This window comes from Arthrobacter sp. UNC362MFTsu5.1, from assembly GCF_000685965.1.
Lineage (GTDB): Bacteria > Actinomycetota > Actinomycetes > Actinomycetales > Micrococcaceae > Arthrobacter.
Genome location: NZ_JMLE01000030.1, coordinates 1 through 55970, shown reverse-complemented (window position 1 = coordinate 55970; position 55970 = coordinate 1). Strand labels below are relative to the sequence as shown.

Genomic DNA, 55970 nt, shown 5'->3' with positions numbered 1-55970 from the left:
GCGGCAGCAGGCTTCGCGGGGGCGAGTAGCAGGAGCATGGTGAAGATCAGGCCAAAGAAGAGACCGGGGATGGCAATGACTGCTACTACGCCAAGCGACTTGCGCTGCATTAGGAAAGTCCCCCGTCCCGCTTGCGTACCCAGGACTCTTGGCGCCGCAGGGCAACAACCCCGAAATAGAAGGCTTCAAGTTCTTGGGATGCACGCTCACGAAGCTCTCCGTGCATCGGCCACGGTGTGCCGAATGCCAACAAGTCGGTCACTGCCTGCACTCCCCCAAAAAAGACATCGTTTCCACAACTACCAGCACCCGCAGACATTTCTCCACCGAGTGGACACAGCCCGCCATTCTCCACAAATTCAGAGCAAAACGCTTGTCAAAAGAGCTCTTTGAGACGGAACTAACTCCAAAACATCACTGCGCTCACTAGGTCGCCTGCCCCTTTCCTATGGCTAACGCGCACCTTCTAAGACCAAGTCTAGTGCATTTAATGCATTAGTTGTAGCTGCTAGTGCATTAAATGCACTAGCATGATCGGGAGGGTAGGTAAGACAAAATAGGAGGATGCCGCGCTATGTCAGTCCCAGCTCACCGATGCCAAAGAAGCTCTCGACGTTGACCGAAATCCTTGGCATTCCCCAGCTGCGGGCAGAAATCCTGCGCTTCCTCTCGCAACACCCGGACGGGGCAACGTCCGGTGAAATAGCGGCCGCTATCGGTACCCGCTACCAAACAGTTCAACGACACTTGGAACAGTTGGAAGAGCTGAAGGCTGTAAAAGCCAGTGTGAAACCGCCGCGCCAGGGCCATCATGTTGTCTTTAAGATCAAGCCCAACGTCTTGGCGGAAGCGGTCGAGAAAAACGCTTCCTACATACAAGGCTCATAACGACACGCCGGGGTAACAGCGTCCCACTTAAGGCAATCGGATTGCTATTGGCTAGTGCTCAGTACCCCGAACTAGGAGGACCCATGGCACGGATGCATAAAGGCGATCGTCAGACCGTCACATCTAAGATTCCGCGGGCGGACGCCGAAAAGCTCAACAGGGTTGTTGAGATCACGTCCGAAAGCCGCTCCGAACTTCTTGCGCGGCTGCTGCATGACCACCTAAAGACCATTGATCTTGATGCCCTAGACGGCCAGGAGGCTTTGCCTATCGCAAAGGCCAGTTAAAAACTGAAGGCCCGCACTAAGGCGGGCCTTCAAAGCGTATGTAGTTCAGATCCGAAATCTTGGCGGACCACGATCTGAACTTTATCCAACACCCACCCAGTGGGTGGATCTTGTCGTACCCCCCGAGGAAGGAACTGGTCCTATCGTACCGCTTTTGGCATCCGCGTCAACGCACCCCAACAGCAGTGTCGGCTGCCAAGTCGCCCCTGCTGACGCCTGGGTCCTTGCTCCACTTATCGCAGGCCATGCGTCATACCGTCTTGGCCGGTGGATAGGTGACCGTTTCCAGTACCCCCGACCCAAAGCTGTAGCCAACATCACTGCTGCGCTGCCGGCGCGTCCGGCAGCTGTCATGGTCCACGGGCCAGATGGCAGCGTTGCCACACTCTGCCTCGACCTGGACACGTCGAAAGCCGTCAAAGCAGTCGTTGACGCAGACGCAGAACGCCTGCGCACCATGCTTACCACCTGTGGTGTCGTCTTTGTGGAGGACTTCTCCCCCAGCGGCGGTCGGCACCTGTACATCCCGCTCCGGCAACGCCTAGATGCGGCCGAGGCGCGCGAACTTGTAGAAGCGTTGGCCCTGACAGCAGCGAGCTTGGATCCAAGCCCGCACCAGAACGTCACCGACGGATGTATCCGCGTCCCTGGCTCGGCTCACAAAACCGGTGGCCACCAGGTACTCATCACCCCCCTGTCCCAGGCATACGACGTCCTGCGGCGTAGAAACGCACCTGCAGCTATCGCGGCCCTCCGGACCGCGCTAGGGCCTGAACTGGCCCGCAACCGTGCCCTGAAATCGCATCGGGCCAAAACAGCTGCGGCACAGCGCACAGCGGCCCACCATCTGCTGCGGCTGCATAGTGGCAGCGAGAGCGCGCTGCGCCGAACCGCTCGCACCGGCCTCTACGACACAACACGTTACAAAAGCCCCTCTGAGGCCCGCATGGCCGTTCTCAACCACTTCAACGCCTGCGGCTGGACCCTCGCCCAGGTAGAGAACGAACTGAACGGCCAGTTCCCCGGCCTCGCCGCCCTCTACGGCACGACTGCGAAGCAAAATCGACTCATCAAGCAGGAATGGGCCAACGCCGAAGCTTGGACAAAAACTGAACCCCGCGAAGGAAGGGGAAAAGATGCACTTATTAACAACACAAGCCCCACAAAACCCACAGGGGGGGCATCCAACCGCAGCACAGCTTCAATTCACCAACTCGTGAACGACCTGGAAAATGTGCTCTACGCGGTACTCGACCACAGACTCAGAGAACGCGGCCGCGAAGGCCTCAGCCTCCGCTTCCTCATCCGCGCGCTCCTCGCCTACATGAGGACGAAGGAAACTGATCTTCTGGACATTGGATGCCGCACTCTGGCCGCAGCTATGGGAAAGCATCACGTCACGATTGCGAGGCTCCTGCCCGCCTTGGTTCAAGCCTCAGATGGCATCCTCACCAAAGTCGCTGACGCTCGCCACAAAGCAGCAGATGTATATCTCATTCAGCTACCCGAGCAGTATCAACAACTGGCCCGTGAACTCAGCTGGCGAAAAGGCAAAATTCACTCCATACGGCCCGTGTTCCGTGCCCTCGGCGACGCAGCAGCCCTTGTCTACGAGACAATCGAGCGCGGCCGCCACTCCCCCACTACCGCAGAACTCATACGAAGCACCGGAATCAGCCGCACAACCGTTGAGAAGGCCCTCATCGCAATGAAAGGGTTTGGCATGATCCACCGGGACGGCCGGCACTGGAAGATCACCGCCACAGCTAATCTTCGCGCCCTCGCGGAACGGCTGGGCGTAATGGAGGACTACCAAGCCCAGATAAGCCGCAACCGGCGGGAACGTGCTGCCTGGCACGCTTACTTGGATCGATTTTCGGACGGCCAAGTAAACGAAGGTGACCTTTACGATCCCGAGCGTGAAGAACATTGGATGCCACCCGATGACGCGGCGTTGTGGCTGGCAGCGTAGACGATACCCAGTTGTCGTCTATGGTTCGCGGGTTTCGCAAGTGAAAAAAGCATAGACAGGGAAGCCAGCTTCTCAAGTGAAACTACTGTTGCTGCCTACGTCCTTGGGGTCACGTCCCTTGGCGGGAAACGACTACCCCGGCAAAACGAGTACCCGGCTCGCGGGTTCTCCAGTCGTCGTTTATGGTCCGCTGGTTTCACAAGTGAAAAAAGCCTAGAAGGGGAAGACGGGCTGGCAAGTCAAGCCCTGCTGGTTTCACATGGTTCGCTTGTTTCGCAGGGTCCGCTGGTTTCACAAGTGAAAAAAGCCTAGACGGGGCGGACAGGCTGGCAAGTCGAGCCCTGCTGGTTTCCCATAGTTCGCCGGGTTCACCCGGTCCACTTTGGTAGCCGGTTTCACTTGGTCCACTTGGTTCGCCGGTTCCGCTGGGTTCGCCGGTTCTGCTGGGTTCGCCATTTTCACAAGTGAAGAAAGGATAAACAGTGAAGACGGGATTGGCAGTCGAACCCTGCTGGTTTCACATGGTTCACAAGTGAAAAAAGTGAAGACACGGAAACCAGCTTCCCAAGTAGAGCCACTGTTGCTGGTTACGCTGGAATCACTTTGGAAGGGGAACATATGAAACTCGATGTGGACCGCGGTGCCCTCAGCCGCGTTATTGCGGTAATAAATGGGAAGGGCGGGGTTTTTAAGACCAGCCTGGTTGCAAACGTTGGGGGACTTCTTGCCGAGGGCGGGTCGCGAGTGCTCCTCGTGGACCTTGATCCCCAGGGGAACCTTGCCGAAGACCTTGGCTATGCCGATCAAGGTGACGGAGGTAGAAGCCTGGCAGCCTCGCTGTGCTTTGGGGGAGAACCAGATCTGCTCTTGAGCGTGCGCCCTAATTTGGACGTCATCGCCGGAGGTCCTCAACTTGATGATGCTGCCGCTTTCCTTGGAGCCAAGGCCCAGAAGGACCGTGACGCTGCACAGCTAGCTCTAGCTAAACTACTTGCCAGGGTGGCGGGTGAGTACGACCTTGTTCTGCTCGATTGTCCTCCAGGGAACGAGCCGTTGCAGGCTGCAGCTGTGGCTGCCGCCCGGTATGCGTTGGTGCCGCTCAAGACCGACATGTCCAGTCGTAAGGGCGTCGCCGCAGTCGCAGCGCGCATGGACAGCGTTGTTGGACTCAACCCGGCGTTGGATCTGTTGGGCGTCGTCCTTGTCGGGACCGGTACGAATTCTAAGCAGGTACACAAGGTCACCCGAGACCACCTCACAGCAGATTTTGGTACTGACGAAGTGCTGTTTCCGATGTCCATTCGGCATGCAGAGGCAACCGCCCAGGCGTGTCGGGAACGCGGATTGCTGGCCCACGAACTGGAACGGGAACTTAGCAAAGGACCGAAATGGTGGGAGGTCCTCCGCGGGGAAGCGAAAGCCGGGAACGCGGGGCCGAAGTCGGCTTCCAGCGTTGCCGAGGACCTCCATGCAGTTGCTATGGAAGTAACGCGCCGCATCGCTGTCGCAGAATCTCAGGAGGTCAACGCGTGAGCGCCGAAGCAACAACACCCGGCCGGCCCGCACTTGGCTTGCCTCCGAAACGCAATGCCGCACCCTCCACAGATGCCCCCCTGGCCCGAATGCTCCCCGGGCACCGACCCGAGGCGCCGAAAAAGGAGGAACCCAAGGATTCCGAAACAGCCAACATGACGGTGAGTATCCCCGCTGCCCTCCGCAACCGGGCGCGGGCCGCGTACAAGGCGACCAGCTACGCCGAAGGAGACAACACCTGGAGCCATTTCGTGACCAAGGCCATCGAAGCAGAAACCGCGCGCCGCGAAGCCGAACACAACCAGGGCGAGATGTATCCATCCTGGGGAGAAAAACTTCCCGGCGGCCGACGTCTCAAAGACAGCTGAACAGCACCGCTAGGTCCATAGATCGACGCTGGGGTATTGCGGACTGACGGAAAAGCAGTGGGCAGGTTTATTCGTAGAACCTGGACAGGGGCTGGGTGCATCAGTGACGCTGCCAGAGGTTCGTCATGGGGGTGAACTGGGCGGACGTGTGGCAGAGCCGATCTGCTAGCTGCACCGCGACTTATCAGGCTCGCCCCGCCGAAGTGGAGACCACGCTGTCCTGCGCCGGGAAGCAACTAGTTCTGGCCGCCGTCGATCACGCGCAGGGCAGGGGCGTCTTTCGGCCACGGATACAAGGTGTCGACCCGCTCAAATCCCAGGACGCCTTCAGGCTTTTCGAGGATGACAGAGTCCTGGTGGGAGCCTGCAGCATGGGCAAGTGCCGCCAGCACAAGATCCAGCAACGCCCGGTCGAGCCCCGGTACAACGTCGGAGAGTGCAACCTGCTCATCGCCTCCAAGGGATGCCGCGATCATCAGGAATCGGTGCTCACCACCGGAAAGCCCGTCTATGTTCTCGGGGATGGCCTCGAAATCGATCCAGCTCCGGCCTTGCTCATCGCTGTGCATCCATGGCCAGCCCGCTTGGGCGAAGCGCCCGTTAAAAGCACGGAGAAGAAGTTCTGTGGCGGCTTCGCAGGGGAGGGAGCCTCGTGCCCATTCACGTAGCGCCTGGGGAGTGAACGTCATAGGTGCATCATGTCACGGCTGACTCGGCCCACGGCGTGAGCCGGCAGGTCTCCCGAGCTTAGGTCCGGTCAGATCTACTGAATGCCCGCGCGATCGCCTGGATGGGGTAAGCAGTTAGCCAGGTAATCTCAGCAAGAATCAGAAGAATCCCCACAGCGGTCAGCTGCCCGATGAACATCAGGAGCGCCACGACCAACGTTCCACCATAGGTCAGGACAAAACTCAACGTGTCCGTGTCAAAGGGCATTAGTGGTCAACAAGTCAGGTGAGGGGGAGCGAGGTGGCAGGTGCCGGTACAAGGTGGTGCGTTTCAGCCCAGTCTTGGCGGTGATCTCCTTCATGGAGAAGCCCTTGTCTCGCAGCAGGGCGGCGTGTTCGAGCTTGTCGGCATCGATCACGGAAGGCCGTCCAGTGCGGCGCCCGTTGGCAGATGCCACTGCGCGGGCATGTGAGGCGCGTTCTGCTGCATAGGTTCGTTCCATCTCTGCGAAGAGTGCCAGCATGACAACGGCCAGTTGCGCCATGGGACTGTTCGGGTTCGAAGTGTCGATGGGCAGGGGATCAGCCAGCGTCCGGACACCAACGCCGCGTTCCTTGAGTTCGTGGACCAGGTTTAGGGTGTCCCGCACTGTCCGCCCCAGCCGGTCCAACGTGTGGACCACAAGCACGTCGCCGGCTCTGGCGTGACGTAACGCGTCCTGAAGCCCCGCGCGATCGGTGGTGGCGCCGGACTTCTTGTCCGAGAAGACCGTTTCGATGCCGGCGGCCGCCAAGGCGTCCAGTTGCCGGGCCAGATCTTGTTTCACCGCTGACACACGCGCATACCCAATCTCCATGCCTAAAACCGTACCGAAAGTTGTCCCTGTGACGGGCCATTGTGGCGGGGGTTTTGGAACAACAAACGGGACAGTCAGATTAAGCGGCATCTAGACGATCCGGATCCGCGGGAGAGTGTCCCGCCAAGGTGTCCCAGTTCTAAGGAAGTGGGACACCCACGGCAACGAAGAAGTAGACCACAACTCTGACCTGAGACTGCAGCGCCAGCAGCGGTTGACTTCCTTGTCTCGCAACTAACGACGATTACCGATATCGAAGCACCTAGTTGCGAGACGTAGTTGCAAGAATCGACTGGGCCTAGGCTCGGACGCCGCGCAGGGGAGTGAGCCATACCCGTGAGACGTCTCGTATCCCAAGGGTTGTGAGATGGCTGTCGTTTATGAATTCCACTGCACTGATTGTCCTAAGTCGTCTGCATCCCACGCTGCCTGCCTTGGTGTGCCTTGGCAAATGATGCTTCCTGGCTGGGGTTTATGGCCCCCGATTATCTGTCTTTCTCCAGGGGTACGCGAGGTGGGGCAGGTTTGTCGGCGAGAGCTGTGATGATGCAGCGCTGTGGTTGGGTATTCAAATCGTTCCTGTGCGGCTGTCTGTCCCTGGCCTGTTGTTCACCCGCCTAGTCAGGCCTTCACGGAGGTAGTCCTGCTGATGCTTGCCGGTGACGGTAATGAGGATCGCTGACAGAGCGGAGGCGAGGAGCAGGACCAGACCGGCGCCGTGCTGGTCATCAATGACAGAGGGTTCCCAGGTGCGGCCAAGACCCGCAAACCATTCCTGTTCAATTCCTGCAGGCTTAAGGAAACGCAGGCCTGCCGCTCCTATCGCTGCTGATGCTGTGGCGAGGGCAGCAGCAGGCCTGCGGTTCCGGGAGCGGGGCGTTTCACGCACGGCCTGGATGGCATTGACATAGAGAATGCCGGTGGTGAGGAAAAGTACCAGGCTGGTTTCGTGAGCCAGGTGTTCGCGGAGGCTCAGTTCAAGGGCAGGTGTGAGATAGAACAGGACGGTCAGCGATCCCAGCGTCAGCCCGGAAAGCAGTGGATCTGGTTTGGCGGTAATGCGTGCGAGCCACACGATGCCTTCCTTTGGCCCCATGCTGCCGTCGGTCCGGTCCGGCAGAACTTTCAGCGCCAGCTTCAAGGGCCGTGCAGCCAAAAGGAGACACGGTATCGGCAGGGCCATGGCCATTGTTCCGACGGCATGGACGCTGAGCAGGACGGGGCCGTATACGGCGGGAGGCCCGGAGGTGATAAAGGTCAGCAGTATCAGGGCACTGAACCAGCTAAGCAGACGGCGCTTTGCCCACGGGATCCGGGCGCGACGGGCACTTGTGTATGCCCGCCCGTAGGAGAGTGCTGCGAGGATGGCTGCAGTGATCCAGAGCCAGTCAGGCCGCCATTGAGTAAACCATGCAGCGAGGCTGGGCTCGGGTGGCAGCAGGTATCCGGTGAGGATCTGGGCTGGAGTAGCTTCCGGGTCTGGTTCCAAGGGCACGGGTGAGGGGCTGCGGGCGAGGGCGACCGTAAGGCCCATGACGGCGCCCATGACGAGCAGTTCGACCGCAAGGACCTGCCACAGCAGGCGGGGCAGGCGGCCGGAAACAGCCAGTGCGGGTATGACCCGGCACCGGTGAATAAGGCCCAACAGCCCGAGGAACAGAGTCGCTACCGTTTTGGACAGGAGCAGAACACCGTAGGGGGTAACCAGCTCATCGATGCTGCTGAGACGGTAGAGGGCGCTGATGGTCCCCGTTACAACGACCAAGGTAAAGCTGAGGCCGGCGAGGACCGAAAAGCGCCGGAGGGCAATTTGTGCTGCGACATTGCCCGTTCCCGGGCGGGTGAGAGCGGGGACGGCAGTTGCAAGGGCAATGATTCCTCCGACCCATAGGGTTCCTGCCGCCACATGCAGGCCAAGGGCATTGCTGGCGCCGATGTGATCAACGCTTCCCGCCGCATGGCCGATTGCTGCTGTGGCCGGGATGATGCTTGAAAGAGCGAGCACGGCCGTAGCCAGGAGCGCCAGAGCTGAGCGCACGGCGACGACCAGCATACTGACCAGGACGGCGATGACCAGGATGGCCAGCCGGGCACGGCCGGCAGCGACGTCGGTAACGAACAGCCAGAGCTGGTCCGTGAAGTCTGCGTCACCGCTCAGGGGACGGCCTGCGATATCGGCATACGTCAGCAGGAGAACGGCCGCCGCCGCCATCACCCACACCCCTGCTGCCCACGCCGCTACCTTCAGCACCGTCTTGATTGAAGGGTGTTCCTTGGGGCCTTGGTCCCGGGGAAGGATAGCAGCGGCGAAGATCAGCGTCCCGGCGACGGCAGCCAATGCGAGGTGATGCAGTGCCAAGACCGGCGGCAGGCCCCAGCGCACAGCGGCGCCGGGGTCCGACAGTAAACGTTCCTGGCCTGAGCCGGAGTAGCCCACGCCAGCCAGGGTTGCCAGGACGGCAGCGGCAAGAATCCCGGCGCTCCATGCCGCCGCCGTCACCGTCCCGGGTGGTCCCGTCCGTAACCCCACCTTCATACCTTCCGTTTTTCCAGCTGCCGAGCTCGCCGCACATCCACCTGGGCTATGAAGCCACTAGTGGAGGCGCGGCGGCGGCCGTAGTTACAACCAAGCCGAGGGATCGACTGTCTGGCCGTTGACAACAACTTCGAAGTGCAGGTGGCAGCCGGTGGAGTTGCCGGTTGTACCGGCAATCCCGATCCGCACACCGGTTTCGACGGCCTGGTTTATCCGTACACCGATCGTTTCGAGGTGGTTGTAAGTAGTTTGGAGGCCGTTGCCGTGGTCGATGACAATGCGGTTGCCGCCGCCGTAGGGGCTGAATCCCGCTTCGATGACCGTGCCCTTGCCGGCGCTGAAGACTTCCGTACCGCAGCCGGCGGCGAAATCCTGGCCGGTATGCAGTTCACCTGATGACCCGGTCAGGGGGTTGGTCCTGTATCCGAATGGAGAATTGGTCACCGGGTCTAATACGGGAGAACTGAGCCTGGCTCCCTTCGCTGGAGCAGCCTTTTCGGACTCCTGTGCGTTGGGTGCCGCTGCCGTGCCGGGGGAGGTGGTGTTCGCGGCATGCTTCTGCTGTGGCGGAGCAGTGGGCCCCGGGCTGGTGGTCACCGCCGTTCGCCCGTAGTCCAGCTGAACACCGGCTGCTGCGGCCACGGGCACAGACGCCGCCGGGGATGACGTTCCTGCTGCCTGCACTTTGCTGGTGGGGGCTTGCGGGGTGGTTGCGTGGGCGGAGGCCAGCGATGCTGTCAGGGCCACGCCGGAGGCGATGACTGCCAGCCCGGCCTTGCGTCCGCGATGGCGTGATGACCTGTCAGCGGACGGCTCCGCGCGGCGCCTGCCTTGCCGTGGGGGCGCGGCACGGCGCCGCCCACGGGAGGGCTTTGTGGTGGCTGGCAGGTGTGTATCGGGCACAGAGGAGTACCCGGCGGGGGTGTGGATGTTCACAAAATGTCCTTCTGCCGGCGCCTGCGGGGTTAGCTGTCGGATTCGGGTCAGGAACAATAACCCGGCCCTTCTGCCCGCATGCACCTGGACAGGCTGCACGGGTTCAGGGCTTCACCCCAAGACGGCCCGATGACCGTCGCTGATGGGTTCCCCACCTCTGCCAGGTGAACGTGAATGGACCGGGCAGCTGGCAGAGTTCGGCGCGCCGCGCGGGAAACGCCCTGTTGATGGCATTTCCTCACCAGTATTGACCTTCCACCATGGGGGAAGGTCAACACTGGATGGAAACACAGCAGCGCCCCGGATCGACGGTACGGCCCGTGCTGGTCCCGGGCACGGAATGGAGACAAAGATATGCCGCATCATCCTTGCATCGTTCGAAGAGGTTTCTCGTGACGAGTGGCAAGTCATCAAAACAGGCCCGGCAAGACGGCGCTGCCAGACTGGCATTGGTGAAGGCACAGCAGGCGCGGCAGGCAAGGAGACGCAGGATCGCAGCCGTGATCGGTGCCCTCACGGCTGTCGGAGTCGTGGTCGGCCTGGTCATGCTCGCCCTCGTCAATGATCCGCCACCGCAGGCCCGCGGGGACATCGAAGTTGCGGGCATGCAGACCTTCAGCGGTCTCAGCGCGAACCATGTCAAGGAGCCTGTCAGCTATCAGCAGACTCCACCGGTCGGAGGGGACCACTCGCCGGTCTGGCTCAACTGCGGCGTCTACGGGCAGCCGGTCCCAAAAGAGAACGCTGTCCACGCACTCGAACACGGGGCGATCTGGGCTACGTACGACCCGGCGAGAATCACCGCCGCACAGGCCGAAGCACTGCAGGTGGCACTTCCTGACACATATACCGTGCTCTCGCCCTTGGAAGGAACCACGTCCCCCATCATGCTCACGGCCTGGGGAGCGCAAGTCGGTGTTGACTCGGCAGAGGACAAGCGGATTGGACTCTTTGTCTCCAAATACTGGCAGTCACCGGATTCACCGGAGCCCGGAGCGGCCTGCACAGGGGGAATCGACGCCCCCGGGCGCAAGTGATGACCGCAAGCCCTATTTTTTGGCGTGCTACCGCTGTAGCGGTTGTGGTGGTCATGGCCTTGCTTGCCGGGTGGGCAGTTGGCCGCCTGACCGCCCGGCCCGGCGTCCCAGGCGAAGGCAGCCCGGAGGCCGGGTTCGCCCGCGACATGCAGGTCCACCACCTGCAGGCGGTAGACATGAGCATGATTGTCCGGGATCGCACCGAGGACCCCGACATAGGCCAGCTGGCCTACGATATTGCCCGTTCCCAGCAGCAGCAGTCTGGCCAGATGTTCGGCTGGCTCTCGGTGTGGGGCCTGCCCCAGGCCGGATCCGAGCAGCCGATGGTTTGGGCCGGCAGCAGCCATGGCGCTCACGGCGGCAAGGCAATGAACGGGGCTTCAGGCCTCACATCGATGCCGGGAATGGCCACGCCCCAGGACCTGGCCCGACTCCGTCAGTCTGATGGCACAGAAGCGGAAAGGCTCTACCTTGAGCTGATGATTGAGCATCATGGTGCAGGCGTCGACATGGCAGAAGCAGTCCTGGCACGCACCGATGATCGAGCCGTGACCTCCTTGGCCCGCTCTATTGCCACCGCCCAGCAGTCCGAGATCGAGTACATGGAAGTACTCCTCGCCGGCCGCCGATAGGGCAGCCAAACGGCCGAGCCACCAAGATCAGCCCCCTTGTGCCCACAGGGCCGCTAATTGTTCCGCGCTTGACCTTCCGCTATAGGGGAAGGTCAACACTGGGTACAAGAGCCCGACAATTTATCGCCAGCTCCGGCACTGTCACGATCCCGGAGCGCTGAGAGGAACGAGCGTGCCAACTACTTCCAAGAACCAGGGCAACCGGACAGCGCTGGCCGTCGGCGGTTTTTTCCTGCTTCATGTGCTGTGCTGTGGGCTGCCGCTGCTGATCGCGGCCGGCGCCCTGGGCGCGGCGGGTTCGGTCCTGGCTAATCCGTGGGTCATCACCGCCGCTGTCTTGTTGGCCGTAGGCGTCGTGGTCTGGGCGCTCCAACGCCGCCGGAAAGGCGCTTCAGGTGACACGAGGAGCTGCTGCGCTCCCGCTGCCGGGCCAGATCACGATCCCGCCCCGGGCAGGATCGCGCAGCACACCGACCGATGACGGGCAGTCCTGCCGCGCGGACAGGCGGGGCTCCGGCGTATTGGAGGAGGCGTTCAGTGCGGAATCTCCTGCCGCTGCTGCTTGCCGCCGCTGCAGCAGCAGCACTGTTCGTATCGTTTACGTCTGCCCCGGCACACGAGGCTGCCGGGCCAAGGGAGGGTCCAGCGACGGCCGGGTTTACCGCCGTGACAAGCCAGGGAGAGCAGGTGCCGGTGCCGGGATCGAAGCCGACGGTGCTCTTTTTCTTTTCCATTGAGTGTGGTGCCTGCGGGCCGGGAACACAGGTACTCGCCGAGGTCCAGCGTAGCTCTCCTGCTGCCGTGAACTATGTCGCCGTGGACATTGCACCTTACGAAACGGTCGATGAAATCACGGAATTCCTGGCCGGGAACGGAGCATCATCCCTGGCCTTTGCCTCTGATACCGATACACGGCTCATCACCGCCTATCGGATAAACCAGGTAAGCACGGCTGTGGTCTTGGACGCCGCCGGCACGGAGGTCTTCCGGGCTGTGGAGCCAGGCGCTGCGGAGCTGCGGACGGCACTGGCTGCCGCGGGGGCCAGCTAAGCGGTCACGCCTTAAGACGGGTCAGACGTAGCTGCAGATCTGTTCTGCGTCGCAGCACTCCGGATCTGCCGCTTCAGCAGTCGCATAGTGTTCGGCCACGGTTGCCCGCAGCGCGGTGAGCTCAGCGATTTGCCGGTCCAGATCCATCAGCTGTTTCCCCAGCACGTCCTGTACGTGAGTGCATGGCGTTATGCCGTTATCACGGACCCGCAGAATGCCCTGGATCTGCGCCAGGGACAGTCCGGCGAGTTGGCTGCGGCGGATGAACTCGAGGCGGCTGACGGTGTCGTGCGCGTAGTCACGATAGCCGTTCGCGGAGCGTTCAGCCGGCGGGAGCAACCCCCGATCCTCATAAAACCTGATCGCCTTCGTTGTCATACCGACAGCGGCAGCAGCTTCACCGATTCGCATTTCGGGCCCTTAATCTCGTTCCAAAAACGCACATAACCCTTCCATCCTACTGGAAGGTTTCGCGGAGGTGCCAGACCCCGACGTGCTGTGCACTTCGGCTTGACCTTCCCCCTTGGTGGAAGGTCAATGATGGGTCGAGACGGAATAACTGGCCGCCTGGTTCCGTGTCCGGTCTCCTCGGGGCCCCGGATACGAGCCGGACATTGGAAGGGATGAATCATGTCAATAAGAGCGAACGGGCGGAAGCGCCCCGGCGTGGTGCTTGCGGCAGGGACTTTGCTGTCCTCCCTCGGTGTTGTGATGGTGACGCTCGTGTGCTGCGCGGTGCCCGTCCTGACGGGTGCCGCCGGTGTTTTCGCTGCGGCAGGCGCAATGGCCGGAAACCTCTGGTTCATTACCCCCGCAGCCCTTACCGCGGGGGTCCTGCTCCTGCTGGCGCAGCGTCGGGCCAGCCCGGGAACGAATTGTTGCGCCCGTCCGGAGGCCAGCCGGTCCGCGGGGAGGTCTACTCCATCAAGCCATCCATCGCCGGAGCAGGAGCGCTCCGGGCTTTCCCGGCCCGGTGCTTTTGCCGCTAAGAATGCGGGGTCAAAGGCATGACGGCGGTTTTGGGCTTGGCGTTTCTGACCGGGATGCTTGCCACGGTGAATCCTTGCGGGTTTGCGATGCTGCCCACCTATCTGGCGTACTTCATCGGTTCCGGCCCCGGTGCAGGACGGAAGCGGCCGCTGCTTGCCGGCCTCCGGGCCGGGGTTGCCCTCAGCGCAGGTTTCGCCACTGTCTTTGTCACAGCCGGCCTGCTCGCCGCTGTGGGTCTGCGGTCGGTGGCGTCGGCGCTGCCCTGGGCGGCGGCACTGATCGGAGCTGTCATTGTGGCCGCCGGCCTTGGCATGGTGTTCGGATGGCAACTGCCCGGGACGAGGTTGAACCTGCCCCGCACTCTGAAGACAGACGGGGCCCGATCGGGCCTAAGGGCGGTCTTTGGCTACGGCGTGGCGTATGCGGTGGCTGCACTCTCCTGCAGCTTGGCCCTGCTGCTGGCTGTCGTCGCCCAGGCCGTGTCCACCGGAAGCCTGGTCGGACTGCTGGCGGTCTTCGCCGCCTACGCCCTGGGCTCCTCGGTGGTGCTGGTTCTTCTGTCCCTCGGTGCAGCGGTCGCTCGGGATGCCCTGGCGCGCCACGTCCGGAAGCTGCTGCCCTTCTTCAATCGTCTCGGCGGAGCCGCGCTCGTTCTCGCGGGCATCTACCTGCTGCTCTACTGGGTGCCGGCCCTGTCCGGCGGGCAGGCCGGGGGCATCATGAGCGGGGCAGTCACCGAAGCCAGCGCAGCGCTGTCCGGTTTCATCTCGGGCAACTGGCCGATCATCACCTCCGCTGCGGTCGCCGCCGTCCTCTCTGCCGTGGCCCTGTCCCTGCGGCGCCGCAGGGATAACAAGGCACAGGACCACAGCGGACTCACGGACATCAACGACAGCCCCGAATCGTGCTGCGGCCCGGAGCCACTTCTTCCTTACACCGCGCCAGGGCGCAACAACCAGCAAGGAAATCCATGACAACGACCAAAAACCACCGGCGAATCTTCATCATCACTGCCGTCATAGCCGCTGCGGCGCTCATCCTGATCCTTTCCCTCACGGCATTGAACCGCGGAAGCGGAACCGCTCCAGCCGCCGGGTCCGCCGGCGGAGACGGCAACGTGGACAGGATCGAGATCACCTCTGTGGACGGCAAAGCGCTCACCGTCCCCTCCACCCGCCCGACAGTGCTGTATTTCATGGCGAGCTGGTGCTATACCTGCGTGCCGCAGGCAGAAGCGATGAAGGAACTGGAGCAGGAATATGCCGGCAAGGCTGATTTCGTCGCCGTGGACGTCACGCCGGAAAACACAAAGACCCAAGTGGACCAGTTCCGTGAACTGGCCGGCGCTCCCGGTTACCCCTACGTTGTTGACCGCACCGGGGAACTCACCCAAAAGTACGCGGTCACATCCCTGGACAGCACCGTCGTCGTCGCACCTGACGGCGACATCCTTGCCCGCGCTGACTCCCGGCCCATGAAGACCGACGCACTGAAGGCATTTCTTAAAACCGCCCTTCCGTAACAACACCCAAACTCTTCACCCCGGCTCTTGACCTTCCCGTGCAGTGGAAGGTGCAGACTGGGTAGCACCGACAAGAAGAACACCCCGCAGTGTTCATCCAAGACTCCATGGAGGACTAATGCCTGAGGCAGCACCGGATTTTGATTTGGCCGTGATCGGTTCCGGAGGCGGCGCCTTCGCCGCCGCCATCCGGGCCACCAACCTGGGCAAACGGGTCGTGATGATCGAACGCTCCACGGTGGGCGGGACCTGTGTGAACACCGGGTGCGTCCCCTCCAAAGCCCTGCTGGCCGCCGCGGAAGCGCGGCACGTCGCATTGGACGCGACCGGACGGTTCCCCGGGATCAACACCTCAGCGGCGCCGGTGGACATGGCGGCGCTGATAGACGGGAAACGCTCCCTGGTCGAGGGCATGCGCTCGGATAAATACGTGGATCTGGCCGCCGACTACGGGTGGGACCTGCGCCATGGCACTGCGGTGTTCGCGGGCACCCCGGAGGAACCTGTCCTGGAAATCACCGGACCTGACGGCGCCCGCGACTCCCTGACGGCCGCCCACTATCTGGTCGCGACCGGTTCAACCCCGTGGGCGCCCCCGGTGCCGGGACTGGATGAAGTTGACTACCTGACCTCGACCACCGCCATGGAACTGAACGAGGTGCCCGAGTCCCTGATCGTCTTCGGCGGCGGCTACGTGGCCCTTGAACAGGCGCAGCTCTTTGCCCGCCTCGGATCGAAAGTCACCTTGCTGGTCCGCTCCCGGCTCGCCTCCCACGAGGAACCGGAAGCCTCCCGTACCCTGATGAGCGTCTTCGCCGATGAGGGGATCCGCGTGGTCCGCCGCGCAACCGTGACATCGGTCCGCACAGATCCGGCCGGGGCAGAGGTCGTTGTCACCGCCACAGTCGCCGGGGGCCAGGAGGAATTCCGCGCCGCGAAGCTGCTGGTAGCCACCGGGCGCCGCGCCGTCACCGACGGACTGAACCTGGACGCCGTCGGCGTCAAAACCGGCGACACCGGCCAGATCCTGGTTGAAAACACCCTCGCCAGCTCCAACCCCAGGATCTGGGCCGCAGGGGACGTGACCGGGCACCGCGAATTCGTCTACGTTGCCTCCGCCCACGGCACCCTGATGGTCGAGAACGCCTTCAATAACGCCGGCCGCCAGGTCGACTACCGGCACCTGCCCCGGGTGACGTTCACCAGCCCGACACTGGCCGCGGTCGGCATGACCGATAAGGAAGCCAACGAAGCGGGCATCCGCTGTGAATGCCGGGTCCTGCCCCTGGAATACGTTCCCCGGGCACTGGTGAACCGGGACACCCGCGGCTTCATCAAAATCGTCGCCGACAACAGCACAGGCCGCATCGTGGGGATCACCGCGGTCGGCAAGGAAGCCGGTGACCTGGCCGCCGCCGGGGTGTACATCCTCGAGGCAGGCATGACCGTGGACCAGGTCGCGAACCTCTGGTCCCCCTACCTGACCATGGCCGAAGGGATCAAAATCGCCGCGCAATCCTTCACTACCGACGTCTCCAAACTCTCCTGCTGCGCCTCCTGACCCCCCGCCAGCTCCCATCCCAATTCCCTCAAAGGACACAACCATGACGAACAACGTCAGCCAGGTCACCGACCGCCTCGCCTCCTCCGAAACCGGCATGCAGCCCTGGCTCTGGCTGCCCCTGCTGAAACTCATCTCACTGGGCGACCCTGTAGACGCAGCGGACCTTGCCGCAGCCACAGGCCGCCCCGTCGAGGAAGTCAGGGCTGCCCTTGAGGCAATGACCGACGCCGAGTACGACGGATCAGGCCGAATCGTCGGCATGGGACTGACCCAGCGCGCCACCCGGCACCGCTTCGAAGTGGACGGCGAACAGCTCTACACCTGGTGCGCGCTGGACACCCTGATCTTCCCCACCCTTCTGGGCGCCTCCGCACGGATCGAATCCGCCTACGACTCCGCCAGCACCCCCGTGCGCCTGCGCCTCGGCAGCGCCGGCGTCACCGGTGTTGAACCGGCCACCGCCGTGGTGTCCCTGATCAACCCGGAAGATATAAGCTCGGTCCGCTCATCGTTCTGCAACCAGGTCCATTTCTTCGCCTCACCCGAAGAAGCCGAACCCTGGCTCAAGGACCACCCCGAGGGCACCGTCATCCCCGTAGAGGAGGCGTACCGGCTCGCATCGGACATGGCCGGAAAAATACTCTCCCAGACCGACACACAGGAGACCGGAAAACCGCGGAACACCACTCTCAGCTGCACCTGCTGACCAGGCTTTCCCCCCTCGGGCACACCCACAGTGCGTGCCGAAAGACGTTTGACGAGAAGAACCCGAAAGATCAAGCCAATCTGAAGGAGATCAGCGTGAACGAACATTTCGATGTTGCCGTGCTTGGCATGGGACCCGGCGGGGAGGTCGCCGCGGACCGCCTGCTCAGAGCCGGGAAGAAAGTCGTTATCTTCGAGCGGGAGCTGATCGGTGGAGAGTGTGCTTACTGGGCCTGCATCCCGTCCAAAACGGTCCTGCGGCCGCCGGAAGCACGCATGGAGGTAGAAAAAGCCGCCGGGGTCAGCGGCGCCGAACTGGACTGGCAAGAAGCGGCCAAATACCGGGACTACATGATCCGGAACCTGGACGACAGAGCCCAAGTGAACGGTTACGCCAAGCATGGGGCACAGGTCGTCAAGGAAGAGGCACGCTTGACCGGGCCGGGCCGGATCCGCGCCGGAGACCGGGAAATCACCGCCGAACACGTCATCATCGCCACCGGGTCCGACCCGGTGATACCTCCTCTGGAGGGCATCGACCAGATCACGGCATGGACCAACCGGGAGACCTACACCGCCTCGACCCTGCCCGAACGGGCGGTCATCATCGGCGGCAGCGCGGTCGGGGTTGAAACCGCGACGTTCCTGGCACGCTTCGGCGTCAAAGTCACCCTGGTGCACCGCGGACAGCGGCTGATCGACAGGGAAGATCCCCGCGTCGGGGAACTGGCCCACACCTACCTTCAGGAAACCGGCGTCGACGTCCGCCTCGCCGCAACCGCTGCCCGCGCCAGGCGCGAGGACGCCGACAGCATCATCGAACTCTGCCAGGCAGACGGCGAAGACGGCGGCGAAGCCGCAGCCGACGTCGTCATCTTCGGCACCGGCCGAAAGCCCCGCACCAAAGGTCTGGGCCTTGAACACGCCGGAATCAGCTTGGGCGAACGCGGTGAAGTGCTGGTCGATGAGCACTGCAGCGCCGCGGACAATACCTGGGCCATCGGGGACGTCACAGGCATCATGCCCTTCACCCACGTAGCCAAATACCAGGGAAGGATCGCCGCCGACGCCATTCTCGGCCGGCCCCGCCCAGCCACCTACGACGGCATACCGCGCGTCGTGTTCGCCGACCCGGAAATCGCCGCCGCAGGACTAACCGCACAACAGGCACAACAACGCGGACTCCGGGTTGCCTCGGCCGAACTGGACCTTGCCAACGCCATCGCCCGGCCCTGGACTTATGAAAAAGATCCACGCGGACACCTGGCCCTGCTGGCCGACGCCGACCGGAAAATCCTCATCGGCGCCTGGGCAGTCGGGCCGATGGCCGGTGAATGGATCCATCAGGCATCCCTGGCCATCCGGGCGCAAATACCCATCGGCACCCTCCTGGACCAGGTCGCGCAGTTCCCCACCTACCACGAGGCATACCACGCAGCCCTGGAAAAGCTAGTCCTCTGACTTCCCCGCCCGTACCAGCTGTATGCGCCTTACGCAGGGAGTCACGGCTTGGCCGGGAGATGCAACAGAGGGTTTTGCTACCGGGTACACCAGCACCAGCCTTGTAGATTTCTGATGAAGCTTCCCCATCCAAGCTCAGTGTCTCGAAACCCCTTCGTCTCAAAACGCTAGGGTAATGAGACGGCCAAGTGGAAGTTTGCAAGGCGTTCCGAGCGTGGGCGGAGCGCGCACTTCCAAGAGGCAGGCCCGGTTAGACGAGTTGCCGGCGAGGCCTGCTGGCTCGCGGTCTTGGTGACGCGTCCCTTCCTGGGTTAGCCCGCTGAGGGCCGGTCAGACCGAAGTCTGAATGCTACCCACAGGCCGCATCGCCGGCAAATGTAGGTCTGTGTCGTGCCAAGGGCATGGAGTTTCCTGCGGCTCATGGTTTTACCGCAACAGGTGCAGGTGTGTTGGCTGTCAGAGGCCATGGTTCCGGAGTGCCTCGATTAGCTGATCAAGGGTTGGCAGTCCGGAGAGGCCATGGGGTGTTTGATAGACCCGGCAGGCGAGTTCATCGGCCGCAGCTCCGGCAGGGAAGATGTCGGCCCCGTCAATGGTAATGGTCGGTGATCCGGCAAATCCGCTGCCCGCGATGTCCGAGGGTGTGGTCAGTAGCCGCATGTCCACCTTGACTTCACTCCGTCCCAGGACGGCCAGCGCTTCTTCCAGGCGTTCACGTGCCCGGTCCGAGTTGGGGCATTCATCGATGTGCAGCAATTCGAGTCTCATGATTTCATTCTCCCCATCCCGGGGCAGCTGAGCGTTAGTCGTCATCGTCGTCTTCTACGAGTTCGCCTTCCCAGGCTTCTTTGCCTTCGTGGATGGCGAAGGCGGCGATGATGAAGCCGGCGACAGGGTCCAGCCAGGCGGCTCCGGTGAGCATGTACAGGCCGACGCCGAGGAGGGTGGAGATACTGAGCAGGACGCAGATCCTGGTTTCTGCGGCATCGGCCAGGATCAGGTTGTCCCCGAGCTGGGTGCCGACGCGCTTTTTCATGGCTGCCAGGAAGGGCATGACGATCAGGGATAGCACGAGGATGCCGATGCTGACGGGGGAGCTTTCCGGCGCGTCTCCATCGATCAGGCTCATGATGCCTTCGTAGGTGACGTAGGCGGCGAGGATGAAGAAGGTCACCGCGACGAGTTTGAGGGTGATGCGTTCCTTGCGTTCGTCCGCGTGGCCGTGACGGAGCCGTGCGGCGAGGCGGATTCCGACCAGGACGGCGGCGATGGATTCGATGCCGGAGTCGATGCCGAACCCGATCACCGAGACGAGTCCGGCCAGGATCCCGGCGGTGACGGCGATGGTCCCTTCGACGACGTTGTAGGCGACCGTGAACTGCGCCAGCCGCAGGCCTTTTCGGGTGAGCCTTTCGGTTTGTTCCGGGGTGAGTGTTCCTGCAGTTTCCACCTAGACGCTCCTCTCCTGGGTTCCGTAGTTTTCACAGAGGTCCACCTTGTAGCCGGTGGCGGCCAGGAGCGTTTCGGCCGAGGCGAGCAGGTCGATCAACTCTGGCCGGCTGAGGGAGTAGAAGGTCTGCCGGCCTTCGGCGCGGCCTTCCACCAGGCCGCAGTCACGCAGGCAGGCCACGTGGGCCGAGACCGTGGACTGGGCCAGGCCAAGATGCTCCACTAGGTCCCGCACCCGCTGCTCACCACTGGTGAGGCTTCTGATGATTGCCAGCCGGGCAGGGTCTCCGAGGGAATTGAACAGGGCGACTGCGGGGCCGGCGTCCGTCGCACAAGGATCTATCGTCATGTGCCGATATTATCGCTAGTAAGCGATGAATCAAAGCCCACACCCATGTCATGCGATCTTCGGTGGGCCTTGCCTTAGTCGGGGCTTATCAAAGAGCCCTGGTCTGGGTTGCTGCTTGATGTATCTTCCGGGCGCTAACGTTTTGTGGCCCTGGTTTTGGTGATTCTGATGATCATTGCGGCCAAGAATGCAGCTGCCATGGCAGCAAAGAACACCGTTCCGGTGATGAACAGTACTTGGGCGGACGGTGGCAGGGGCGCCGAAGCGTCGGCTGCGATCATGATTGTGGCGTAGTACGCGGCGATCGCTGCCACCCAGAGGCCCCCCGCGACGGCGGTTGCCCAGGACAAGCGGGAGAACCACCGTGCCCCGGTCTGGTAGGAAAGTGCGACAGCTATCAGTGCCACGCCTGCGGGGGCGAGGATTTGGGCCATGAGGATGTAGGGGCCCATCAGCATGCCCACGGGGATGAGAAGTCCACCGATGATCAGCAGGCGGCGTGCACCCAGTGGCATGGTTCCGGCAGCGGCGGATGCCTCCGGAGTATGGGCCGGGATGGGGTGCTCTGTCGACACGACGCGTTCCTTCAAATTATGGCCCTTGGCCGGGGTGCGCTCCCAAGGGGGGCGGTGCCCGACTGCATTTGCTGGCCGGCGCTCAGTCGACAGTACAGGACAGGTTGGAGCAGCCCGGCCCTTGCACCGGGACGGGGCGAAGGCAGGCTGGTTACTATCGAATCCATGCCGCTATCCGACCTGAGTCCAACAGCGCAGGACTATCTGAAACACATCTGGACGGCTGCGGAATATGCAAGCCTCCCTGTGACCGTGGGCGGGCTGGCCAAGCGGCTTGGAGTCAGTGCCTCCACCGCGTCAGAGGCTGTCCGGAAGCTGACAGATGCCGGCCTCGTGACCCATGCCCGGTACGGGAGTGTCGAACTGACGGCTGCCGGCCGCGGTCACGCCCTCCTGCTGGTGCGCCGTCACAGGTTGCTGGAGACCTTCCTTGTCGAGGTGCTGGGCTACGGCTGGGACGAGGTCCACGACGAGGCCGAAGTCCTGGAACATGCCGTCTCGGACACATTGATCACCCGGATCGACGGCTTCCTGGGCCACCCTGCCCGGGATCCGCATGGAGACCCCATTCCCTCTGCCGAACTGCGCACCACCGCTGCCAACGTGCTTACGCTTTTGAATGCCGAGCCGGGCCAGCAGGTCAGAGTTGTCCGGGTGTCAGATGAGGACCCGGCGCTGCTGCGGTACTGCGCCGACTTGGGCCTGCGCCCAGGAGCGGAGCTGACCGTGATGGAACGCCCTGCCTTCGGGGTGGGGGTCCGGCTCCGGATGGCCGGCAACGCCGAGAACCTGGACGTCGGCGACGTGGCCGCTGCAGCCATCTCGGTTGAAGAACTGGGGAGCTGAGTCCAGTCCCCGGTGTTTCAGGACTGGCCAGTGATGGTGAGGAAGATGAGCACGCAGTTGAGCCCGACGATGAGGGTCGCGCTGGTCCACCCGGCGATTTTTAGTGCCCGCGAATCGACGTGGATGCCCATCACCTTGCGGTCGCCGGTGAGCCGGATCAGCGGGATCAGGGCGAAAGGGATGCCGAAGCTGAGCAGTACCTGGCTGAGGACCAGGGCCAGGGTCGGTTCGATGCCGGCACCAAGAATCAGCAGCGCCGGGATCAGGGTGATAACCCGGCGGGTGAGCAGCGGGATCCTGACTTTGAGCAGGCCGCCCATGATGGTCGCGCCTGCGTAGCATCCCACAGATGTTGAGGCCAGTCCGGAGGCCAGGAGCCCGATGGCGAACGCGATACCGACGACGGGGCCGAGCGCGGAGGTGACGGCTGCATGGGCGCCTGCGATGGTGTCCGTTCCTTCGACCCCGCGCAGGCTGGATGCGGCCAGCAGGAGCATGGCAATGTTCACCAGGCCCGCGAGCATGAGGGCGCCGGCGACGTCGAAGCGGGTCGCGCGGATCAGGCGCGTCCTGACCGCCGGGTCATGGGAGAAGCCGTGCCGGTCCCGGGCCAGGGACGAGTGCAGGTAGATGGCATGGGGCATGACCGTGGCACCGAGCATGCTCGCTGCCAGAAGGACCGTGTCGGTCCCCTCGAAGCGGGGGAGCAGGCCGGCAACAACACCGCCGGCGTCGGGCGGGTTCACGAAAAGGCCGCAGACGAAGCCGACGGCGATCACGCCCAGGAGGACCATGATGGCGTTTTCGAAGGACTTCTGCCCGCGCGCGGACTGAAGCGAAAGCAGCAGCATCGAGGCGATACCGATGATGATGCCGCCAGGCAGCAGAGGCACCCCAAAAAGAAGGTTCAAGGCCACCGCGCCGCCAATGACCTCAGCCATGTCCGTCGCACCGGCAACAAGCTCAGCCTGCAGCCAGTACAACCGGCGCCAGCCGGTGCCGAGACGTTGACCAAGGATTTCGGGCAGGCTCAACCCGGTCGCCAACCCCAGCTTCGCGGACTGGTACTGCACCAGCACCGCCATAAGGTTCGCCGCGACCAGCACCCAAACGAGCAGATACCCAAACGAGGCTCCCGCAGTGAGGTTGGCTGCAACGTTGCCGGGATCCACGTACGCAATGGCTGCAACGAACGCAGGCCCTAGGAGCAGCAACCGGGCACGCAACGCCCGCTTGCCTGGCGGCCGTTCAACCACTGCCTGTGTCGCCATAGCATCCTCGCTTTACTGGTCATTCAATGCCACGAGAATACCGTGTTTTAGGACCACCGAAAAGTAGTTTTCGGTTTGCCTACATAATGGGCCGGGCCTAAAGGCTGTTCACCAAATGAATTGCCGCTGGTATCAGTTCACTTTTGCCTGAATACAGCTACGGGTGTACTTTGTGGTTTATGGAAACGTTGACGCATGCGCCGGTGCTGGCCCGCTTCGGGTACGCAGTGTCGGACCCGACCAGGGCCCGGGTTTTGTTGGCCCTTTCCCAGGAGCCTTCGTATCCGTCGGATCTTGCCGAGTCGCTGGGCGTGTCCCGGCAAAGCATGTCCAACCACCTGACCTGCCTGCGCGGCTGTGGGCTCGTCGTCGCGGTCCCGGACGGGCGGCGCACCCGGTATGAACTCGCAGATGCCCGTCTCGGCCACGCGATCGAGGACCTGCTCGGTGTCGTGCTGACCGTTGACCCGGCCTGCTGCGCACCCGATGGGACATGCGTGGCATGACCGCCACTCTTAACATCCCGCTGACGGACTCCCGCCGGGCGGTGCTGAGCCGCAGGATCAGGTTGTTCGCCGCCGCGACCATCACCTACAACGTGATCGAAGCGGTGGTGGCCCTGTGGGCCGGCAACGCGGCCGATTCCGCGGCGCTGATCGGTTTCGGTCTTGATTCGGTGATCGAGGTCGCTTCCGCCCTGGCCCTGTCCTGGCAGTTCTCCGCCAAGGATCCCGAACGCCGCGAACACGTGACGCTGCGGATGATCGCCTTCTCGTTCTTCGCCCTGGCCGCCTTCGTCACCTTCGACTCCGTCAGCTCCCTGATCGGCGGCGGCGAGGCCCGGCATTCCACACCCGGGCTTGTCATCGCCGCCCTTAGCCTGGCCATCATGCCGGTCCTGTCCTGGGCACAGCGCCGGGCGGGCCGGGAACTCGGATCCAAAACGGCGGTCGCCGACTCAAAACAGACCTTGTTGTGCACGTACCTGTCCGCGGTGCTGCTGGTTGGGCTGGTGTTGAACAGCACCCTGGGTTGGTGGTGGGCCGACGCCGGCGCCGCCCTGGTCATCGCCGGCATCGCGGTCCGGGAAGGCATCAACGCCTGGCGCGGCGACGTCTGCTGCACCGTCCCGCACACGGGCACCGCCAGTGCTGACGAGGACGATGACTGCTGCGCCCCGGCCTCTGCCGGCCGATCCGCAGTGAAGAACGCAGCGGACGTAAAGGCGGGGACGGGCCCGCTGATTCCACTTGCAGCCCCGGCCGCGGAGCCCGGCGGTGCATGCTGTGCTGGGTGTGGTGGCGGGACAGAAACGCGTCCTGCCAGCCTTGGCACGCCATCCCGGTCCCCGAAACCATGAGTGATCACGGACATGACCACGGCGCCGCAGCGGCAGTAGGACAGCGCGGGAAACTGATCATCGTTTTTGCCATCACGTTTACGGTGATGGTCGCCGAAATCATCGGGTCGGTGATGACAGGCAGCCTTGCGCTGCTGGCCGACGCCGGGCACATGTTCACCGACTCAGCCGGGTTGCTGATCGCCCTGATCGCCGCGTCCCTGGCGCTCAAGCCCGCCACCATGAAGCGGACCTGGGGCTACAAACGGGCAGAAATTGTCGCGGCCGCCGGGCAGGCGGCCCTGCTGTTGGGTGTGGGTGGCTTCGTGATCATCGAAGGCATCCGCCGGCTCTTCGAGCCCCCGGAAGTTGGCGGGTCCACGATGCTCTGGTTTGGCATCATCGGCCTGGCCGGCAACGCCATCGGTCTGCTGGTGCTGGCATCGGGCCGGAAGCACAACTTCAACATGCGGGCCGCGTTCCTCGAGGTCCTCAACGACGCCCTGGGCTCGGTCGCGGTCATCGTCGCCGCCATCATCATCGCCGTCACCGGCTGGGTGCAGGCCGACGCCGTGGTGTCCCTGCTGATCGGTGCGCTGATCATCCCCCGGACACTGAAGCTCCTGCGCGAGACCACTGACGTGTTGATGGAAAACGTGCCCCGCGGCCTGGATCTGGCCAAGGTCCGGGAGCATATCCTCGCCGTGCCCCATGTCATCGACGTCCATGACCTGCACGCATCCCTTGTCGCCTCGGGGACCCCGGTCCTCTCGGCGCACGTCACCGTGGAGGATACCTGCATGATGGATGGGCATGCCGCAACGATCCTGGCGGACCTGCAGCGATGCGTGGCAGAACATTTCGAAGTCAGCGTCGAGCACTCCACTTTTCAGATAGAACCAGCCGCCCACCGCGACCAGGAAAGCATTCCCCACTGATGACAAAGGCAACACCCACCACCAAACCAACCGACCCGGCGCGGAAGGTCCGCATCGTCCTGTGGATTCTCCTGGCCGCGATCGTCGGCGCCGGACTGATCTGGTACGCGGTGTTCACCGCCACCAAGCCCGAACCGGCCGCCGTGCAACCTGTCGTGGACGCGCAGCTCGTCAGGGAGGACAGCCATCGCCTCACCACCCCCGCGACGGAGAAGGCCCAGCTCGTGGAGTTCCTGGACTTCGAGTGTGAGGCGTGCCGTGCCGCCGCCCCCCTGGTCGAGGAACTCAAAGCTGAATACGGGGACCGGATCACCTTCGTGAACCGCTACTTCCCGCTGCCCTCACACAAGAACTCCGGCCAGGCCGCCCTGGCCGTGGAAGCGGCAGCCCAGCAGGGCAAATACGAGCAGATGGCCGCCAAGATGTTCGAAACCCAGCCGCAGTGGGGCGAAAAGCAGGACTTCCAGAACGCCCTGTTCCGGACCTTCGCCGAAGAACTTGGCCTGGACATGGAGAAGTACGACGCTGCCATGGCCGCCGAAGAAACCAAGGAACGGATCCGCAAGGACATCAACGACGGCAAAGCCCTCGGCGTCACCGGCACCCCCACGTTCTTCCTCAACGGCGAAAAACTCGTCCTCAACAGCGAAGAACAGTTCCGCCAGCTCCTCGCCGACGCCGCCAAATAACCCGGCCACCTGACGAAAGCAGACCCATGAAAACCGCACTCCGCCACGCCACGACACGGCTGGTCCTGGCAGCAGCCACCGCGCTCCTTCTCCCCGTCCTGGCCACAGCACCGGCCGTGGCGCACGACAGCCTGGCCTCCACCGAACCGGCACGCGACGCCGTCCTGGACACCGCACCGGCCACCGTCTCCCTGACCCTGTCCAATGCCCCGCTGAATTCGGCCCAGCTGAACACCAGCATCCTGAAAGTCACCGACAGCACCGGCAAGACCCTCAGCGATGACAACGTCCAGGTCAACGGGGACACCCTGTCCACTGCCATCACCGAAGGGCAGCCCGGACCCTACACCGTCCAATGGCGGGCGGTGTCCTCCGACGGGCACCCCATCGAAGGCACCTACACCTTCACCGTCCAGTCCGCAGCGGCCACGGCAACACCATCCCAGGCAGCAGCAGCCGCAAGTCAGTCGGCTACAGCGCCCGCAGTCACCTCGGGGACAACGCCGGTGACCCCGGCACCCCGGCCCGATGACAGCAACGCCCTGCTCGTTGCCGGAATCGGCGCCGCGGTCATCGCCCTCATCGCCGGGCTGATCGCCCTCTCCCGGCGCAAGGAGAACCGCCCACAGTCCTAATCCAGCTGTACCGTCAGTACAGCTAAAAAGCGCGAAGGCGCTGGTGCATGCCAGGCATGCACCAGCGCCTTCGCGCTGTTGATGAGGGTCAGCTCTGCTTGTTCCTACCGGCGCGAACCAGCCCGGCAAGCCCTGCCACCAGCCCGAGCACGCCGGCGGCCAGCGCCACCCAGATCAGGCCCTGGTTGGAGGATTCAGTGTTCACGGTCGCGGCCGGTTCAACAGCGGCCTCAGTAGCGGGAGCTTGGCCGTGACCTTCCTGGCCTGCTTGAGCGGCGGTGGTCACAAACGACGGAGCGGGATCCTGCGGCTCGGCCTGGCCTTCAACGACCGGATCCTTCCAGTTCCGCACGCTGCCGTCAGAGTAGGTCTGCTCGGTGGGGAGCATGACCGTTGTGCCGGTCTTCGGGAGCCTGCCGACGGAGAGCGAGAAGGTCTGGTATTGATCAGCGGACAGTTGGCTTTGCGCATCGGTGGCTGTCCACGTCACGGACAGCGGCGCCTCGGTGATGGTGGCCCCATCGGTCATGGTGACCGGGGCCGGAAGTGCTCCCCTGGCCACTTCAGCGGTCCAGCCCGGTACAGGCTTGACACGGACCGAGGTAAACGGGGTCTCGGTGGGCAGATCCACCTTGATTTTCGTGGTGGCCGCGGTCTTGGACTCGCTGGGAACACTGAAGGTCAGCTGGGTGAAGCCGCCTTCGGTAGTGCCGTCCGGAGTGACCTGGACGTGGGCGGAGGCCACGCCGAGACCGAAGGCCATCAAAACCGCGGTAGCCGCACCAATAGATGCGGCTTTGACAGCGCGCAGGGGGAATTTCTTCATGGCAATCTTCCTTTTGTGCTGCCGCCCATACAAGGCGGCGAAAAGCTTTACGAGGTGGCGGAAAATATGCGTCCCACCAGGCCGAAAAGGTCAGCAGGACGCCATGCCTGGCGGGCCCCGAACCCCAACGGCCGCGAGATTCCGCGATAGCGGCGCAACCGGATCCGGCCCCGGACGCAGCCGGGGCTTCCTGTACACCCCGACGATGACGGGGCACGGAGCATGCATCAGAGGGCGCAGCCAGGCCATCACCTGCACGAGGGCCGCTTCGGCGCGGCTGATCAGCAGGGCACTAACGGCGACCGCCAGCAAATGTGCCAGCATCATGGCAACCCCGGCGCCGTCGTGCCCGACCGTGTGGGCGGACCCGGCCAAGGCCGGCGACAGGCACAAAGCCGAACCATGGTCCCCCTGGTGCGCAGCGGGGGAGGCCGCGGCCTGGCAAGCACTTCCGGTAGACAGGACGGTGAAGGCCTCGTGGAGCAGTATTTGGCTGCCGCCAAGAACCGCCGCGATCCTGCCCAGCGACAGGTCCCGGCCGGTGACCTGCATGACGGACGCCAGGACCAGGCAGGTCAACGCCGCCACGATCTCCGGAGCAGGCAGGGCGCCGCCGCCAAGAACATGTGCTCCGGCCGCCAGCCCCACCACTGTCCCCGTGACAAGCAGGCAACGGACAAGGCGCAGCGTCCCTGCAGTCATCTCCGCCTCCACTCCTGAGAGCATTTACAGGCCAAGGTTCTTGTCACCAGCCTGAAGCGGTGACCAAGGAAAAACCTTTGAAAATCTGGGGCTTAGGCCAGCCGCTACGGCGCGGCGCGGCAACGCTCCACCTGACCAGCATGACAGTTCCACCACCCGGACGCCCAGAATGTGTCCTCCTCGGCGGAGATGGGTAGCGCTTCTAAAAACGTCAGCAAGGTTCCCCACGCAACTCGGTGTCTCGAAACCTCGGTGCCTCAAAACACTAGCGATGCAAAACAGCCCACGAATCAATGGGCTGGGCTGCGCCGAGGGCTTTCGACGTTCCGTGCAGCCGACTCCGAAAACTGACATGTGCAGGCGACTTTGGACATTCTGTGCAGCCGACTTCGGAAATTGACATCTTGGGCACTTCAAAATCCCGGCTCGACAACCAGCTGCCGCCGTTTGACCTCAGTGGCGATGAATGCCCCACGTACAGCACTCAACTTTCCGCCCTCGATGCGGTTGAGCAGGAAGTCCGGCGGGAAGTTCTTCACCAGCCTTCGCTCGAGCCGGTCCGCGTTGATGGTCTTCGCGGCAAAAATCCTGGTCGTGTCCAGGGCCCGGAAGGAATCAACCGAGAGGACCGACTGGTGCTTGTGGCCCCACAGAAGCCGGTCGAACTGCTTGTTGGCGGTCCAGTGCCTGCGGATGCGTGCCCTCATATCCACGGCCTGGCCGATGTAGGCCTGCCGGTACCTGTCCAGCACCATCACGTAGGCGCCTTCCTCCCAGTCGAGAGTCTTCAAATCAGTCACTTCCCGCAGCTGCTTGTTCTCGGCCAGCATCTCGGCCAGGGCAGCCTCGAAAGCATCGGGCCGGAGCGTCGCAAAAAAGGCCATGTTCATTCGAAGTTCTCCAGCGCGTCATCGCGCTGCTGCCGGCAGAAGTCATCTGAAAGGACCGTATGTCCCTCGTCCTCGTAGGCCCATGCCTGTGAGGCCCAGAATGCCTCGCCCACGAACTCACGCGGCCTAACCGCCGAAGGCTTCTTGTTCGGAATGGCGTACATTTCACGGGTTAGCTGGTGACCGAACTTGCTTTGCCGCAGACGTTCCCCGAAGTGCTCAATAACCGGCCGGGGGCCAGACTTCTGAGTACGGCGCATCTGACGCAAGGGCGTCCACTCATCAACCGGCATTCCCCCCGTATACATACCCGAAGTCTAGGCGTCGGTCGGAACGTCCTGCAGTGGGTTTCCTCCGGAGACCAATTGCGACGTCCGGCACTGACCGCCACCGGCACCTACCCACGAACGTCCCGCTTCTAAGGAAGTGGGACACTGCGACGTAGTGTCCGAGGTTCGTGGGAGGCTGGTCGTGTGATTGAGCGAGCGGTAAATTTTGAACGCCTCCGAGGGATGCGCTGCGGTTCTTGTAAGTATGAGTGGCAAGCGCACGACGAGTGGTTAGACCGCTTTCACCAAGCAGATGAAGCCTGTCCGGAATGTCGCACCGACTGCCAGGTTGAGGAGCGGCCCGACTTCTGGGTTGTGCAAGACGACTCCTTGTACGATGACTCAAAAGTGCGTGACGTGTATTGGTACCACACCTCAACGCACGCAAACTGGCCGGACCGCACCTTCGACCCTACGGCTCGTCTGACGGATGAAACCAAGCAAAGATTCCAAGACATCGGCACCGATGGGCGATCACTGGAGCGCTGGGCTCAAGGTCAGAAGACCAAGGCACTGCACCTCGGAACTTACGAGGCGGCAATCGAAAACATGCTTAGGCGAATGAGCGACCAAGATAGCGCTGACGACCAGTTTTATCTGTATCGGGTGCGCCTCAGCCCCAACGCCGCCATCGTGCCTGGCGTGCACAAGGAGCCCACCGATTGGGTAGGTGACGTGCAGCTAGCCAAGGTATGCGCCCCTGGCCTCAACACGTTCCGCTACGTAAACACGCACGAGGACCCGTCAAGCGTTTCTCTCGCAGTCACACCAGACGCGATCCAGGCCGTACAGGGGATCCCCATTCCCCTGGCGATTGATGCGGCACATCCGTGGATAAGCGCCGCAACGGCGCGGTTGCTGGAAGCTGCGTCGCTGCCTGCACCGCAACCAAAGACAGCGCTCGAACGCATGAGACGGACTGCGCCCTCGGCGCTCTCTGACGAAGCACGCAAGCTGGAAGCGGAAGTGGCTGACACGTTGCCGCTAGGGCTTCGCCATAGGCTGCATGCGCACTTTGACGCAGCAAGCCTGACGACAAACCCGGGCGCGTTCCCTATGAAACTAACTGGTCTGGCTCAGCTCGTCAGGGATCCACTAGCTGCGCTCGACTTGCTTGACGCCGAACCATGGCGAGACGTCTGACCAAACCGTCTCTCAGAGCTCTCCAATATCTCAGTAATCTATAAACGCCTGCCCAAGAGCATCAATGTCAGGTAGCCCCTCGGTGATTCTCCACCCTTCTATCGGAAGTAGGCCAGGAAGAAGGTCGTCCCAGTTTCTAGCAAGTGTCGTGTACTCCGGAATACTGCCGAGATGAGGGCCGTTGGGTACATATGGTCTGGCGCGTTCCCAGATCTTCGCTAGCTTCTCCAAATTGACCGCTACCTTGTCGAAGGTAGCTAAAGCTCTGTCCAAATCCATGAGATGAGCCTGAGCTCGGCCGGCGGCTCTAGCTGTCCCCGGAGCGTCGGGAGCGTGTCCCATCAATGGGTGCCCCGGTTCCAAGGCAGTGGCACACTTCTGAGAATCGAAAGGGGTAAAGGTAGGACTCTTCCACTGTGCAAGTCGTCCTTGGGCTCTGGTCATGAGCTTGGCATGCACGCATTAAGCCGGGGAAATCCCGGTACCACCGGGGGGACTTTCAAAGTGGGACATCTGAAGGGCCCTCAGCCTGGCGCTCACCAGGAACCCGTGTCCCTGATGGATGGGTTTTGAGGGCTTGTTCGTAGAAGGCCAGGCGGGTGGCGGCACGCGCCATGTCGTGCTGGTCATAGACGTAGGAGTATGCGATCGAGCAGCCGGTGAAAAGGACCAGCAGGGCTATGGACAGAGGTGAGGCGAAGGGCCCTGCCCAGGAGGCCGTGGCCTGGCCAAGCAACGGGAAGGCCACCAGAATTACGCCCACATACAGAGCCGTGAAGGCGCCTAAGCTTCCGCCGCTCAAATGGGCTGCGCGGGTACGGAGGCTGCGCAGGTCCTGGAATTGTTTTTCCTCGTCCAGGGCGACGAAGGTGGCAATTTCTTGGCGGGTTACTTCCGGGAAGCGGCGTGACCGCAGTCCGCGGCGGGTGAAGGAATGCATGCAGACAGCATAGGGACGGGCCATGACATTTGGTCTGCACTCCTACAAGGACCGGCTTGCGGGTGTCGGGAACATTCAAACAAGAGCAGCTTCGATGGCAGTAATCTGAGTCATGCCCCTCGGTAACTTGACCCAAGAACAGAGCTTCGCCTTCTTGGCTGAGGTAACGTCAACAAGAAACCTGCTTTCCTACGGGATCAGAGTGGTGCGGAGCGCCCCATTTGTTGACACGACTCAGGACCCAATCCTGACGATGCTCTCCATTGGCCTTGAAAAACTGTACAAACTGACGTTGGGTCTCGTTGCCCTGGACGACAATGGTTCCTGGCCGTCCAGCGTAGAGATGCGGGCTCACGGGCATAATGTCACTCGGATGCACAATCTGGTTTTTCTTGAAATTGGCAAGAGGACAATGGAGGCGACTCCATACGTGCGTTCGCTCCTGGAGCGTACCCACAGGGACCCAGTTGTTTTACCGCTAATCAAGGCCTTGGATATGTACGGGAGAAGTGGTCGGTTTTATCACTTGGATCTTCTTGGCGACGCCCAACAGTCATGGGAGAGCCCGTTTCACTATTGGCAAGAGGTGGAATCCGCGGCAACCTCCGATGAAACTATTCAAGAGGCCCGATCAGCAGCGATCCAGAACGTCATGGATGGTCAGCTGTGGGACAAACTGCGACTGATGACGAATCAGCGAATTGCTGATTCGATTGAAGGCATATGGGAGGCGATTGCTGTCTGCGGCCGCAACCATGCTTTGGGTGAAGTTGGCGGCCAATTTGGTTTCGAGGTCCACCCGAATGCGGTGGGGCGGCAGTGGTAGCGGCGCGGACTGCATGTTCGTCTGACCCACGTCGATGCTTTCAGCCGGAATCGGGCTAGGCATGAGTAATGCTGGCGAAAGTCCACTTCAACGATAAAAAGATAGATCCGCAGGATCTGGTTACTAAGCTGGCTCAGTGACCGTTGACTACCCCAAATCTCAAAAATACGACCGACCTGTCCCAGTAAGCGCAGCACCTCCCCGATGCTGGTCTCATGAAGGACACGTTAATGGATCGTAGTATTCATGACTTCCTGGCCAAGGAGCCTAAACCGACTGAAGGGCTCGTCTGGCACTATACAAGTCCGGAAGGCCTTGCGGGCATACTTCAGAACAACGTTCTATGGGCCACGTCTGCGGCGTTCCTGAATGACACACACGAGTTCACGAGCGGAACTCGGCACCTACGTCGACAGCTGCGGAAGCTAAGTGGCAATGACCCTGAAACGAACAGGGAAATCGATATTCGTGTTGCCGAGCGGGAGATAGACCCATCAAAGGCCTTTATTCTTTCTGCCTCCCGTGACGGGGACAGCCTTACGCTGTGGCGGAACTACGGAAAACATACCGTTGGCTACGCGGTGGGATTACGCCCAGACGTTCCACTCACACCCCTGGAGCTTCGCAAGGGAGACGCACATCCAACCCCACCGGAAGGTTGGGAACCTGAAATGTTCGATACTCCTGACGGGCCACAGCTGGCGTTTGATCCGGACCGCCCTGAAATTACGCCGATTACCCACGAGAATAAGCAATGGTTTGAAGTGGTGTACGGCGGCGAGAAACGCATGGAAATTCTCCGGAAGGAGGCCTGGGAGTTCATTACTGCAAAATCTGACACGGAGAAGAGACAGACCATCTTTCTTCCTTGGCTAAGCAGCTTGCTTCGTATCAAGGACGCCGGCTTTAAAGATGAACGCGAAGTCCGAATGGGTTACACAACTGCTAAGCCCGACTGGAAGTTCCTGGCATTCCGCGGAACGCAGTGGGGGCTCACCCCCTACATCAAATTGACTGCCGCCGCTGATAACTACGACGCCGAAGATGCGGCATGGGGTGCAGCGCATCATGCCGTTGAAGCCGCGAAGCTGCCCATCAGCCACATTCGGATAGGTCCGACTCCTTACCGAAAGGCCGCGAAGAAGGCCTTACGGCAACTGCTCGACATGAACGGTTATGGAGACGTGAAGATTCTGAGCAGTAAGACTCCGTATCGCCAATAGGCACTGGGCGACCAGCGGTCCCGCAAGCCCCGTTCAAGCCATTCCAGCTAGCACGCCTTGGACGCGGCAGAACCATGCAGCCATAGGCTCCCCGGATGAACGTCAGCTAGTTGGCTGGGTGGCATCCTGGCTGAGGAGTGCCCGCACCAAGAGAGTCGAAATAAGCTCGTCTGTCACCTTTCCGAGTTTTCGAACATTAGCCGAGTGCGCTGTGAGAGGGTACAACGTCTCCTTAACCTGCTTCGCGTCGATGACCTGACGTTCGTCCGCTTCTAGCGCCCCAAAACGACTATCGACGAGACGGTCTATGACTGCAGTGACTTCTTTCTGCGTCAACGGTTCAAACTGAATCAGCGCGTCGAATCTTGAGTAGAGCGCATCGCCTAGTGAGTCCCGTATCTCCCTTTCCGAGCCGTAGTTCGACGTACAGATAACGAGCGAGCGTCCAACGTCGACTCGGTAGTTCTTGTCCTGGAAAACGCCTCCATCAAAGAACTGATAGAAGGCGCTGTGGAAGACCGAGGCGGCTTTGTCGAACTCGTCAATGAGAACTACGCCGGACTCGCGGTCGAGCAAGTCGTGGGCAAATGACGGTTCCGAATGTCCTCCTCCGAACAGATACGAGGCGAACTTTTCGTTGTGAAACATTGAAAATTGTTTGCGCATAAGTGCGCCGCCGAGGAGCCCGTTGATGAACTGGGCGGTTTCGGTCTTGCCGACGCCGGAGGGGCCGTAGAACATGATGACTACCGGCTTGCTACGAGTTCCTCGTGTTAATGGGTAGAGCGCTGCCAAGAGCGATTCCTTAACGTTTTCTTGCCCGATCAGGTGGTGGGCGAAGTCGTCGCGGAACTGCGTGAGTGTGCCACGAGTGACCGACGGATAGTCATAAGAAACAACTTTGAACGTGTCGGCGAAAATCCGCTTGAGATGCTCATGTACGTGCTCGGGTGGGTTGTGAAGGTGTAACTCTTTCGGGTCGAGCGCCTGAATCAACCCGGGAAAGTTTGTGATTGCGTGTTCCTGCAAACTGGCGTAATCGCCTGACTCCGCAACCAAGCGTTTCGGCCGATTTTGTTTAGGCTCGCTTTTGTCCGCATCGTCTTGATCGGGCACCACGACCCTTAACTGACGTAGGCGCTCTTCGCGTGCAAAGACGGCCTCTAGCAAGCCTTCCTTTTCCTTTTTGCCGATGCATTGGTCAAACCATGAGAGCGGGCCATAGTAGATAATGACCTTTGTTTTATTTGACATACTCGATCCCCGCCAAGAGAACGTCGTAGACGTCGAGACGGCCGTCGTCTTTCGTTTCGACGCCATCAATGAGGTCGCGGACGTTGATGGGCGCTGCGTCAGTGCTCGGAGCCATCTCCGCTGCCATTGTGAGACTAGCCTCTTCGGCTCTGCCGACGAGGATGCCATGGAACACAAGTTGCATGCGCCCTAGGTCGACTAGACCGTAGTTGTTTCGGAAGGCTCGGAGATTGAAGCGCAGGATGTACTTTTTTCCGGTCGGGTCTTCGCCCACGAGCTCGTAGTAGCCCTTTGCAGCCTCGAGCGCATTGTCCAGTCCGGCCAAGTTGATCGGGAGTTCATCCATCTTCAGCATGGCCATGTATGGGGTAAACATCTTCATAAATGCCGCAGAGTCCTTGCGGGCGACAACCTGGAGATCTGCCAGCCGCTTGACGCCTTCGTGCTCGTTGGCCTGCACTAGATAGTCCGTGAGGATGGTGTTCGACAGGGTTTTATTGAGAATGCTTCGCCCGAGACTCGACGCGCTGACGCCAGCGCTGGCTTCAGCTGAGCCACCGAAGAACGGGAGCCAGCTGAACTTGGCTGCCGCGCTGGCTTCTGCCTTGCTGTGAATATCGGCAGCACGTTCCTTAACCTGCTCTGTCGTCAACGCCGCCTTGCCGCCCGCTGAGACATCGAGCAAATCGGAGGCGGACTCTTCATCGAAATAGACAATCTTGATGAAGGACGCAGGGGAGTTCTGCTCACGCTTGCTCATCATTATTGTGCTTCCGTTGCCAATCTGAATTTCAGTCCGTAAACCCGCAGGATCGCAAGGGGTAGTCCCGTGCGACCTCGATATACCGTATCGCGACTACATATGTGGCCCCTACGCAGGGGCCCCGCCAGCGTCAGTAATGCTTTCAAGCAGCCACTGCTGCGACAGAGGATCGCGGCGCAGTTCGAAGGTACGCAGCGCCGAGGTTGAAGCCCCGAGGCGGATTATCTACCCTCCTGAGCCGTTTATGCAGGTCAGTATGGCTTTTGGGTGTGAGGCACGTGAGTGTCGTGGTTTCAGTCGAGACCGCTGACGGGGTGTTCAGGATTTCGCTATTTTGGTCACACGTGACGGTTCAAGATTGCCCTGCCTTGGGAGTGGGATTATTTCGGTTCGGAGTTCAGGAATGTCTCGCCGCCGTCGGTGGATGTCAGGATCCCGTCGGTTGTGGCAGCCCAGACCTGGGGTTTTCCGTCGGAGCCTTTTGCGGCGGCAATTGCTTGGAGCTTGCTGCTGATCCGGCCCTTCGGGGTCCACGTAGTCCCGCCGTCGGCGGAGTAGTGGACGGTTCCATCGGGCTGGACGCCGAAGGCTTCGGTAGGGCTAGCGAAGGCGGCGAACTGGATTACGGGTGCGGAAGGGTCAAGTGCCCAGGTTTTGCCGCCGTCGCTTGACCTTTGCAGACCGTCGGGCGTCGTGGCGAGAACGGTGTCGCTGTCGGGGTTTCCGGCCAGGACCGCCGGGCTGAAGTCGGTCGTTACTGTCGTCCACGCTTTGCCGTCCGGGCTCGTGAGTAGGGTCCCGTCGAAGGCCACGATCCCGGATTTGGTGACGGTCAGGGCGTGGAAGTCTGATTCACCCTGTCGGGAGAGCTGTTCCCATGTTTCACCGCCGTCGGTTGATCGGATCAGGCCCAGTGGGTTGGGGAGGTCGGAGCCTTCCCCCGGGTGTCCGGAGGCGTAGTACACGCCGTCTTCCTTGCCTGCGGTGAAGCCCATCAGGTCGTTGGTTTGGCCGACTTGTGTGGCAGGGTCTTCTGAGATATCGAATAGGCCGACGTGGGTGGCCAGGAGAATCTGTCCTGTTTCGCCGTCAACGTCGAGGCCATGGATGTGGGTGCTGGGGAGTCCGCTGGCGGCGCTGTGTGCCGGGGCCGGGGTAGAGGGTTCGGGGGTGGGCTGGCAGGCCGACAGCACAAAGGTCAGACCTACAGCGGCGGCCAGGACGGCTGCCGGACGGATTCGGGAAGTGGATGGGAAGGTCACGGGAACTCCAGGGATTCGATGACGGGCAGGGGCAAGCGGGTTTTGGATTGGCCGCGCCTTTGTCGGGGGCGGGTCAGATAGGGGTTTGGAAGGTGCCGGCAAGGTTTTGGAGCTGGTAGATCCATGAGGTCCAGACTCCGAGGACCATCAGCAGTCCCAGGAGTAGAAGGAGCAGGCCGCCGGCGGAATTGAATGTCCGGATGTGGCGTCTGACGAAGGAGAGGGTGCGGGTCACCCAGGTGACGCCCAAGGCCGCCAGTCCAAATGGGAGGCCCAGGCCCATGCAGTAGGCGAAGGCCAGCAGCGCACCCCGCCATGGATCACCTGAGCTGGTGCTCAGGGCCAGGACAGCGGCCAGGGTCGGGCCCATGCAGGGGGTCCAGCCCAGACCGAAAACCACTCCCAGCACGGGGGCGCCGGCAAGGCCTGACGTGGGCCTCCAGGACATCTTTGCGGTGCCCTGCAGGAAGGGGATTTTCCCGATGAGGGCCAGGCCCATGAGAATGACGACGATACCCAGGGCTCTGATCATGGTGTCCTGCCAGCGAATCATCCACGCCCCAATAGCGCCGAAGGCTGCCCCATAGAGCGTGAATACCGCTGCGAACCCGAGAACGAAGAGCGCGACTCCCGTCAATACGCGGCGGCGGTTTCCTGGCTGCGTCGGATGGGTCAGCCCTGAGACGTATCCGAGGTATCCGGGCACCAGTGGAAGGATGCAGGGCGAAAGGAAGGACACAACGCCGGCAACCATCGCCAGGGGGATCGCCAACAGGAGGACGCCCGACTGGACGGTTTCGGCGAAAAAGCCGCCGATCGTCATGAGATTCTCCTTAAGTCTTTTGCGCCAAGACCACGGCTGCAGCCCGGGCGGCGTGGGGGCTCTTCCTGGCTTCGGATGCAGGAGGTTTCCCAATGCCGGTGCACTTTTGCGCGGCGGGCCGTCTTAGTCATGGTGGCTTTCGGTGTCAGGGTAAATGAGGGTTCGGGTGACCAGGTGGTGAGGGACGGTCTGCGTCTCGTGCAGGATCCTCCCGTGGTGGTCCAGGGTGAGTTCGAGAACTGCATCCTCGCCAGGGTAGGACAGCGCCATTCGGCGGTTGCCGTTTTCGTCCGGAAGGCGGGTGGCAATGGCTGCAGCGCCATTGGAGTAGAGGGCGCGTTCGATGAAGTCCTGGCCCGTGGTCTGGAAGGACTTGGGTTTTCCCAGCCCTTGTGAAGTGTCGCTGGTGACGAGTTCATGCAGAGTAAGGGATGAGACGGCGTTCATCGCGGCCACCGTTTGGAGAAGCAAATCATTTGCCGGCAGGGCGGGCCACGTGATGGCGAGTGCCGCCGGCTTCGCGTTCCAGTTGGGCGAGCTGGGGGTAAGGGTGAGCCGGCTGGTGCCATCCTGCCAAGTGACCGGGCTGAAAAAGCAGTTTTCCCCGCAGCTGCGGAACGTCAGGTCGCTCGTGTCGCCCGCGGCATTGGAGAGGGAGCCGCTGAGCTCCAATTCCGTAGCCACGATCCGTCCGGATGCATCGGTGATCTCCGGAACCATCAACTCGATGACGAGCTGGCCCGAGCTGGCGCGTGCGTTGACACCTATCTCTCCGGCCAGAGCCGCGGCCGGGACGATCGGGCCTGTAGCGGGCGGGGGGAACGCCAGGGCTTCGTTCCCGCTGCCGGGGACGGGCAGCACTGTCAGCGCGGAGGACACAATGAGGACGGAAAAGAGGGCAGCGGCCTCTGCGCGGGCGGGGCGCCGGATCTTTTCCAGCCTCCCGGTCCGGCGGAGGTGGCGCCGGCTGGCCAGGGCAAGGCCGGCGGCGGCCGTCACCAGCCCGGTTTTGGCCAGCAGGACCCGCCCGTAGTCGGTGGTGAGCAGACTCTCAACAGGGACCAGCAGCACTGCTGATCCAAACCCGGTGAGTACGACCACGGTGAACAACCATAAGGCGATTCGGGCATAGGCTTTGAGCACATTCCGGGCCAGGTCCCGGTGGTGGCGCCAGCGGATCAGAGTTCGCAGGGCATGAACCAGCATTCCTGCCCACAAGGTGGCGGCGGCCAGATGCAGTGTTGTGAGTGGGATCCCGAGAATCGGGTCCACCATTTGAGGGTGGGCGCGGAAAGCCTCGGCGCCGATGATAACTGCCAGCGCTAGCAGGAGCCAAACCCGCTGACGCAACAAGGCAGCGGCTGACGCCGCGGCGAATCCGCCGAGCTGGGCAAGGGTCAGGATTCCTGGCACGCTGCCGGTCAGGGCCCCCGGGGCCGGGCTGGTGAGGCCTGCTGTCAGAGAGCCGTTGCCCAGCAGCAAAAGGGCCAGCCCGGCAGTAGCGGCCAGACCCGTCAGGCACAACCACGCGGTGATCGGCGAGGGAGCCGGAGGGGTGCCATTGAGGCGGGCCAGCAGCCTGTTCCCGGCTTGTTCACCCACGGCCAGGGCGAGTGCGCTGAACAGCAAGGCGCGGAACACTGCCGTCTGCCAGGCCCCTTCCGCGCCGGTCGCCTGCCCGCCCTCGAGAGTCACCACGGAGGGACCCACGGCGTACCGGTAGTCACCGCTCATAACGTCCCCGTCGGCTGCAGTGACCTGCCAGTGGACGGTATAGATGCCTGGGCCAGTCGAGCCGGGAACGGGGATCTCCAGGGCACGGCTCTCATGGCTGAGACTGGGTGTGCCGAGGCTCCAGCTGCCGTCCGGTCCACGAAGCGCCACCGGCGACCCGGCGGTGGTAACTGGCTCGTCGAACAGCAGCGTCAGGGACTCGGGTGCGGTGGCGACGGTTGAATCGGCGGCCGGCGCGGTGAAGAGCAGGTTCGCGTGCGCGGAAGCCGGGAGCGCCGTCAGGAGCCCGGCGAATACCAGCCCCGCGGTGGCGGCGAACAGCGCGGCGCCACGGCCCGGACGGTGCCTCCGCTGACGGTCCCTAGGCCTCACGCCGGGAAGGATGTGAAGTGTCCGGGCTTGCCCCGGTTTGGGCGTTCCGCAGTCGCGAGAGTTCCTCCCGGGCGGACCGGATCAATTCATCAGTTGGTTGTGACGCTGGAGCGCAGCACGCGTTGATGCTGGTTCCGGCCCGGCGGCGCATCGGGCGCAGGCAGCAGAACCAGGTCAGCACAATGGCCGCTGTGGCGGCCGCCACTGGTATCAGCAGCGTGCTCATGCGAGAGGATCTGTCCCGGGCCGGGGTGCCCGGGGGCTGCTGACGTCGCCTGTCGTCGCGGGACGGAGACTGTCGATCTGGGCGCGCAGGCTTGCCAGTTCCCGTTCCTGGTCCGGCGTGGCGGGCTGTTTGCTGCCGCCGCGCATCATGAACCACATCATCAGCCCCATGCCGATAGGGCAGGCCAGCGCGGCGATGACGAGAAAAAACTGTTCCATGGAATGTCCTTAATAGAAGGGCTTGGGGTGGCGGTGGATGGGCGCAGCAGGGGAGCTGCACGGGGGCCGCGGAATTAGAACTATTCTCCTAAGTAGTTTAGGAGAAGGGCTGTGTGGTGTCCAGCGGGCGGGGGCGGCGGCCAGGTTCAGGCGGCGGGGGAGCTGGCGGAGGTGCTGATGCCGGGGCAGAGGTTATGCCCGGCGGCGGCAGCGGCGGGTCCTCCCAGCAACAGAACGGGGAGGGTCAGCAGTGCGGCGACGGCAAGGGAGCCGGCCGCTGTCCGGGCGCGGCCCAGGGGGTTGTGTGGAGGGATGAGCCGGCGCACGCGGGCTGCAGCACCGGCGCCTCCGGCTGCAAGGGCGATGGACGGGAGCGGGGTTTTCCCTGGGGAGGCGACGGCCAGCAGGGCCCCGGCAACAGTCAGCCGTCCGGACCGGGCGGCCGCTGCATCATCGGCCCGCAGTTCGATCAGTCTGGCCGTCTCTGCTGCGGCGAGCCGGAACAATGCGATGCCGGGGAAAGCCGCTGCCAATGCGCGGGAAAAGCCCAGGATCAGATCGTGCCGTTCCGAGAGATGGGCATGTTCGTGGGCGAGAACTGCGGCCAGCTGAGCCTCATCCAGCGCCTGCAGTGCGCCCGTTGTCACAACGGTGCGCCGCCTCCTGCCAGGAAGGCAGTAGACCGTCGCTTCGTCCGAGTCCAGGACGACAATGCCATGTTGTTTGTTGTCGCGGCCGACGATGTCGAGGATCCTGCCGTGGCGGGCGCGCTCAAGGGCCATGCCGGCCAGGCCCCTGCCGACGCACCACAGCGTGCGCCCGAGGATGGTCAGGGCCAGGACGGCGCCTGTGGCGCCCGCGGCAGCTCCGCCGGGGGATGCGTACTGCTCCTGGATGGCCATAATGCAGGCCTGCAGCAGCCCGGCGAGGTCCCTGCTCACGGTCACCGTGGGGAATGTCAGTGCCGCTCCGGCGAGAGCTAGCGAGGCCAGCACGGTGACCGTCAGGGCCTGCCATGCGGCAATAGCCAGCCGGGGAGCCCTGTCCGCCCAGGACGATGCCCGCAGCAGCCGCGGTCCGGCCAGGGCGAGCATGAGAGCGTAGGCGAGGAGGGACAGCGCTGCGATCATGACCGCACTTCCTTATTCCTTGCCGCGCTGAGGAGCCGGTGCAGTTCCTCGGCTTCCTCGGGCCGTATTCCCTCCACGAAGCCGACGAGGGCGGCGGACCGGTCATCGGTCAGTGAGAGGGCTTCTGTGACGAGTCCGGCCACGTACTTGTCCCGCCCCGCGGCTGCGCCATAGCGGAAGGCCCGACCATCGCGTTCCTTGGTCAGCCAGCCTTTGCGGTGCAGAATCTCGGTCACGGTATGCACCGTGTTGTACGCAAGGCCCCGCCCCACGCCCTCAAGAACTTCCCGGACCAGTAAAGGTCTTCCCGCGCGCCAGATCTGCTCCATAATGGCGCTCTCCAGATCGCCAAACTTTGGCATGCTGCCTCCTTGGCCTTGTTCCCTATCAAGGATAGGAGATGCGCCGGAGTATTGCACCTAAACACCTAAGTAAGTTAGGTTCATAGGAGGAATGCCGGACTTCCGGCTAATGAAGCGGCCGGCCGTGCGCCATTCAAACAAAGGAGCCACTACGATGCCCCGACCGAAGAACTCCGGCAGACCGGGCCGGGAATCACAGCCGGTCACCGGCAGCCTGAGCCTCAAGCAGCAACGTGCCGCGGATATCCAGCAGAAGCTTGCCGGCTACAAAGCCCAGCACCGCAGGCAACAGCGCAACCGGCTCATTCTGATCATCACGGCTTGGACTGTGGGCATCGCCCTGATGGCGGGCCTGGTCGTTTTCGCCGTTACCAGCACAATGCCAAAATCACCGCCCGCCGCCATTGAGGGCGTCCAGACCTTTTCAGGGCTGAGTGCCAACCATGTGAATGGGTCGGTCACGTACCCGCAGGCACCGCCGGTGGGTGGGGATCATTCCCGGATTCTGCTCAATTGCGCCACGTACACGGAGCCCGTGCCCAACGAAAACGCGGTTCACTCCCTGGAGCATGGAGCCGTGTGGCTGGCTTATGACCCGCAGGCGGTCACCGATGAACAGCTGGAGGAGCTGCGCAAGGATATTCCATCGACCTACATGATCCTCTCGCCCTCCGAAGGCCTGCCGGCCCCTGTCGTCGCGTCCGCTTGGGGCGTGCAGCTGAAGGCTTCGGGCTCTGATGATCCGCGGATCAAGGACTTTATCTCAAAGTACCGGGATGCAAAGTCCGCGCCGGAGCCCGGCGCTCCCTGCACCGGGGGACTGGACGGCCCGGGCAAAGTCAACTAGGGGCCGGTGCCTAAGCGGTCCTTGAAGCCACCGGGAGGGGACAAGAACAATGAAGAGTAACGAAAGGTGGTGCCGCCTGATGCCTGGATGTGATGCACTGGCGGGAATTGGCAGGTGCCTGCGTCGACGCCTGGGCGGACCTTCAAACCCTCCTGAGACACAGCTCGGGCAGGCATGAACAGACTGTGCCTTTGAGGATCGAGCAGAACAACGAAAGCGGGCGGATGGCAATGGACCTTATCGACCTGGTAGTGATTTTTGGCGGGATTGCGCTGATCGGTCTTCTGGCCTGGTATTTCTTCGCTCCCCGCCGTGCCGTTTCTGCAGAACTGCGCGGAGGTGTTCAGCAGGTGGAAATCGAAGTCCGCGGCGGTTATTCCCCCGACCTTGTCCGTGTCAGCGCCGGAGTCCCGGTCCAGTTGCGTTTCAACCGGCAGGACAACAGCGACTGCACCAGCCGGGTGGTTTTCCCGGACCTGCGCAAAAGCGTGTCGTTGGCGGCTTTCGACACCACCGCGGTTGATCTCCTTGTTGAAGAGCCCGGGGAGTACCCATGGGCCTGCGGGATGAACATGCTCCATGGCAGGCTGATTGTTGAACCGGACGGCGGCGGGCCGGGGTCCCGTCCCGGAGGCGCGGCGGGCGGAACTGAAGACGCCGGCCACGGCGCCCCAGTACCCGCCTCCGAGCCGCCCATGCCGCGGGACCGGGGCGGGGAGACGGCCCGGGCTGTCGGCGTTGGGCCCATGGTGGAGCGGCAGGACGGCCCTGTACGGGCGGAATTCATGCTTCCCGGGGCCCTGAGCAGCCTCCCCAGAGACAGCGGGCATGCCGAGGCGGTCCTCCGCCGGCTGCCTGGGGTGGACAGTGCCAACGTAAATTTCGGTGCCGAACGTGCCGTGGTGCTGTACGACCCGACCCAGACCGAGGTCAAGGCCCTTGAGCAAGCCGTGGCAGAAGCCACGGGCTTTGCTGCCCGGGCGCGCGTCGAACCCGGGGCCGCAGGTACAGAGGACGCGGAAGCTGCGGCGCGCGAGGACGAACTGAAGGACCTGCGCTGGCGGGTGGCCCTAGGGGCGGTACTGACGCTGCCGGTGCTGTATGCGGTCATGGGAGAGCACTTCCTCGGCGAGCAGTATGTTCCGGATATCCTGCGAAGCCCGTTGACCCAACTGCTGTTGACACTGCCGGTCATGGTCATCGTCGGCTGGCCCATCCACCGGATCGGCTGGCGGGCGCTGGCAAACCGCTCCGCAGAAATGAACAGCCTCATCACACTCGGCACCACGGCGGCCTTCGGTTACAGCCTGGTGGTGACCTTCGCCCCGCAGCTTCTCCCGCCGGATGTGCGCGAGGTGTACTACGAGGTGGTGTCCTTCATCATCACCGTGATCCTGCTGGGCCGCCTCGTGGAGGCAAGGGCCCGGGCCGGTACCGGTAACGCCATCCGGTCACTCGTGGCGCTTACCCCGGCAACCGCGAAGGTGCTCCGGGACGGGCAGGAAATTGAGACCGCCGTCCAAGACGTCCAGGCCGGGGACGAGATCCGCGTCCGGCCGGGTGAAAAGATTCCGGTCGACGGCGAGGTGATCGATGGCAGCTCGGCAGTGGACGAGTCGATGGTCACCGGTGAGAGCGTGCCCGTGACCAAGCAGGCCGGGGACACTGTTATTGGTGCGACCGTCAACAGCACCGGCGTGTTCACTATGCGCGCCACCCGGGTCGGGGCCGACACCGCCCTGGCGCAGATCATCAGGCTCGTCCAGGAAGCCCAAAGCTCCAAAGCGCCGATCCAACGGTTGGCGGATGCAGTCTCCGGTTACTTCGTACCCGCTGTCGTCTTCATCGCGATAGCAACCTTTGTCCTCTGGTTCACGGTGGGCGATTCCCTCTCCCTGGCCGTCGTCGCCGGCGTCAGCGTACTGATTATCGCCTGCCCTTGCGCACTGGGGCTCGCGACTCCGCTGTCGATCATGGTCGCCAGCGGCAAGGGCGCTTCCCTCGGGGTGCTGGTCAAGAGCGCTGCCGCGCTGGAAACAGTGCACAAGCTCCACACCGTCGTGCTGGACAAAACGGGGACGCTGACCCGCGGGAAACCGGCCCTGACCGACACCGCCCCTGCCAGCGGCTTCGATGCCGCGGAACTGTTGCGCCTTGCCGGGGCGGCGGAAGCGGACAGCGAGCACCCCCTTGCCGCGGCCATCGTTAGTGGCGCCAGGGAAGAAGCCGGGGACCTTCCGCGGGCAACGGCCTTCGATTCGATCACGGGCAAGGGTATCCGCGCCACGGTGGAGAACCGTGAGGTGCTGATCGGAAACGCCCGGCTGCTCTCCGATGCCGGCATCGCCACCTCCGGGCTTCAGCCTGACGCTGAACGATTGGCCAACGAGGGCAAAACCGCGATGTACGTAGCTGTCGACGGCGAACCCGCCGGTGTCCTCGCCGTCGCGGACACCCTCAAACCCGACTCGGTAGATGCTGTCGCGGAACTGCGCCGGCGCGGACTCGAGGTGGTCATGATTACCGGAGACAACAAGGCAACAGCGGAAGCGATTGCCCGGCAGACCGGCATCGAACGCGTTCTGGCCGACGTGCTGCCCCAGGACAAGTCAGCTGAAATCCGTTCACTCCAGGACGAGGGGAAACTCGTGGCCATGGTGGGTGACGGCATCAATGACGCGCCCGCCCTGGCCCAGGCCGACGTCGGTATCGCCATCGGAACCGGAACCGACGTGGCCATTGAAGCCGCAGACGTGACACTCATGTCCGGCGAACTGTCCGGCCTGGGCAAGACGGTCGCCCTGTCCCGGGCCACGATGCGCAACATCCGGCAAAACCTGGTGCTCGCCTTCGGCTACAACACCGCCGCCATCCCCCTCGCGGCCGGGCTGCTCTACCCGTGGACCGGAGCGCTGCTGTCCCCGATGGTCGCTGGAGCAGCCATGGCGCTCTCCAGCATCAGCGTCGTGGTTAACTCCAGCCGTCTGAATGCCTTCAAAGCACCCACAGAAGGGAAACACAGCGAATGATCATGACGGGAAAGACCGGACCTTCCAATGTGAAATCTGATGGCACCGGAAAGGAGCGACGGGCATGTTCGACTGCGGCGCTGACGGCACGATGATGGGAATGATGGGACCCGGCGGAATGATGGCCGGCGGGGGAATGATGGTCTTCTGGATCCTTTTGACGTTGGCGCTGTTTGCCCTGGCAGTCCTTGGTATCTGGGCTCTTATTGTCTGGCTGCGGAACAATCGAACTGCCGCCAGCACCTCGCCGCAGGGCGGACCAAACCGGGCCCGGGAAGCACTGGACGAACGGTACGCGCGGGGCGACCTGAGCATCGAGGAATATCGGGAACGCCGTGAAGCCCTCGGCGGGTAGGCGCGGATGGTTATTTTCGCCGGAGGGGACCACGATTAAGCCCCAAAGAGCGGCGATGCCCATTGAGATGCAGAGCCGGGGCCGGAAGGCACGGGGCGTGATGCTTCAATACGCCTCCAAAAACTGTGCTCTTGAAACAAGATAATTCATTACCCCTGCCAGCCGCCGGTCCGGTTGTGAGCATGTTGGACCGATAAGAGAAGGAGGAATGCATGTCCCACGCATCAGAGAAGGTGACGGACCCGATCTGCGGAATGACCGTCGATCCTGCCACCGCCGCGGCCAGCGCCGAGTACGAGGGCCACACTTACTACTTCTGTTCTCAGAGCTGTGCGCTCAGTTTCAAGGCCGATCCAGCCAAGTATGCTGCCGGCGCCGGGAACTGACAGGACTGCCTTGCTGACGGTCCGGTCTCACAACTTACCGGTCCTCCGGTGGAAAGGAGGGCATCACAAAGAGATTCAAACGCCGGGCGCACCAGAGACTAATCTGCCGCACCAGTGCTGACGCCGGTTCGGAGACAGGCACGGCCTGACCGTGTGTATCAGGGTCCCCCCGCCGGCCCCACGTGGTGTGAATGGTCTTTCACGATGGTTCTCCCTTGCTCTGGCAGGGTTCAATCAGGATTGATGGCCAGGATGGGCCGCGGCCCAACCGGCCAAATCGATGGCGGTTGCCGGGTACGCGCCGGGGCTAGGGAAAGGGCTGCTTCCCCAGCCCCCTGACTGTCAGTCCGATGCGTACCGGTCTAGAATCGACTGCATCTGGGAAATCTCCTCCTGCTGGGACTGCACGATCGAATCGCACAGTTCGATGATCTCCGGGTCAGTGATGGTTGATTCCTGGCAGACCAAGATCGCGCGGGAGTGATGCGGGATCATGGACTTCAGGAACTGTTCGTTTCCCACGAACGTTTCGGTCCGCCCGAGCGCGAAAACGCTGGCGAAGAGCACAGTGAACCCGACCAGCATCGCGATGTTCGCTTTCTTGTTCTTAAACATCGACCACATGCCCACGACCATGACAACCGCCATCGCCGAGACCATCAGCAGCGCCATCCAGAAGTTACTCAGGTTGAAGTAGAAGTGATCGACCGAGCGGATCATTGACATGGACAACACCCACATCAGCCCCAGGCTGATAAAGAGGATGACGCCGAACTTCACGTACATACGGCCCGAACCATGCCCGTCTCCGCCCTGTCCTTTGCCGTTGTGGTCCTTGGTATCCCGGGATTCCTGCCGGTGATGCCCGACTGGCTGCTGCGAGGGCCGGTCCGTGTCCTCGCCATGGCTTTCCGGGTACTGCTGTGCACTCATGGGGAACTCCTTTCAAGGCCCGGAAACCCTTTCCCGCCTCTGGGGAGCATGAGGCGGGGAAGGATTTCGAGCGGGTTCAGCAGCCCCGGGGCGTGTTTCCCCTGCTGCCTTGCCGGTCCTGCTGATGACTGCTGGGCTAACCCAGGGCTGACAAGAGTTCCTGGCATGCCTTCTCGCACCGGCGGCACGCGTCGGCGCAGACCTGGCAGTGGTCGTGCATGCCGGCGTGCTGTTCGCATTCATCACCGCATGCCTTACACGCGGTACGGCACGCCTCCAGGATGGTACGGGTGATGTTCGCGTCATACCCGGTGTGGCGGGAAAGAACGTTGCCGGTGGTCGCGCAGATGTCGGCGCAGTCCAGATTGGTGCGGATGCACTTGGTCAGCTCAGCAACCATGTCCTCGCTCAGGCAAGCATCAGCGCAGGCTGTACATGTCTGGGCGCACTCAAAACAGGCCTCAATACATTCAGCAAGTTTTTCCTTGTCCACCCCGCCAAGGTCCTTCGGGTAGGTATCGAGCATGGACGTAACATGATGCGTCATTGGTTTCTCCTCATGTGGGGCGCGGCTGGCCAAGGGGCCTGCCGCTTGGCTGATTGTTTTCGCTGCCGGCCGCCAGTAGGGGCCGGCTCAAGCCCGTATGACCGGGCATATACAACTGCTGGGCATGCCAGAGAGAGGCAGCGCAAATCAGTGCCGGGTTTACGTCCGGCTGATTGACAGCACAGTCAATGACGGCGCGAGGTGACCGGGTCTTTTCAGCGCAGGGTCCAACCAATCAGGCGGTGCATCGCCACTGTCTATAGGTTGCAGCTCCGCCTGGGAGAAGATATCAGAGGCAGGGTCGGGGAACGACCGGTAGGGCGGGGCGATGGCCTGGGGTGTGCCCTCCTGCTCATTGCAGCAGGCACGCCCAGATGGTGAATACGTCGAACTTGCCATTAGAGACAAGGCTGTGTCACTACTCTGCCCCACAGCACCCGGGGCCGCCGAGGTCATCACCATTGGCCCCGATTCGTCCATCTGCAGGCACATCACCGCAGCTGCCGAAGTTGTGAAAGTCACCAACAGCGAAAAGCCCAACACGGCCCGCATCACCGCTCGCACGGTGACACTCAACATGCCCACTGCTGGTCTTGAAATCGGTCCGCCTCCATTTTCCGGGCCAGTCCAACACCATCACCCTAGTAAAAGATCAGCATACTGACTAGTCAAACCTCTGGAGCAACGCATCCATCGCCATTTTCAACGTTATCGAGGGAAGGCGATGAATCAAGGGGAAGCTGGGCCGGCTACGCCTCCTGGACTCTCTTCATCGGAGGTTCTCCTTTCGGTGTCTTAAGGAGTGGACGTGCGCCCAAATCTCAGCGTTCCTTGTGGGATGTAGTTGCTTGAAAATTTGAAGCCGGTCGGTCACTTTCCGGTGGGCGTCGCGCGTTCTGGGCGGTTTAGCTCCGTCATGAGGGAACGGTTGACTTTATGCGCTGCTTCCAGGTCCGCGGAAAGTCCTTCTACTTTCTGTTTCAGTTGCCGGAGCTCTTGGCTCGTGTCGCTGGCTTGCCGGGAAAGGATGGCGTTTTCGACTATCAGTTCCTGGATCTTGACGGATTGGGAATGGGCGTCCGTGCCCTCGATCTGGTCCCCGAGTAGTTCGGAGACATGCCGCTGATGCCGCTGTAGTTCATGACGGAGCCGTTGGTTCTCCTTGCGCAGAAGATCACGTTCAACAAGGAGCGGGCCCGTGGTTGGGTTGGGTGTCCGTTCAGCTGTCGATCCACCCACGGTATGGCCGCTCTGCGCGTTTCTTACCTGCTCGAGGAGGGGTGGTTGGCGGACGAGCCAGGGGCTGACGCCGGCGCGCCTAGCAACATCGGCGACGGTGATGGGAGTGTTGGTTCGTTGCATTGCATCGATCGTGGCGAGGACTGCCTGCCTTTTGGTTTTGCTGTCTTTCTTTCGTTGCTGCACCATGGCCGAGGTTTTAGAGCCTGCCCGGGCGCTCACGTCTCGTCCTGGGCCGTGCCGGGCCTGATCTTGAGGCTTCCGACCGGAATGAAGGGTTTCTCGACGGCGGTCGGGACGCTGGCACGGAGCCGGCGCAGCACGGCGGATGCTTCGGCGAGGGACTCTTTTTCGCTGCCCGGCAGGTCGGCAAGCCGTGATTCCTGAGCCTGGATGAGGGTAGTGAACGCGTCGATTTCACTGCGGGTGTCGCTGATGAGAGAAGGCCGAAGGTTTTGTGCGACCTGCCAGGCGAGGTCTTCTTTCATCCGTTCCAGATGCGCCTTCAGGTCAGGGAGATGGGAAGGGTCGGATCTGAAGAACGTACAGCCGCCGCATTGGAAACGTGCCGGGCAGGCCTTGCCTGCAGCTTTGATGTTGGTCGGTTCGGTGCAGTTGCCGAATGGGACAGCGACGGCCGCCATCGAATAAAGCTCTTCAGCGACCGGGGCGTGGGCGCCCTGCATGTCGAACGAGAGCCTTTTGACCGATTCGATGGCTTTGCGTTTTCGCGCATTGGTCACCGTGTAGTACCTCGCGGTGGTGTCCGCGGACCGGTGGTCCATGAGGCGGCGGAGGGTTTCCTGGGCCACCCCTGCGTCGGCCAGTCGTTGGCAGTAGGAGTGGCGGAACGCGTAGGCGAATACATTCGTTTTGTCGAAAGGAGTTCCGGCTCCGGAGCCGTCGGCAGGACCGGGCAGGTCCGGAAGATTGAGGTCGATCCAGTCCCGGAGCCGTTTGTTGAACCATGTGGTTTTGAGGTGTTTGTCCCGGGCTCGGGAGCGGAAGGTGGGGAAGAGCCATTCCTGTTGGCCGGCGGGCATCGCTGTGATGTGTTGGTCCCGGATCGTGAACCACGTCTCAAGGGCTTGGGCGGTTTCGGCCCAGATGGGCAGGCGCCTGCCCCTGCGCCGTCCTTTGTCGTTGTGCCAGATCAGGGTGGCTTGGCCGGTGTGGTCGTAGTTGAGGCAGTCGCGTCGGAGCTTCGCTGTCTCGCCGGGCCTTCTTCCAGCGTCGCGCAGGAGAGTCATGTAGCAGGTGAAGGCTGCTTTGTAGATGTCGTTCGGGGCGGAGGCCGAGGCCGGGCTGGAGACATGGGCTGCGGGTAAGTGTGCGAAGAGGTATTCGATGACGGGTTCGGGGATTGCCCTGCCGGTTTCGTCGTCTGCGTCTGTTCCGGGGGCGTCTTCGAGGGGGATCTGCAGGTCGTAGTCGAGTGCGAAGGACAGGCTGGTGTTTTCGAACAGGTCGGAGTTCTTCCGGGCGTAGTCGATCATGCCCGCCACGGTCGATCCGAGGAAGCGTTTGTAGGCGTTGGTCAGGGGCTTGCCGTCGAGCCGTCTCATGCCGGCCAGTGCCTGCGCCATCACCTTGCCGTGTTCGCGGGTGAGTCCGGCGGCGACGGTCGGCGGGGGAAGCCGCCGTGCGGTGCATTGAACAGCGAAGTCGGTGCATAGCCGTGCGACGTGGGTGATGAGAGTCGTGGAGGAGGTTTCGGTGGTGGACCGCTCCAGGATCCAGAGCTTGGTCATTTGCCGGGCCCACTCCATAGGTATGGGCCGGAAGTCCAGGGCTGCCATCGACCGGGCGGACCCGGATCTGTTGGATGAGGTCATCAGTAGACCGAACGGGATGAGGTCTGACCGGAGAAGATCGCCGTCGGTAGACCAGGGGACGTAGCGTTCCAGCAATCTCGCGCGGACAACCCGGAACATCGACCAGGCATTAACCGAGCGCATGACCTTGCTCTCGGTGAGGGCCACAGTGTCGGCGTTGAGGAAGGATTTCGTGGCCTGCGGGAAGTCCAACGCGGACCGGATAAGGGCGCGAGTTGTGACGACATTGATGGGGAAGCCGATGCGGTCCTGGTGCTGAAGGGCCCACAGCAGTTCCGTGGCAAGTCCTGGATGCCGTCGACGCAGGGCGGCGAGATTGAGTTCGTATCCACCTGTTGCCGGGCGCGGGGCGTGAATCTCCCGGTAGCCGTCGGGCTCCAGCGAGACGACCGCTTCCCGCTCGAGGTGCAAAGCCAGCTCGCCCGCAGTGGCGATCAGCTTTGAATGGAGCCTGCACACACCGATCCCGTTGCAGGAGTGCCGTTTATAGCCGCACCATGGAACGGCACAGTACTCCGGCGCCGTGACCGGCCTGGTTTCCTGGGCAACAACCCACGCCCCAATGTCCGGAACTGTTCGAATCGGATGGTGTCCCAGGCACAGGGGAGGCAGGCGTTCCTTCTTCTGGTGCCATCGTCTGGGGTTCCCGTCCGTGGCGGCCATCAAGGGGACGCCCAGGCCTTTACTGCGGTTCGTGCAGTTCGCCACGGAGCACTGGATCGGGACGATTCGGGATGCCCAGTTTGTGCCCTGCAGCCCGGCCGCGCCTTTGATCCAGTCCTCGGTGCTCATGGCACCCGTGCGTTTGGTATGCCGTATGTAGCGGCCGGTGCAGATGTTGCACAGCCCGCTGCGGCGGGTGAACGAGGGACGGGAGCATCCGGGGAACCTGCACGCGTTGACGAGGGTGCCCAGATGGCCAGGAACTCCAGTGAACACCCACGTCGTATTGTCCCATTCGTTCGGACGCCAATCGTCCCGGATTTCCTGATCAAGCATGTGCTGAAACCCTGAGAGGTCCAAAGACGGGTCGACCGGTTCCGCCTGTGCCGGGACATGAACAACATCAGGGGCGACCGGATGCGCGCCGCTCATCTCCGCCGCTCCGAACCGGACCGGACACTTTCGATGGCGTTCCGAAGGTCCTGGTCACTGGCATGCTCATACACGTGCTGGGACGCGGGGCTGCGGTGTCCGAGCAGTTCCTGGACGTCCGGTCCGGGCACTCCGGCCCGTTTCCAGCGAGTCGCCGCGGTATGCCGTGTCATATGCGGGTTCACCCGGGACCCAGCACGGACTGAGGAGCGGTAGAACATCTTCACGGCGTTGGAGTACTTCAACGCTTCCCCGGCGTGGGACTGGGAGTACAAGTTGACGAAGACCATCGGGCTTGAATCCACGTCCAAGCGGTCAATGCGGTCCTCGAAGTAAAGGTGGTACAGGGTGCAGACCGCTTCAGTGACGGGGACTGAGCGCGGTTTCGCGGACTTGGAAAGGGCGGCGTTGGGATTCTGCCGCCGACGGACATGGATGTGAGGGCCGATGGTCGCGCACCCGACGGCGCGCGAGTCCTGAAAGAGATGCAGATCCTCGGTTCGCAGGCCCAGCGCCTCGCCGATCCGGAGGCCCGTTTCGAGCATCAGTGCCACAAGAAAACGGTCACGCCGGTTCGCGGTGGCCGCCAGCAGTGAGTGCGCAGCCTGTTCATCGAGAAGCTTGGGAGCTTCTTCCACCTCCTTGACTCGTACGGACCGTGACCTGGAAACCCTGCCCGGCAGGAACCTGTCGCCGGAAAAGCCATACGCGATCCGGGTCTCATAGAAGCCCGCGGCAGTCTTCTCACTGATCAGATCGCTGCGGGCGGCCCACATGTAGAACTGGGTCAAGGCCGCGGCGTACTGGTTCATCGTCTTCCCGCTCCGGTAGCGCGGTTCCCGATATGCCGTCTCCGATTCAGGTAAGGGCAATGCAGAAACAGCCAGTTCCCGGATGAACCGTGAAGCGACGGGCACGCCATCGGCCCAGTTCAACCCGGCTGGACCGAGCCAGGTGAAGAAGGCGGCGAGGCGTTGCGCGTAGGCCCTGAGAGTGTTCGTGGACCGGGCGGAACCAAAGAGATAGTGAAGGTATGAGCTGGCTTCGGGATGCAGCTCATAGGTGGAAGCGTCCACCACTGCCCACGACGGGCCTCCAGCCTTGTGGAAGACTTTGAACGCGATCCAGTGCCGTGAAATCGAGGGGGTTGGTTGGGTGGTTAACGGAAATGGAATGGGTGACTGCGCCATGCGGACGTACCTCGTCAGGGTAGATAATCCGTGCGTTCCGACACGACCCTAGTTCAGAACGCACGTTCCTGTGAACCCCACCTAAGGGCAGATAAGCCGCACCTGGACCCGCCAATGTTCGATGTCCACGACGTTCCCGATGCCGACCGGCACGGTCCGTTGCGTCTCCCACCAGGAGTCCCTGGTGAACCAGTGCAGCGGCTCCGCCGCGACCGCCCACACGCGTCCGTCGTAGCGGACGGCCAAGGGAGTGCCGGCTGCGGTGAACCGGACGTCCACGGAGGCGTCGATGGTTGTTTCACTTACTGTTGCTGTCACGGCTGGTCCGCTCTCCCAAATTCCTGTTCATCATTTCTTCCCGGCGGGTGACCGCCGAACTCCACACCCAGGTCCGGTACGTCAGCGGCCCGTCCTTCCACGTCACTTCGGCTGCCTTCGCTGTCCAGGCGAACACTTCGCCGTCCACGAGCTCCGCGCAGTTCGGGAACCGGATCCACGCCTTCACCGGGATCCCCGGATACCCGTTCTTGGCCGGGAAGTGCTCGAAATCGAGCTCTTCCACAGTCAGCCCGATCGGGCCGGCACGGCGCGCGTACTGCGCCTGCAGCGCGGCAGCTTGCTCCGGTCCCATAACACAACCTTAGAACATATATTCGAATAGACACGCCAATAAAAAGCAGCCGTCTGAGCCGCAGGTTTCATTGTGGGGGAGGGGTACGACAAAGACCGGGTTGTACCCAATGGGGACAGCCTGAGCTGTGCGGAGGGCTCCACCTGCCCCCAGTGGGCACAACCCGTTCCTCAAACTCTGGGCTCCGCTGCACTCCACTCAGGTACCGGTCCTGCGCTTCGCTCCGGCCTGTAAAGCGTTGTTTTTGCCTTACATGTGGCTGGGTTGTTCTCCGTACAAGGCCGCTGATCGTAGCCGTCCGGGGGCCCGACCCGTCAACCCACGCTCCCGTCCAGGTCCACGCGGTCGCTGCGCTCCCTTACTTCGCGGCCCTGCCCGTGCGCTCTGCGGGGTTGACGGCCCACCCTCGACCGGCTGCGACAGTGGGGGCCTCGCACGGCGGGGCAGGAAGGAGGTGGCTACATGAGTATCGACGAACTGATCAAGCTCGCGACTTCGGTCGTGAGCCTGGCGACAGCGGTCATCGCTCTGCTTTCCGCGCGGAACGCGCTCTTAACGAGCAAACGCTCCCGAGCTGGCACTCGGAAGCGTAAGCGTAAAGCAAGGAAGGTGTAGCTACTCAAAGTCCGGTGGTCGTGACCGTGAATGGTTGCGGCCACCGGGCTCCTTCTTAGCCTAGGTTCAACTCAACGATAAGGAAACCCTCATGGAACCACTGACGATCGTGAACTTCGTGCTCTCGCTGGCAGCGCTTGGCGCTTCCATCACCGCCTACCGAGCCATTACCAAGCTCCGGAAGGACCAGGAAACCTAGACCGGCGCAGGCCGGGCCACCCAAACAGGGCCGGCCCGGTCCTACCTGTCCGGTTCGGTGCCGGGTTTTGTGTCCTCATCCCGTACGCGCCGCAGCAAGGCCGCCATATTGCGCACGGACGCGGCGTCTTCCTGCCAGGGCTTGCCGTTACGGGTACAGGCGTGGACGCTTTTCGCTCCGGAATCTTTAGCCGCTTCGGCGAATTCTGCCCAGGCCTCCTGCAGCTCTGACAGCTCCTCAGGGGTTAGCGGCTCTTCCGCCGCCGGCACACTCACCGCAATCGGGGCAGCAACCGTTCCGGCCGTTGCTTTCTGGCGTCTGCCGAACAAGCTCCTCAGACCCACGGCTAACCCCCTTCTGGAATGAATGAATGTCCCGCCAGGGTGGGTCGCATTGGGGGGACGGCCTGGCCTGGCGGGACCCTTCCACCGTATCAACACCGGCGAATACCTTTGACCAAGACAGAGGGCCAGCATTCCAAGGAATGCCGGCCCTCTGCTGTGTAAACATCCTGCTGCTTACATCTTCGAGCATGCCACATCGCCTGGCTCGTGTGGGAGTTTCAGGCCCTGCCGTCACCGGCCAACTGGGGGGAACAGCCGGTGACGGAGGACTCTCTCACTTTACGCCCGCGGGGACTGGTTTGCGCTGCGCTTCAACCAGTTGATGGGCGTCCGCTGGCGCGGCCGGCTGTTGGGTGCTGCCGGTCCGTCGCAGAGCTCCGGCCCGTCATCACCTGTTGTTTACAAGCGTTTTCTGGTTGCTGTCCTGCGGATTCTAGGCGTCCGCTCCAGCCCGTCTAGCCCCGGTTCCGCAAGCTCCACCGGAGCCTGTGGCGCAGGAAATTCCCGCAGGCGCTCCTTCGTCGCTTACCTCCTGGGGGAAGTTCCCACACCTTGCCCTGCGGGTAGACAGGCCTCCGTCGGCCGCCGAGCAAGCAAGCTTGCCA

Annotated in this window: 58 protein-coding genes, 1 pseudogene and 1 riboswitch (1 of these 60 running past the window's edge); of the genes and pseudogenes, 27 read left to right on the top strand and 32 right to left on the bottom strand. The window is 62.6% G+C overall.

The annotated features are described in order from the left end of the window. Positions 1-110 carry the beginning of a CHAP domain-containing protein gene (locus tag BS38_RS0120655; RefSeq protein WP_028272489.1) on the bottom strand. Its footprint begins 970 nt before the window's first position, so 110 of the gene's 1080 nt are visible here — the first part of the coding sequence; the start codon lies at positions 108-110; its stop codon lies beyond the left edge, outside the window. A 454-nt stretch (positions 111-564) separates the two neighbouring features. On the opposite strand from BS38_RS0120655, the gene BS38_RS25855 reads away from it, so the two are divergent. The 5 genes from BS38_RS25855 (at position 565) to BS38_RS25845 (ending at position 5048) form a co-directional block, all read left to right on the top strand. After that, positions 565-888 carry a helix-turn-helix domain-containing protein gene (locus BS38_RS25855; RefSeq protein WP_081818995.1) on the top strand — a complete coding sequence of 108 codons (324 nt, stop codon included), beginning with the start codon at positions 565-567 and terminating at the stop codon, positions 886-888. Between the two features lie 83 nt (positions 889-971). Next, complete coding sequence (locus BS38_RS0120645) at positions 972-1175, top strand: hypothetical protein (protein ID WP_012311495.1); 204 nt, start codon at positions 972-974, stop codon at positions 1173-1175. A gap of 352 nt (positions 1176-1527) precedes the next feature. Then, positions 1528-3147, top strand: coding sequence for a hypothetical protein (locus BS38_RS25850; RefSeq protein ID WP_043439436.1), 1620 nt, complete (start codon positions 1528-1530; stop codon positions 3145-3147). A gap of 618 nt (positions 3148-3765) precedes the next feature. After that, positions 3766-4680, top strand: coding sequence for a ParA family protein (locus BS38_RS0120635; RefSeq protein ID WP_012311493.1), 915 nt, complete (start codon positions 3766-3768; stop codon positions 4678-4680). Then, positions 4677-5048: a ParB family protein gene (locus tag BS38_RS25845; RefSeq protein ID WP_043439434.1), complete on the top strand. Its 372-nt coding sequence runs from the start codon at positions 4677-4679 to the stop codon at positions 5046-5048. Before BS38_RS0120635 ends, BS38_RS25845 begins: the two co-directional genes overlap by 4 nt. 236 nt (positions 5049-5284) lie before the next feature. Here the strand turns inward: BS38_RS25845 and BS38_RS0120625 are convergent, their stop codons facing one another. The 4 genes from BS38_RS0120625 to BS38_RS0120605 form a co-directional block, all read right to left on the bottom strand. Continuing rightward, positions 5285-5737 carry a hypothetical protein gene (locus BS38_RS0120625; RefSeq protein WP_012311492.1) on the bottom strand — a complete coding sequence of 151 codons (453 nt, stop codon included), beginning with the start codon at positions 5735-5737 and terminating at the stop codon, positions 5285-5287. A 236-nt stretch (positions 5738-5973) separates the two neighbouring features. Continuing rightward, positions 5974-6573 carry a recombinase family protein gene (locus BS38_RS25840; RefSeq protein WP_043439429.1) on the bottom strand — a complete coding sequence of 200 codons (600 nt, stop codon included), beginning with the start codon at positions 6571-6573 and terminating at the stop codon, positions 5974-5976. Positions 6574-7141: 568 nt separating this feature from the next. Beyond that, complete coding sequence (locus BS38_RS25835) at positions 7142-9103, bottom strand: cytochrome c oxidase assembly protein (RefSeq protein WP_231511371.1); 1962 nt, start codon at positions 9101-9103, stop codon at positions 7142-7144. A gap of 90 nt (positions 9104-9193) precedes the next feature. After that, positions 9194-10045, bottom strand: coding sequence for a M23 family metallopeptidase (locus BS38_RS0120605; protein WP_231511370.1), 852 nt, complete (start codon positions 10043-10045; stop codon positions 9194-9196). Between the two features lie 3 nt (positions 10046-10048). Next, positions 10049-10241: riboswitch (cyclic di-AMP (ydaO/yuaA leader) on the bottom strand. Positions 10242-10497: 256 nt separating this feature from the next. Here BS38_RS0120605 and BS38_RS0120600 point away from each other — a divergent pair. The 4 genes from BS38_RS0120600 (at position 10498) to BS38_RS27445 (ending at position 12764) form a co-directional block, all read left to right on the top strand. Further along, complete coding sequence (locus BS38_RS0120600; RefSeq protein ID WP_231511369.1) at positions 10498-11082, top strand: DUF3105 domain-containing protein; 585 nt, start codon at positions 10498-10500, stop codon at positions 11080-11082. Then, positions 11082-11714 (top strand): DUF305 domain-containing protein, encoded by a 633-nt coding sequence (locus BS38_RS0120595; RefSeq protein WP_081818992.1) that lies wholly within the window; start codon positions 11082-11084, stop codon positions 11712-11714. Before BS38_RS0120600 ends, BS38_RS0120595 begins: the two co-directional genes overlap by 1 nt. 172 nt (positions 11715-11886) lie before the next feature. Further along, entirely contained in the window at positions 11887-12195 is a 309-nt protein-coding gene (locus tag BS38_RS0120590) for a hypothetical protein (protein ID WP_028272484.1), read from the top strand. Between the two features lie 56 nt (positions 12196-12251). Then, on the top strand, positions 12252-12764 hold the full coding sequence (locus tag BS38_RS27445; RefSeq protein ID WP_231511367.1) for a TlpA family protein disulfide reductase: 513 nt from the start codon (positions 12252-12254) through the stop codon (positions 12762-12764). Between the two features lie 21 nt (positions 12765-12785). Here the strand turns inward: BS38_RS27445 and BS38_RS0120580 are convergent, their stop codons facing one another. Continuing rightward, positions 12786-13175, bottom strand: a complete 390-nt coding sequence (locus BS38_RS0120580; RefSeq protein WP_028272482.1) for a heavy metal-responsive transcriptional regulator — start codon at positions 13173-13175, stop codon at positions 12786-12788. Positions 13176-13771: 596 nt separating this feature from the next. On the opposite strand from BS38_RS0120580, the gene BS38_RS0120575 reads away from it, so the two are divergent. The 5 genes from BS38_RS0120575 (at position 13772) to BS38_RS0120555 (ending at position 19006) form a co-directional block, all read left to right on the top strand. After that, the gene (locus tag BS38_RS0120575) at positions 13772-14728 is read left to right on the top strand and encodes a cytochrome c biogenesis CcdA family protein (protein ID WP_028272481.1); all 957 of its coding nucleotides are present in this window, start codon (positions 13772-13774) and stop codon (positions 14726-14728) included. Continuing rightward, complete coding sequence (locus tag BS38_RS0120570) at positions 14725-15276, top strand: TlpA family protein disulfide reductase (RefSeq protein WP_028272480.1); 552 nt, start codon at positions 14725-14727, stop codon at positions 15274-15276. Before BS38_RS0120575 ends, BS38_RS0120570 begins: the two co-directional genes overlap by 4 nt. A 118-nt stretch (positions 15277-15394) precedes the next feature. Further along, positions 15395-16837, top strand: coding sequence for a mercury(II) reductase (merA, locus tag BS38_RS0120565; protein ID WP_028272479.1), 1443 nt, complete (start codon positions 15395-15397; stop codon positions 16835-16837). A gap of 43 nt (positions 16838-16880) precedes the next feature. Beyond that, positions 16881-17546 carry an organomercurial lyase MerB gene (gene merB / locus BS38_RS0120560; protein ID WP_028272478.1) on the top strand — a complete coding sequence of 222 codons (666 nt, stop codon included), beginning with the start codon at positions 16881-16883 and terminating at the stop codon, positions 17544-17546. A gap of 95 nt (positions 17547-17641) precedes the next feature. After that, a complete protein-coding gene (locus BS38_RS0120555) occupies positions 17642-19006 on the top strand; it encodes a dihydrolipoyl dehydrogenase family protein (RefSeq protein ID WP_028272477.1) in 1365 nt (454 codons plus the stop codon). Positions 19007-19462: 456 nt separating this feature from the next. Here BS38_RS0120555 and BS38_RS0120550 read toward each other — a convergent pair whose 3' ends face one another. The 4 genes from BS38_RS0120550 to BS38_RS25825 form a co-directional block, all read right to left on the bottom strand. After that, the gene (locus tag BS38_RS0120550) at positions 19463-19774 is read right to left on the bottom strand and encodes an alkylmercury lyase (RefSeq protein ID WP_028272476.1); all 312 of its coding nucleotides are present in this window, start codon (positions 19772-19774) and stop codon (positions 19463-19465) included. Positions 19775-19808: 34 nt separating this feature from the next. Next, positions 19809-20456, bottom strand: a complete 648-nt coding sequence (locus BS38_RS0120545; protein ID WP_028272475.1) for a cation diffusion facilitator family transporter — start codon at positions 20454-20456, stop codon at positions 19809-19811. Continuing rightward, positions 20457-20804, bottom strand: coding sequence for an ArsR/SmtB family transcription factor (locus BS38_RS0120540; RefSeq protein ID WP_028272474.1), 348 nt, complete (start codon positions 20802-20804; stop codon positions 20457-20459). A gap of 134 nt (positions 20805-20938) precedes the next feature. Continuing rightward, a complete protein-coding gene (locus tag BS38_RS25825) occupies positions 20939-21379 on the bottom strand; it encodes a hypothetical protein (RefSeq protein ID WP_051629056.1) in 441 nt (146 codons plus the stop codon). Between the two features lie 165 nt (positions 21380-21544). Here BS38_RS25825 and BS38_RS0120530 point away from each other — a divergent pair, with 165 nt between their 5' ends. Beyond that, a complete protein-coding gene (locus tag BS38_RS0120530) occupies positions 21545-22225 on the top strand; it encodes a metal-dependent transcriptional regulator (protein WP_028272473.1) in 681 nt (226 codons plus the stop codon). A gap of 17 nt (positions 22226-22242) precedes the next feature. Here the strand turns inward: BS38_RS0120530 and BS38_RS0120525 are convergent, their stop codons facing one another. After that, positions 22243-23496 (bottom strand): Nramp family divalent metal transporter, encoded by a 1254-nt coding sequence (locus BS38_RS0120525; RefSeq protein WP_028272472.1) that lies wholly within the window; start codon positions 23494-23496, stop codon positions 22243-22245. A gap of 179 nt (positions 23497-23675) precedes the next feature. On the opposite strand from BS38_RS0120525, the gene BS38_RS0120520 reads away from it, so the two are divergent. The 5 genes from BS38_RS0120520 to BS38_RS0120500 are packed head-to-tail and all read left to right on the top strand — an operon-like array spanning position 23676 to position 27097. After that, positions 23676-24002 (top strand): ArsR/SmtB family transcription factor, encoded by a 327-nt coding sequence (locus BS38_RS0120520; RefSeq protein WP_028272471.1) that lies wholly within the window; start codon positions 23676-23678, stop codon positions 24000-24002. Continuing rightward, positions 23999-24856, top strand: a complete 858-nt coding sequence (locus BS38_RS0120515) for a cation transporter (protein ID WP_028272470.1) — start codon at positions 23999-24001, stop codon at positions 24854-24856. Before BS38_RS0120520 ends, BS38_RS0120515 begins: the two co-directional genes overlap by 4 nt. Then, on the top strand, positions 24853-25773 hold the full coding sequence (locus BS38_RS0120510) for a cation diffusion facilitator family transporter (RefSeq protein ID WP_028272469.1): 921 nt from the start codon (positions 24853-24855) through the stop codon (positions 25771-25773). Before BS38_RS0120515 ends, BS38_RS0120510 begins: the two co-directional genes overlap by 4 nt. Continuing rightward, positions 25773-26462, top strand: coding sequence for a DsbA family protein (locus BS38_RS0120505; RefSeq protein ID WP_028272468.1), 690 nt, complete (start codon positions 25773-25775; stop codon positions 26460-26462). Before BS38_RS0120510 ends, BS38_RS0120505 begins: the two co-directional genes overlap by 1 nt. 26 nt (positions 26463-26488) lie before the next feature. Beyond that, on the top strand, positions 26489-27097 hold the full coding sequence (locus BS38_RS0120500; RefSeq protein WP_028272467.1) for a copper resistance CopC family protein: 609 nt from the start codon (positions 26489-26491) through the stop codon (positions 27095-27097). An 88-nt stretch (positions 27098-27185) separates the two neighbouring features. On the opposite strand, the gene BS38_RS0120495 is transcribed toward BS38_RS0120500, so the two are convergent. The 4 genes from BS38_RS0120495 to BS38_RS0120480 all read right to left on the bottom strand — a co-directional run bounded on the left by BS38_RS0120495 (position 27186) and on the right by BS38_RS0120480 (position 29823). Further along, positions 27186-27923 carry a YcnI family copper-binding membrane protein gene (locus BS38_RS0120495; protein WP_028272466.1) on the bottom strand — a complete coding sequence of 246 codons (738 nt, stop codon included), beginning with the start codon at positions 27921-27923 and terminating at the stop codon, positions 27186-27188. Positions 27924-28013: 90 nt separating this feature from the next. After that, on the bottom strand, positions 28014-28625 hold the full coding sequence (locus BS38_RS25820; RefSeq protein ID WP_051629055.1) for a hypothetical protein: 612 nt from the start codon (positions 28623-28625) through the stop codon (positions 28014-28016). A 413-nt stretch (positions 28626-29038) separates the two neighbouring features. Further along, positions 29039-29515, bottom strand: a complete 477-nt coding sequence (locus tag BS38_RS0120485) for a GIY-YIG nuclease family protein (protein ID WP_028272465.1) — start codon at positions 29513-29515, stop codon at positions 29039-29041. Next, positions 29512-29823, bottom strand: a complete 312-nt coding sequence (locus BS38_RS0120480) for a hypothetical protein (protein ID WP_028272464.1) — start codon at positions 29821-29823, stop codon at positions 29512-29514. Before BS38_RS0120480 ends, BS38_RS0120485 begins: the two co-directional genes overlap by 4 nt. 165 nt (positions 29824-29988) lie before the next feature. Between BS38_RS0120480 and BS38_RS25815 the strand changes: the two genes are divergently transcribed. Then, positions 29989-30987, top strand: coding sequence for a hypothetical protein (locus BS38_RS25815; protein WP_156037201.1), 999 nt, complete (start codon positions 29989-29991; stop codon positions 30985-30987). Between the two features lie 30 nt (positions 30988-31017). Here the strand turns inward: BS38_RS25815 and BS38_RS27245 are convergent, their stop codons facing one another. Together BS38_RS27245 and BS38_RS0120470 are read right to left on the bottom strand one after the other, a co-directional pair. Then, positions 31018-31266 (bottom strand): hypothetical protein, encoded by a 249-nt coding sequence (locus BS38_RS27245; protein ID WP_156037200.1) that lies wholly within the window; start codon positions 31264-31266, stop codon positions 31018-31020. Between the two features lie 220 nt (positions 31267-31486). Continuing rightward, positions 31487-31927, bottom strand: coding sequence for a hypothetical protein (locus BS38_RS0120470; protein ID WP_156037199.1), 441 nt, complete (start codon positions 31925-31927; stop codon positions 31487-31489). 112 nt (positions 31928-32039) lie between these two features. On the opposite strand from BS38_RS0120470, the gene BS38_RS0120465 reads away from it, so the two are divergent. Together BS38_RS0120465 and BS38_RS27240 are read left to right on the top strand one after the other, a co-directional pair. Beyond that, the gene (locus tag BS38_RS0120465; RefSeq protein WP_028272462.1) at positions 32040-32753 is read left to right on the top strand and encodes a hypothetical protein; all 714 of its coding nucleotides are present in this window, start codon (positions 32040-32042) and stop codon (positions 32751-32753) included. A gap of 215 nt (positions 32754-32968) precedes the next feature. Then, on the top strand, positions 32969-33976 hold the full coding sequence (locus BS38_RS27240; protein ID WP_231511363.1) for a hypothetical protein: 1008 nt from the start codon (positions 32969-32971) through the stop codon (positions 33974-33976). Between the two features lie 102 nt (positions 33977-34078). On the opposite strand, the gene BS38_RS0120455 is transcribed toward BS38_RS27240, so the two are convergent. The 8 genes from BS38_RS0120455 to BS38_RS0120420 all read right to left on the bottom strand — a co-directional run bounded on the left by BS38_RS0120455 (position 34079) and on the right by BS38_RS0120420 (position 42120). Continuing rightward, positions 34079-35230, bottom strand: a complete 1152-nt coding sequence (locus BS38_RS0120455; protein ID WP_028272460.1) for an AAA family ATPase — start codon at positions 35228-35230, stop codon at positions 34079-34081. After that, positions 35220-35990 carry a DUF6414 family protein gene (locus tag BS38_RS0120450; RefSeq protein WP_028272459.1) on the bottom strand — a complete coding sequence of 257 codons (771 nt, stop codon included), beginning with the start codon at positions 35988-35990 and terminating at the stop codon, positions 35220-35222. The genes BS38_RS0120455 and BS38_RS0120450 overlap by 11 nt, the downstream gene beginning before the upstream one ends. A 383-nt stretch (positions 35991-36373) precedes the next feature. Beyond that, complete coding sequence (locus tag BS38_RS0120445; protein ID WP_028272458.1) at positions 36374-37255, bottom strand: F510_1955 family glycosylhydrolase; 882 nt, start codon at positions 37253-37255, stop codon at positions 36374-36376. A 73-nt stretch (positions 37256-37328) separates the two neighbouring features. Beyond that, positions 37329-38078 (bottom strand): cytochrome c biogenesis CcdA family protein, encoded by a 750-nt coding sequence (locus tag BS38_RS0120440; protein ID WP_028272457.1) that lies wholly within the window; start codon positions 38076-38078, stop codon positions 37329-37331. Between the two features lie 123 nt (positions 38079-38201). Further along, the gene (locus BS38_RS0120435) at positions 38202-40184 is read right to left on the bottom strand and encodes a copper resistance CopC/CopD family protein (RefSeq protein ID WP_028272456.1); all 1983 of its coding nucleotides are present in this window, start codon (positions 40182-40184) and stop codon (positions 38202-38204) included. Between the two features lie 222 nt (positions 40185-40406). Continuing rightward, entirely contained in the window at positions 40407-40628 is a 222-nt protein-coding gene (locus tag BS38_RS0120430; protein ID WP_028272455.1) for a hypothetical protein, read from the bottom strand. Positions 40629-40774: 146 nt separating this feature from the next. Continuing rightward, complete coding sequence (locus BS38_RS0120425; protein ID WP_028272454.1) at positions 40775-41758, bottom strand: M56 family metallopeptidase; 984 nt, start codon at positions 41756-41758, stop codon at positions 40775-40777. Further along, positions 41755-42120, bottom strand: coding sequence for a BlaI/MecI/CopY family transcriptional regulator (locus BS38_RS0120420; protein WP_028272453.1), 366 nt, complete (start codon positions 42118-42120; stop codon positions 41755-41757). The genes BS38_RS0120425 and BS38_RS0120420 overlap by 4 nt, the downstream gene beginning before the upstream one ends. A 91-nt stretch (positions 42121-42211) precedes the next feature. On the opposite strand from BS38_RS0120420, the gene BS38_RS0120415 reads away from it, so the two are divergent. From BS38_RS0120415 to BS38_RS26870, 4 genes are all read left to right on the top strand, one after another. After that, positions 42212-42967, top strand: coding sequence for a DUF3105 domain-containing protein (locus tag BS38_RS0120415; RefSeq protein ID WP_231511361.1), 756 nt, complete (start codon positions 42212-42214; stop codon positions 42965-42967). Between the two features lie 191 nt (positions 42968-43158). Further along, positions 43159-45996: a heavy metal translocating P-type ATPase gene (locus tag BS38_RS25810; protein WP_197025005.1), complete on the top strand. Its 2838-nt coding sequence runs from the start codon at positions 43159-43161 to the stop codon at positions 45994-45996. A 64-nt stretch (positions 45997-46060) separates the two neighbouring features. After that, a complete protein-coding gene (locus BS38_RS0120405) occupies positions 46061-46351 on the top strand; it encodes an SHOCT domain-containing protein (protein ID WP_051629053.1) in 291 nt (96 codons plus the stop codon). A gap of 212 nt (positions 46352-46563) precedes the next feature. Continuing rightward, on the top strand, positions 46564-46737 hold the full coding sequence (locus BS38_RS26870; protein ID WP_081818989.1) for a YHS domain-containing protein: 174 nt from the start codon (positions 46564-46566) through the stop codon (positions 46735-46737). 342 nt (positions 46738-47079) lie between these two features. On the opposite strand, the gene BS38_RS0120395 is transcribed toward BS38_RS26870, so the two are convergent. The 7 genes and pseudogenes from BS38_RS0120395 to BS38_RS0120360 all read right to left on the bottom strand — a co-directional run bounded on the left by BS38_RS0120395 (position 47080) and on the right by BS38_RS0120360 (position 54207). Further along, complete coding sequence (locus BS38_RS0120395; RefSeq protein ID WP_081818988.1) at positions 47080-47670, bottom strand: DUF305 domain-containing protein; 591 nt, start codon at positions 47668-47670, stop codon at positions 47080-47082. Positions 47671-47806: 136 nt separating this feature from the next. Beyond that, complete coding sequence (locus BS38_RS0120390; RefSeq protein WP_028272449.1) at positions 47807-48217, bottom strand: four-helix bundle copper-binding protein; 411 nt, start codon at positions 48215-48217, stop codon at positions 47807-47809. 870 nt (positions 48218-49087) lie between these two features. Continuing rightward, positions 49088-49678: a hypothetical protein gene (locus tag BS38_RS27235; protein ID WP_156037197.1), complete on the bottom strand. Its 591-nt coding sequence runs from the start codon at positions 49676-49678 to the stop codon at positions 49088-49090. Next, positions 49675-52290 carry a tyrosine-type recombinase/integrase gene (locus BS38_RS26555; RefSeq protein ID WP_197025004.1) on the bottom strand — a complete coding sequence of 872 codons (2616 nt, stop codon included), beginning with the start codon at positions 52288-52290 and terminating at the stop codon, positions 49675-49677. The genes BS38_RS27235 and BS38_RS26555 overlap by 4 nt, the downstream gene beginning before the upstream one ends. A 92-nt stretch (positions 52291-52382) precedes the next feature. After that, a complete protein-coding gene (locus BS38_RS25800; protein WP_081818987.1) occupies positions 52383-53576 on the bottom strand; it encodes a tyrosine-type recombinase/integrase in 1194 nt (397 codons plus the stop codon). Positions 53577-53669: 93 nt separating this feature from the next. Beyond that, positions 53670-53855, bottom strand: a pseudogene (locus BS38_RS25795) (hypothetical protein); the annotation flags it as partial. A 19-nt stretch (positions 53856-53874) separates the two neighbouring features. Next, complete coding sequence (locus BS38_RS0120360) at positions 53875-54207, bottom strand: hypothetical protein (RefSeq protein WP_028272447.1); 333 nt, start codon at positions 54205-54207, stop codon at positions 53875-53877. Between the last annotated feature and the right edge of the window lie 1763 nt (positions 54208-55970).

Bases quoted from the DNA above. Each gene is read 5' to 3' on its own strand.
- BS38_RS0120510 (WP_028272469.1), top strand. From the start codon at position 24,853: ATGAGTGATCACGGACATGACCACGGCGCCGCAGCGGCAGTAGGACAG.
- BS38_RS0120425 (WP_028272454.1), bottom strand. From the start codon at position 41,758: ATGATCGCAGCGCTGTCCCTCCTCGCCTACGCTCTCATGCTCGCCCTG.
- BS38_RS0120470 (WP_156037199.1), bottom strand. From the start codon at position 31,927: ATGCATTCCTTCACCCGCCGCGGACTGCGGTCACGCCGCTTCCCGGAA.
- BS38_RS0120595 (WP_081818992.1), top strand. From the start codon at position 11,082: ATGACCGCAAGCCCTATTTTTTGGCGTGCTACCGCTGTAGCGGTTGTG.
- BS38_RS0120625 (WP_012311492.1), bottom strand. From the start codon at position 5,737: ATGACGTTCACTCCCCAGGCGCTACGTGAATGGGCACGAGGCTCCCTC.
- merA (WP_028272479.1), top strand. From the start codon at position 15,395: ATGCCTGAGGCAGCACCGGATTTTGATTTGGCCGTGATCGGTTCCGGA.
- BS38_RS0120500 (WP_028272467.1), top strand. From the start codon at position 26,489: ATGAAAACCGCACTCCGCCACGCCACGACACGGCTGGTCCTGGCAGCA.
- BS38_RS25855 (WP_081818995.1), top strand. From the start codon at position 565: ATGCCGCGCTATGTCAGTCCCAGCTCACCGATGCCAAAGAAGCTCTCG.
- BS38_RS0120405 (WP_051629053.1), top strand. From the start codon at position 46,061: ATGTTCGACTGCGGCGCTGACGGCACGATGATGGGAATGATGGGACCC.
- BS38_RS0120465 (WP_028272462.1), top strand. From the start codon at position 32,040: ATGCCCCTCGGTAACTTGACCCAAGAACAGAGCTTCGCCTTCTTGGCT.
- BS38_RS0120520 (WP_028272471.1), top strand. From the start codon at position 23,676: ATGGAAACGTTGACGCATGCGCCGGTGCTGGCCCGCTTCGGGTACGCA.
- BS38_RS25850 (WP_043439436.1), top strand. From the start codon at position 1,528: ATGGTCCACGGGCCAGATGGCAGCGTTGCCACACTCTGCCTCGACCTG.
- BS38_RS0120525 (WP_028272472.1), bottom strand. From the start codon at position 23,496: ATGGCGACACAGGCAGTGGTTGAACGGCCGCCAGGCAAGCGGGCGTTG.
- BS38_RS0120485 (WP_028272465.1), bottom strand. From the start codon at position 29,515: ATGAACATGGCCTTTTTTGCGACGCTCCGGCCCGATGCTTTCGAGGCT.
- BS38_RS0120540 (WP_028272474.1), bottom strand. From the start codon at position 20,804: ATGACGATAGATCCTTGTGCGACGGACGCCGGCCCCGCAGTCGCCCTG.
- merB (WP_028272478.1), top strand. From the start codon at position 16,881: ATGACGAACAACGTCAGCCAGGTCACCGACCGCCTCGCCTCCTCCGAA.
- BS38_RS26870 (WP_081818989.1), top strand. From the start codon at position 46,564: ATGTCCCACGCATCAGAGAAGGTGACGGACCCGATCTGCGGAATGACC.
- BS38_RS27240 (WP_231511363.1), top strand. From the start codon at position 32,969: ATGAAGGACACGTTAATGGATCGTAGTATTCATGACTTCCTGGCCAAG.
- BS38_RS0120455 (WP_028272460.1), bottom strand. From the start codon at position 35,230: ATGTCAAATAAAACAAAGGTCATTATCTACTATGGCCCGCTCTCATGG.
- BS38_RS25820 (WP_051629055.1), bottom strand. From the start codon at position 28,625: ATGACTGCAGGGACGCTGCGCCTTGTCCGTTGCCTGCTTGTCACGGGG.
- BS38_RS0120440 (WP_028272457.1), bottom strand. From the start codon at position 38,078: ATGACGATCGGCGGCTTTTTCGCCGAAACCGTCCAGTCGGGCGTCCTC.
- BS38_RS0120570 (WP_028272480.1), top strand. From the start codon at position 14,725: ATGACAACGACCAAAAACCACCGGCGAATCTTCATCATCACTGCCGTC.
- BS38_RS0120575 (WP_028272481.1), top strand. From the start codon at position 13,772: ATGACGGCGGTTTTGGGCTTGGCGTTTCTGACCGGGATGCTTGCCACG.
- BS38_RS0120420 (WP_028272453.1), bottom strand. From the start codon at position 42,120: ATGCCAAAGTTTGGCGATCTGGAGAGCGCCATTATGGAGCAGATCTGG.
- BS38_RS0120580 (WP_028272482.1), bottom strand. From the start codon at position 13,175: ATGCGAATCGGTGAAGCTGCTGCCGCTGTCGGTATGACAACGAAGGCG.
- BS38_RS0120505 (WP_028272468.1), top strand. From the start codon at position 25,773: ATGACAAAGGCAACACCCACCACCAAACCAACCGACCCGGCGCGGAAG.
- BS38_RS25840 (WP_043439429.1), bottom strand. From the start codon at position 6,573: ATGGAGATTGGGTATGCGCGTGTGTCAGCGGTGAAACAAGATCTGGCC.
- BS38_RS0120415 (WP_231511361.1), top strand. From the start codon at position 42,212: ATGCCGGACTTCCGGCTAATGAAGCGGCCGGCCGTGCGCCATTCAAAC.
- BS38_RS0120430 (WP_028272455.1), bottom strand. From the start codon at position 40,628: ATGGAACAGTTTTTTCTCGTCATCGCCGCGCTGGCCTGCCCTATCGGC.
- BS38_RS0120515 (WP_028272470.1), top strand. From the start codon at position 23,999: ATGACCGCCACTCTTAACATCCCGCTGACGGACTCCCGCCGGGCGGTG.
- BS38_RS26555 (WP_197025004.1), bottom strand. From the start codon at position 52,290: ATGCTTGATCAGGAAATCCGGGACGATTGGCGTCCGAACGAATGGGAC.
- BS38_RS0120530 (WP_028272473.1), top strand. From the start codon at position 21,545: ATGCCGCTATCCGACCTGAGTCCAACAGCGCAGGACTATCTGAAACAC.
- BS38_RS0120480 (WP_028272464.1), bottom strand. From the start codon at position 29,823: ATGTATACGGGGGGAATGCCGGTTGATGAGTGGACGCCCTTGCGTCAG.
- BS38_RS0120635 (WP_012311493.1), top strand. From the start codon at position 3,766: ATGAAACTCGATGTGGACCGCGGTGCCCTCAGCCGCGTTATTGCGGTA.
- BS38_RS0120495 (WP_028272466.1), bottom strand. From the start codon at position 27,923: ATGAAGAAATTCCCCCTGCGCGCTGTCAAAGCCGCATCTATTGGTGCG.
- BS38_RS0120360 (WP_028272447.1), bottom strand. From the start codon at position 54,207: ATGGGACCGGAGCAAGCTGCCGCGCTGCAGGCGCAGTACGCGCGCCGT.
- BS38_RS0120450 (WP_028272459.1), bottom strand. From the start codon at position 35,990: ATGAGCAAGCGTGAGCAGAACTCCCCTGCGTCCTTCATCAAGATTGTC.
- BS38_RS0120645 (WP_012311495.1), top strand. From the start codon at position 972: ATGGCACGGATGCATAAAGGCGATCGTCAGACCGTCACATCTAAGATT.
- BS38_RS27245 (WP_156037200.1), bottom strand. From the start codon at position 31,266: ATGGATTTGGACAGAGCTTTAGCTACCTTCGACAAGGTAGCGGTCAAT.
- BS38_RS0120395 (WP_081818988.1), bottom strand. From the start codon at position 47,670: ATGAGTGCACAGCAGTACCCGGAAAGCCATGGCGAGGACACGGACCGG.
- BS38_RS0120550 (WP_028272476.1), bottom strand. From the start codon at position 19,774: ATGAGACTCGAATTGCTGCACATCGATGAATGCCCCAACTCGGACCGG.
- BS38_RS0120390 (WP_028272449.1), bottom strand. From the start codon at position 48,217: ATGACGCATCATGTTACGTCCATGCTCGATACCTACCCGAAGGACCTT.
- BS38_RS25800 (WP_081818987.1), bottom strand. From the start codon at position 53,576: ATGGCGCAGTCACCCATTCCATTTCCGTTAACCACCCAACCAACCCCC.